Origin of the sequence: Pseudomonas sp. MIL19 (assembly GCF_028680365.1) — a bacterium.
In the GTDB taxonomy this organism is placed as follows: Bacteria; Pseudomonadota; Gammaproteobacteria; order Pseudomonadales; family Pseudomonadaceae; genus Aquipseudomonas; species Aquipseudomonas spirodelae.
The window spans coordinates 1-57010 of sequence record NZ_JAPPVG010000019.1; the positions used below are offsets into that span (position 1 = coordinate 1).

A 57010-nucleotide genomic window follows, 5' to 3' on the forward strand; every position below is an offset into this window, starting at 1 on the left:
TCCAAGTCGCCAGGCTCACCACCACAGTGAACCCGACAGCGCCAGTCACGGCGCTACGCGCCATGCCTGGCGCACCATAAAAAAGGGCCGCATTGCGCGACCCTTTTCTGCCTATCAACACGGACTCAACTGCTCAGCACGCGCGCCAATACGGCCTTAACCGTATCCATGCCTTCGTCCAGCGCACGCTCAATTTCCGCCATAGTGATCAGGGCGCGAGACTTGCCAGCAGCCGGGTTCACCACCAGCGCCAAACAGGCATAGGGCAACGCCAACTCACGCGCCAATACGGCTTCTGGCATCCCAGTCATACCGACAATATCGCAGCCATCACGCTCCATCCGTGCAATTTCAGCTACCGTTTCCAGACGCGGCCCCTGAGTACAGCCGTAAACACCATGACTGCTGAATGCGCAGTGCTCGGCGGTCAACGCATTGCTCAGCTTACTGCGCAGCCCTGCATCGTAGGGATGGCTGAAATCGACGTGGGTAACATGCTCCAGTTCACCCTCAAAATAGGTGTGCTCACGGCCGTAGCTGTAATCGATGATTTGATGCGGCAAGCAGAAGTGCCCGGTCCCCATGGCCGTATGAATCCCCCCCACCGCGTTCACTGCAATCACCGCCTTGGCACCCGCCTCACGCAACGCCCAGAGGTTGGCGCGGTAATTCACCTGATGCGGCGGGATACGATGCGGGTGCCCGTGACGCGCCAGGAATAACACCTCACGCCCAGCATAATCGCCCCTCAGCACCGCAGCAGAAGGCGCGCCATAAGGCGTATCAATGTGCAGCGCGGCCTTGATGGTCAAACCGCCCAACTTGGTCAGGCCGGTGCCACCGATAATCGCGTAAACCGTCATCCATTCGTCCTCAGTCGATTAATTGCGCATCACGCAAACTGCCAAGCGCAGCAAGCCAACGCGGATCCTGCCGATATTCAACACCTGGGAAAGCCCTACGACGCATGCGCGCAAGCCCCATGGGCGGTAGAACATTGAGCCGCTGCAAGGCAGCCAAAGCCAGCTCTGCTGCTGCCCGGTCATTGCACACCAAACCCATGTCACATCCCGCCGACAGCGCTGCCTCGATACGGCACGCCGCGTCACCCACTACATGGGCGCCGGCCATGGAAAGATCGTCACTGAAGATCACGCCCTCAAAACCTAACTCACCGCGCAGAATGTCCTGCAACCAGCGCCGCGAGAAACCAGCCGGGCTGTCATCCACCTGCGGGTAGATGACATGAGCGGGCATTACCGCTGCCAACTGCTGACTTAACTGACGAAACGGCAGCAGGTCCTTGGCTCGAATGTCATCCAGGCTGCGCTCATCGACCGGAATGGCCACGTGAGAATCCGCCTCAGCCCAACCATGCCCCGGGAAATGCTTACCGCAAGCAGCCATACCGGCAGCATTCATGCCGCGGATAAAGGCGCCGGCCAGCTGGGTTGCGCGCTGCGCATCGCCTTCAAAAGCACGACTACCAACCACCGCACTGCGCTGATGATCGAGATCCAGCACCGGCGCAAAACTCAGGTCCAAGCCAGCAGCCAGCACTTCAGTGGCCATCACCCAGCCACACTGCTCAGCCAAATGTTCGGCATTGGCGTTATCGGCCAGCGCACGCATGGCCGGCAGACGCAAAAAACCCTGACGCAGACGCTGCACACGGCCGCCTTCTTGATCGACCGCCAACAGCAAATCGGGCCGCACAGCGCGAATGGCCGCAGACAGTTCGCGTACCTGGCGCGGGTCTTCGATATTGCGTGCAAACAGAATCAACCCGGCTACCTGCGGCTGGCGCAGAAGCTGTCGATCCTCCGCCGTCAGCCAGGTACCGGCGATATCCAGCATTAATGAACCGTGCATGGGTGAACTCACAAGTCATCCTTAAATAAGAGGCGCGGCCGCCCAATCGGGACAGGCGGCCTCGTCAATCTGAACCGCACAGCGGGCCGGCACCCGCGCAAACAGCGTCAGCAAATCACTGTTGCGCATGCGCACACAGCCATGGGACAACGCTACGCCCATGGGCTCGCTGTCCGGCGTACCGTGTATGTAGATATAGCGGCGAAAGGTATCGACAGCGCCCAAACGATTGCGCCCTAGCTCACAACCGCTGAGCCAGAGAATACGCGTAAGAATCCAGTCACGACCGGGGAATTGAGCATGCAACGCTGACGACCAGACCTCGCCCGTCCAACGTCGCCCGCGCAACACGGCACCACTGGGCAAGCCAGCACCAATCTTCGCCCGCACCTGGTGCAAGCCGCGCGGCGTACAGCCGGAGCCATTGCGCTCACCTGCACCATTGAGCGCGGTGGAAACACGCAGGCGAAGGTGCAGCTGCCCATTGGCAAAGCCATACAGGCACTGATCGGCGAGGGAAATATGCAGAAAATCGAGAGCAATCATGGGCGGCTAGCTTAGCGGATAGCATCCACCAAGCCCACCCGCCGAGGTCAAACTTTGCTGGGGACCGCGGGAGTCTTGGTGCGCGGTTTAAGCTGGGCGCTGGCCAGGGCTTCATCGGTCAGGCCGGTTTCCGAACGCATGCCGGCAGCCAGAAATGGCACCATCAAACGCATCACCTGCTCAATCGAGGTATTAACCCCAAAATCAGTTTCCGACATAGCCCGTAGGGCCTTGATCCCGGACATGCTGAACGCTGCAGCGCCGAGCATAAAGTGCACCCGCCAAAACAGCTCCAATGGCGGAATGCGTGGAGCGGCTTCATGCACCAACTGCATGTAGCGACGGAAGACCTTGCCGTACACCTCTTCCAGATATTTACGCAAATGCCCCTGGCTTTGACTAAACGCCAAACCAAGCAAACGCATGAATATTGAAAGATCGTTACCGCTGCGCGGCTTTACTGCCAGCGCCTGCTCGACCAACAGCTCAAGCAGCTCTTCTAGACTGACCTTGGCATCGGGCTTAGCCTGACGACGATCCAGCTCGCGCTCCAGGCTTGCGCAGAAAGGCCCAAGGAAGCGTGAAAAAACCGCCTGAATCAGGGCTTTCTTCGAGCCAAAGTGATAGTTCACCGCGGCCAAGTTCACCCCAGCCTTACTGGTGATCAAACGCAGAGACGTTTCTGCGAAACCCTTCTCCGCAAAAAGCTGCTCTGCCGCATCGAGAATGCGTTCAACGGTTTCCGACTGCGCCATGACTTTTTTCATCTGAACAAACACTTGTTTGAAACATACGTTTCAGCTACCTGCCTTGTCAAGCGGGGCCGACCATCTTGTGGCCGACTGGTCACACATCGCCCAGCAACCCCGAATCCCGACCCTGGCTAGCCACCCTGCAACACCTGAATAGTAGCGCCACGCGAGTGACTATATAGAGATGAATAAAGTACAGATCAGAACGTAAGGATTGCCAACCTGCAATCACTGTATATAATCCCAGTCACTGTACAAAAAGACAGAGTCGATCATGCTTAAACTGACGCCGCGCCAAGCTGAAATTCTCGCCTTCATCAAGCAATGTCTTGAAGACAACGGCTATCCGCCTACCCGCGCAGAAATTGCCTTAAAACTGGGTTTCAAATCACCCAATGCAGCGGAAGAACACCTCAAGGCGCTTGCCCGCAAAGGCGCCATCGAAATGACCCCCGGAGCTTCGCGCGGCATTCGCATCCCAGGCTTTGAGCCCAATGCCGAGGAAGAGCCAGGCTTGCCGGTAATCGGCCGTGTAGCCGCCGGCGCACCCATCCTCGCGCAGCAACACATTGAAGAATCGTGCCGCATTAACCCAGAATTTTTCCATCCCAAAGCCGATTATCTGCTGCGCGTACGCGGCATGAGCATGAAGGATATCGGCATCCTCGATGGTGACCTACTGGCCATACACACGACCCGTGAAGTGCGTAATGGCCAGGTAGTCGTGGCACGCCTCGATGATGAAGTTACGGTCAAACGCTTCAAGCGTGAAGGCAACAAAGTCTGGCTGATTGCCGAAAACCCGGAGTTCGCGCCAATCGAAGTGGATCTGGCAGAACAGGATCTGATTATTGAAGGCCTGAGCGTCGGCGTTATCCGCCGGTGAAGCGACAAGTGAGGCCTTTCTAACGCAGTACCGACAATGCAGGCAATTTGCTAACACCTGCGAGTGGAGGATCTATGCAGTTCCCACAATCACTGAACCGTACACAACTACCGCTGTTCGATGCTTTTCTAGCCTCAACCACGCCACCCTTGTTTGCCGAGAGCGGCGAACTGCCTTGGCAGGATGATGAGGGCGAAGCATTCAGTGAACTGTCGTTGCGCGGCGCAGCAGGACACTGCCTAAATTTACTCGCACCGGTATTGCGCCAACTCAGCGAGAACCATGACGAACGCTGGTTGACCCTGATCGCCCCACCATCAAGCTTGACCCAAGCGTGGCTACGCGAGGCAGGCCTTAACCGCGAACGTATCCTGCTGCTCCACCCACGCGGAGAGCAAAGTCCATTAGAGCTGGCCCAACAGGCCTTGAAGCTAGGCCGGAGCCATACCGTCGTCAGTTGGCTTCACCCTCTTGAGCGCCAGGCACGCCAACGCCTTGTTCAAGCGGCCCACCAAGGTAAGGCACAAAGCCTAAATATCAGCCTGGGATGATCGACCAGTGCAACGCACAAGGAATGTGCATTTTTAGCCACTAGGTCCTTGCTAAAAGGGCCACCTGCAACTAACAGAGCACGCTAAGCCAGCGCTGAAAAAGCCCTACTTTCAATGCAGTACACGCGGCCCTTCTTCATGCTGAAAGTTATTTTCAGCTAAGCGCCCAGCCATTTGCACACCGACATTGAGCATGGCTTTGGCCACTTCAACATGCTGCCCCTGCAGAAACGCTTTGGCGTCGGCAGAAAAATCCAGCACGACCAACGACTCTTCATCCTCTGCACGGCGCAGGGCAATGCGTCCGTCAGGCAGTTCGACAATTTCCAGGAAGGATGTAGGCATTGCGTTAGCTCTCCACGAAAGACCGGCATTGTAACAGCCGACCTGAGCCCGCCCTAGCCCACCGGTCAAATCAGCCTGTCACCATTCGCTCAATGTTTCGCGAAAGCGCTGCGCCAGAGCCTTCAATTGTTGCCGCCACGCCTCCAGCGCCTGATGAGTCAGGGGCTCGACTTCATCATCCAAGCTAACCGCAGTTATCAGCGGCGTACTAGGGTCAACTTTGACCTTCTTACCCGCTTGAGGCGGCTGAAATAGCGCGGCATACGCTTTCAGCAACTCAGCAACCCAGCTATCAGCTGATTGCGCCAACTCAACCAACTCGCCCAGCTCCTGGCTCGGCGCGGCTTGCAACACAGCCGGAGTGAGAAAGCGCTCAGCCTGCGGAGCGGAACTATCAGGCAAGCGGTAATAGCCAGCAATCTCATGGCACAGCCCTAGCAGGGCCCCATAAAGATGAAACAGCGCCGCCTCACGCTCAGCCTGAATCAAAGCCAGCGCATTCATGTTCTGTGCTTTCTCGGCGTTACGCCAGGAGTCTAGCGCCAGGCCTGCATAGAAGATTTTCTGATTAGTACGGGTATAGAGCTCATTGGCCATTGCGGCGCCCTCCATTACGGATTGGATAAGCATACGCGCACTCGCCCACGGCAAGCGCGCGTACAGCTAGATCAGCTCTTATCTTCGACTTTCCACTTACCGCCATCGAAGAATGCACGCCAGCCGGTCGGCTTGCCATCGACCTCAGTCTGCACGTACTGCTCCTTGGTTTTGCGACTGAAACGAATCACCGCAGCACGACCTTGAGGGTCCTTCTTCGGCGCATCACAAAGGAAGTGATACTTGGGATCGATTTCATCGCGGTGTGGAATCAACTCCAACACCAGCGGAGCGCGGGTTTCACGGTTCTTCGGAAACTGGCTAGCGGCCAAGAATAAACCCGAGGCACCGTCACGCAAGATGTAAGTGTCGTTGACCTTCTCGCACTTGAGCTCCGGCATTTTCACCGGGTCCATTTTCGGCGGTGCCGCTTCACCGCTTTTCAGCAGTTTGCGGGTGTTCTTACATTCGCTGTTGGTACAGCCGAAGAACTTGCCAAAGCGCCCGGTCTTGAGCTGCATCTGGCTGCCACACTTGTCGCAGTCCAGGCTCGGACCTTCATAGCCCTTAATACGGTACTGGCCCTGTTCAACCTCATAACCCACGCAATCTGGGTTATTACCGCAGATATGCAGTTTGCGGGTTTCATCGAGCAGATAGGCATCCATAGCCGTCGAACAGATCGGACAACGGTGCTTACCGAGCAACACGCGCGACTCAGACTCACCTTCATCGTCAGCGGCGATTTCATCACCCGGTACCAGATTGACGGTGGCCTTGCAACGCTCTTTAGGCGGCAACGCATAGCCCGAACAACCAAGGAACACACCGGTAGACGCCGTGCGAATGGTCATTGGTCGCGCACAGTCGCGGCAGGCGATATCCGTCAGCGTAGGTGTGTTGGCACGCATGCCGTTAACGCTGTCGCTTGCAACTTCAAGCTTCTTCTTGAAGTCACCGTAGAACTCGTCTAGTACATTTTTCCACTCGCGCTCGCCGTGAGCCACATCGTCCAGATTTTCTTCCATACCGGCTGTAAAGCCGTAATCCATCAAATTGGAGAAGCTTTCGGACAAACGCTCGGTGACGATGTCACCCATTTTTTCAGAGTAGAAACGGCGGTTGTGTAATGCCACATAACCACGATCCTGGATGGTGCCGATGATCGCTGCATAGGTCGAAGGACGGCCAATGCCGCGCTTTTCCATCTCTTTAACCAGGCTCGCTTCCGAGTAGCGCGCCGGCGGCTTAGTGAAGTGCTGGCTCGGGTCGAGCTTGACCAGCTTGAGCACTTCGCCCTGATCCATTTCCGGCAGTACATCATCGTCGCCCGGCTTACTCAGCTGCGGCAGCGCACGGGTATAACCGTCGAACTTGAGAATACGCCCCTTGGCGCGTAGTTCGAACTGCGCAGCCGTCACCGTCACAGTGGTCGACAGGTATTCAGCCGGTGGCATCTGACAGGCCACGAACTGGCGCCAGATCAGCTCATACAGGCGCTCGGCGTCACGCTCCATGCCTGACAACTGGGTCGGCTTGAGGTTGACGTCGGAAGGACGAATCGCTTCGTGCGCTTCCTGTGCACCTTCTTTACTGCTGTAGGCAATCGGGTTGGCTGGCAGGTACTTCTTGCCAAACTCGCCTTCAATAAAGTCACGCACCATGCTCACAGCGTCAGCCGAGAGGTTGGTCGAGTCAGTACGCATATAGGTGATGTAGCCAGCCTCATAAAGACGCTGGGCCATCATCATGGTCTTCTTCACCCCAAAGCCCAGGCGGTTACTGGCAGCCTGTTGCAGGGTGGAGGTAATAAACGGCGCGGAAGGCTTGCTGCTGGTCGGCTTGTCTTCACGCTTGCTGACGGTGTAGCTAGACGCTTTTAGCGTAGCCAAGGCCGCCATGGCCTGGGCCTCGCTCAGCGGCTTGAAGGCAGCGCCGTTCTCGCGCGCCACTTCGAAGCGCACATTCGCGCCTTTGGCCGTGCCTAGATCGGCATGCACTTCCCAATATTCTTCGGGGACGAACGCGCGAATCTCTTTTTCACGTTCGACCACCAGCTTTACCGCTACCGATTGCACGCGGCCGGCAGACAGACCACGGGCAATCTTGGCCCACAGCAATGGCGAGACCATGTAGCCCACCACGCGATCGAGAAAGCGCCGCGCTTGCTGGGCGTTAACCCGGTTGATATCCAGCTCACCGGGCTTGGAAAACGCGTCCTGGATGGCCTTCTTGGTAATTTCGTTGAACACCACGCGCTTATAGCGGCTGTCATCACCGCCGATGGATTCGCGCAAGTGCCAGGCAATGGCTTCCCCCTCGCGGTCCAAGTCGGTTGCGAGATAGATGGTGTCGGCATCCTTGGCCAAACGGCGCAATTCCTCGACCACCTTCTCTTTGCCTGGAAGGATCTCGTACTTGGCTTTCCAGCCATGCTCGGGATCAACCCCCATGCGCGCGATCAGCTGGCGCTTGGCTTTTTCCTTGGGCGACAGCGCAGGTACTTCACCTGCAGCGGCTTTGCCACGCTTGGCCGGCTCTTTGGCGGTGCTCGCCGAACCACTGGTGGGTAGGTCACGGATGTGGCCGATGCTCGACTTCACCACGTACTCGTTGCCCAAGTACTTGTTGATGGTCTTGGCCTTGGCCGGGGATTCCACGATGACCAGCGATTTGCCCATGGATTGGAAATTTCCTGAATTCGGTAAATAAATGCGGGAGGCGCGGTGACTGCCTGTTAGCGCGGCACCGCTATATATAGTGGCGGTCCGGCTAAGGTCAAGCGCAGCGGTGGCCCGATGTCAGCTCAAGGCCGAGTAAACAATGCTGTTTCAGCCTGAATCAAAGCAAAGCGTGGAACCGTCTCGCCGTCCACCTGAACGCTCTCACAGAACATCTCAAGCGGCCTCACCCAAAGGCCAAACTCGCCGTACAGCGCCTGATAGACCACCTCCAGCTGCTGCGTTTCAGAATGCTGCGCCACGCCAAATACCCGGTATTCCGGGCCTTTGTAGTGACGATAGAGGCCAGGCTGTAACTGCATGGATGAATTCCTTAAAGATTTTCTACTAAAAACAAAAACCGGGGCACTTGGCCCCGGTTTTCCACCTTCTACATCGACTACAACTTAGATGCGTTCGAAGACGGTGGTGATGCCTTGGCCGAGACCTACGCACATGGTCGACACACCGAAGGTGCCACCATTCTGCTTCATCACGTTGAGCAGGGTACCGGAGATACGCGCACCGGAACAACCGAACGGGTGACCCAGAGCGATTGCGCCGCCGTGCAGGTTGACCTTCTCTTCCATCTTATCGAGCACTTTCAAGTCCTTCAGCACAGGCAGAGCCTGAGCAGCGAAGGCTTCGTTGAGCTCGAAGAAGTCGATGTCATTGATGGTCAGACCCGCACGCTTAAGGGCTTTATGAGTCGACGGTACTGGACCGTAACCCATGATCGCCGGGTCAACACCGGCAACAGCCATGGCACGAACCACTGCCATTGGCTGGATGCCGAGGTCCTGAGCGCGCTGAGCACTCATGACGATCATGCAGGAAGCGCCGTCAGTGATCTGCGAGGACGTACCTGCAGTCACGGTGCCGCCCTTCGGGTTGAACGCTGGCTTCAGTGCAGCCAGGCTCGCCAGGGTGGTTTCCGGACGAATGGTTTCGTCGTAGTCGAAGACCTTCAGGAAGCCATTCTCGTCGTAGCCTTGCATCGGGATGATTTCATCCTTGAACTTGCCTTCAACGGTAGCTTTCTGAGCCAGACGGTGCGAACGCTCACCGAATGCATCTTGCTGCTCACGGCTAATGCCATGCATTTTGCCGAGCATTTCAGCCGTCAGACCCATCATGCCCGAGGCTTTGGCCGCATACAGCGACAAGTGCGGGTTTGGATCAACGCCGTGCATCATGCCAACGTGGCCCATGTGCTCCACACCGCCGACAACGAACACATCGCCGTTACCGGTCTGGATCGCCTGCACAGCAGTGTGCAGCGCGCTCATGGACGAACCGCACAGGCGGCTCACAGTCTGGCCAGCAGCGGTGTGAGGGATCTGGGTCATCAGCGACGCCATGCGTGCGATGTTCCAGCCCTGCTCCAGGGTCTGGTTAACGCAGCCCCAGATTACGTCTTCCACTTCAGACGGATCGACCTTGGTGTTACGTGCCAGCACGCCACTGATCAGGTTGGCCGACATGGTCTCGGCACGGGTATTGCGATGCATGCCGCCCTTGGAACGACCCATTGGGGTACGACCGAAGTCGACAATGACTGCATCTCTAGGATTCAGGCTCATAAATTTACTCTCGCTCTAGTCTGTCCGCGATTAACCGAAAAACTTCTGGCCCTTAGCGGCCATTTCGCGAAGCTTGGCAGTCGGGGTGTACAGCGCGCCCAGCTCGGCATATTTGTCGGCCAGGGCAACGAACTCAGCCACACCGACGGTATCGATGTAACGCAGCGCACCACCGCGGAAGGGCGGGAAGCCGATGCCGTAAACAAGACCCATATCGGCCTCGGCAGCGGTCTCGACGATGCCATCTTCCAAGCAACGAACAGTTTCCATGCACAACGGGATCATCATCCAGTTGATGATGTCTTCGTCGGTGACTTCACGCTGCTCAAAGATGATGGGCTTGAGCACTTCGAGAACAGCAGGGTCAGCAACTTTCTTCTGCTTGCCGCGCTTATCCAGCTCGTAGGCGTAGAAGCCTTTACCGTTCTTCTGACCCAGGCGATCAGCTTCGTACAGTGCATCGACTGCCGAGCGACGATCGTCTTTCATGCGGTCTGGGAAGCCTTCGGCCATTACGTCGCGACCGTGATGACCGGTGTCGATGCCGACCACGTCCATCAGGTACGCCGGGCCCATTGGCCAGCCGAACTTCTCCATCACCTTATCGATGCGCACAAAGTCGACGCCCGCGCTGACCAGCTTGGCGAAACCACCGAAGTAGGGGAACAGCACGCGGTTGACCAGGAAGCCTGGGCAGTCATTGACCACAACCGGGGTCTTGCCCATTTTTTTGGCGTAAGCGACGGTTGTAGCCACAGCTACGTCGCTGGATTTCTCGCCACGAATAACTTCAACCAGCGGCATCATGTGCACAGGGTTGAAGAAGTGCATGCCAACGAAGTTTTCCGGACGCTTGAGCGCCTTGGCCAGCAAGCTGATGGAGATAGTCGAGGTGTTCGACGCCAGGATTGCATCCTCACGTACCATGCCTTCCACTTCAGCCAGCACGATCTGCTTGACCTTAGGGTTTTCGACGACCGCTTCGACAACGATGTCGACAGCGCCGAAATCGCCATAGGACATGGTCGGACGAATGGCGGTGAGGGCTTCTGCCATCTTCGCCGGGGTCATACGACCTTTAGCAACACGGCCACCGAGCAGCTTGGACGCCTCGGCCAAGCCCATCTGGATACCCTCTTCACGGATATCCTTCATCAGGATCGGGGTGCCCTTGGACGCGGACTGGTAGGCAATACCGCCACCCATGATGCCAGCACCGAGAACGGCAGCCAGCTTCACGTCTTTAGCGATTTCGTCGTGCTGTTTGGCTTTTTTCTTAAGATCCTGATCATTCAGGAACAGGCCGATCAAGCTGGCAGCCACTGGCGTTTTAGCCAGTTTAACGAAGCCGGCAGCTTCAACTTCCAAGGCCTTATCGCGCCCCATGTTGGCCGCTTTCTGGATGGTCTTGATGGCTTCAACCGGCGCTGGGTAGTTCGGGCCAGCCTGTCCGGCCACGAAACCTTTGGCGGTTTCAAAGCACATCATTTGCTCGATCGCGTTGAGCTTGAGCTTTTCCAGCTTCGGCTGACGCTTGGCCTTGTAGTCCAACTCGCCAGAGATGGCGCGCGAAATCAGGTCAAGTGCAGCAGCTTGCAGCTTGTCAGCAGCAACCACGGCATCCACTGCACCCATTTTCAGGGCATCAGCGGCTTTGTTCTCTTTACCGCTGGCAATCCACTCCACAGCGTTATCAGCACCGATAACACGTGGCAGACGCACAGTGCCGCCGAAGCCTGGGTAGATGCCCAGTTTGACTTCCGGCAGGCCCACTTTGGCGCTTTCGGCCATGACGCGATAATCCGCAGCTAGGCACATTTCAAAACCACCGCCCAAGGCGATGCCATTGATCGCGACTACAGTCGGAACATTGAGGTCTTCAAAATCACTGAAGATCTTGTTGGCTTCGAGGTTGCCAGCCACCAGCTCTTCGTCCGGCAACTTGAAGTTGTCGACGAACTCGGTGATGTCGGCGCCGACGATAAATACGTCTTTGCCACTGGTGACAATCACGCCTTTGATCGAACCATCAGCCTTAATTGCATCAACGGATTGACGCAGTTCATTGAGGGTAAGACGGTTGAATTTGTTGACGGATTCACCCTTGAGGTCGAATTTCAATTCGACGATGCCACTCTCAAGAGCCTTAACCGTGATGGCTTTACCTTCGTAAATCATCAACTGATCTCCACGGTATGGAAGCTGAACAGTACACATCGGAGCCAACCAGCAAGTTACTCAACGGCATGGCCGCATCAGAGTAACCCCAATCAGCCTGGCACACCCACCGACGCGATATTCGGGTTGTAAAGGCGATGGATTAAGTAAGCAAACGCTCAATTCATACGCCCGTTTGATTTGGGTGTGCACACCTTCAAGGAAAAGCCATGACTTGTCAATTGGCCCGTAACGGCGGCAATAACGTACAAAAAGTTACGCTCAAACGCGCACTGGCGCCCCGATAGCTTCGCCTCGAAAAAGCAGCCATTCGCTGCGATATAGCGCTACTTATCGAGAAAACCACGCAAAAAAGCGCACCCGCGACGACCTAGCAAAATATTTTAGCTACAGGTACAGTCGTCTCAATACGGCCGTGTTTATGACACCCGTAACTAAAACAAAAACAATTAAAGCCCAACCAAGGGCGCACGGAGTTTCCTTATGTCGAGGCGCACGCTTGCCATTGCTTTGAGCACCCTACTGGCAATCACACTCCCCCTGTTCAGCGCCGCAAGCCAAGCCGCTGAAACCGCCACCAGCCTACGTAACCTGCACCAGCTACGTCTTGCCGCGCAAAAAACGCTGGGCGATTTTTATATGTTTAACGGTATGGAAGGCGATCAACGCTATGCGCGGATGATCAATGAGTCGCTCAGCGAGGTGAACACCCAGCTAAGCGCGCTGAGAGACATGCCTGGCGAGGGCTCAAACGCCCTGCGCTCGCAGCTTGACCAGCAATGTAAAGGCTACCAGAGCGATCTCAATAACCTGATTAACGCACTAAAAACCCAGGGTTATACAGACCTACAGCCGGTGGCCGACCTGGCCGCGCGCAACCAACAGCTGATGAGCCTAAGCCAGGAGCTTTACAGCAAGATTCAGCAAGAAGGCAGCTACAGCGTGCCCACACTGACCCAGCATAGCCGCGAGCAAAGCCTGTTGATGCAAGGCATCGCTGTGGATTACGCCTCACGTAGCGCTTCAGTGGGCGCCACTTTTATGGGCGGCGGCGATGCACGGCCGATTGAGGACATGGTCAGCGAGTTCGCCAGCAAGATGGCGACACTGCAGAAAGCCCCGCAAAACACCCCGCAACTTAAGCAGTCCTGGGGCGAGGTCGCGACCAAATGGCGCTACATTGAAAAATCGTTGATTAACTACAACGAAAACAGCGTGCCCTTTCTGGTCAGCAAGTATTCCAACACCATTATTCAGGGCATCGAACAGATTTCCACCCAGTACGCAGCCACCGATCTCTGATCGCCTCGGGCGCACTCAGCACTCGCTCCAGCGGCTTGCCTGGGCACAGGCAAGCGCGGTGCTTGCAAAGGCCTTTGTTAGCCTCAGGCTCTGGCCTTGAGAAAGCCGACAACTTTTTCCAGTGCCGCGCCAGCGCCCCGCTCGCCCCAGCATATCGAGAGCATCTGATCAGTCGCTTCAACCTTGAACGCATCCGCCGGCAATGCCTGCAACTCGGTCAACAAGGTCTCATCGGCGCAGGGCTCGCGCCATTTATTGACCCACTGCCCCGGCTCCAGCTGCCAGTAGCACCAGCGATCGACCTGACCGCGCCGGCGCGCCTGGTGATATTGCGGGCACGACCCCGGTGGCTCACGCAACAACCAGTGCGGCCACTCTTGCGGCGACAATTGCATGGCCACGCCCATACGCCGAGCCTGCAGGCGCACATCCATCTGCCCACGCTGACGGCGTGACGGTGCCAGCCATGCCAAAGGGCTTAACATGACCGCCAGCAGTAAAACCAGAAACCAAGGACTCATATCGTTCTCTCACAGGCAAAAGCCTGTTATATGCATTCAAGAAGGCCATACTTAAACCATCGAACCACATGTAAGGAGCTATCCATGCCCTATCTGCACATTCTGGTCGCTGTCGACCTTACCGAGGAATGCGACCCGGTTATGCACCGAGCGCAGAAATTAGCAGCCAGCAGCGGCGCCAAATTATCCGTGGTGCATATCGTCGAGCCCATGGCCATGGCCTTTGGCGGCGACGTGCCGATGGACTTGTCGATGCTGCAACAACAGCAGTTCGACCAAGCACGCGAGCGCCTGGATAAATTTGCCGACAAGTACCCCGCTCTTAGCGACGAACATCGCCACCTGGCTTATGGCCAGCCGCGCCAGGAAATTCATCGCCTCGCCGAAGAACAGCAATGCGACCTGATAATTGTCGGCAGCCACGGCCGCCATGGCCTAGCCCTGCTACTGGGCTCGACCGCTAACGACGTCCTGCACGGCGCTCCCTGTGACGTCCTGGCTGTGCGGCTAAAGAAGGCCGAATAACGTCGGCGCACGAATAACGCAACGCCAACCGCGCTTGCGTTATTCGTTACTGTCGCGCGTTCCCATGACCAATGGGCGGATCTTCTGCAGTTGCGTCTCCAGCGAATAGGTCATGCTTGAGGCCATCGAAAAGAACGTCAAAAACGCCTTGAGGTTCGAGTCACCATCACAGGTTGCATGAATACGCTGCCAGAATGCCTGATTCACCAGCTGCAACTGCTGGAAAACCTCAACCAACCCCTTTAATTGCCAGTCAGCTGTATGCCCCTCGCGCAGGTTGAAATACTGCTGAGTGAGGTAGAGCGACACAGCCCGCAGAATGAATTCCTGGTTATTGGCGAACGGCAGATGGTGCTGCGCCATGGGCTTTAGCTTGCCCAGCAACGGGCACGCACTGGTTGCCATGATCACCCCAAGCAGCGCGCGCAACCCTTCGTCCAAGCCAACCTGTTTGTTGTACTCACGCTCCGGCGTACGCACCCAAACAGCAGCCTTCTTGAACGCCGGAAGGCCGTGGAAATCCTCAATCACCCGGTGCAAATCAACCGCTGCGGGGCAATGGCTGAAATTGTCCTTGCTCAGCGGACAATTACTGCACTGCTGATATTCCAGACGCGTCCAGGCTGGCGCACTTTGCGCAGCCTCTGCTGCATACACCCGGTCCAGCTCAATCCTATAACTGAACTGGTGATCGTCGTCGAGAGTAATGCTGTACTCGATGGCCATCGACTGTCTCCGCCAGAAGCCCGAATGCTATTTGAGCGCGCTACTTATTTACTAGGGCGCGGGATTAGCCTTCCAGCTCGGCCCAACGCTCAACCAATTGTTCCAACTCGTGCTGCACAGCCTGCAACTTAGCCAGTACTTCAGCGGTTTTTTCCGCTGGTTGCTGATAGAAAGCCGGCGAGCCGATCTGCTCCTGCAAGCTGGCAACCTGCGCTTCAAGCACATCGATCTGCCCAGGAATGGCTTCCAGTTCACGCTGTAATTTGTAGCTGAGCTTTTTCTTGCTCGCATCTGTAGCCACAGGCGCGGCCTCAACCGGCGCCGGAACCACCGCGGTGGCCAGTTCAGGTTTACCGGCTTTGCTTTCGCCAACGCCGAGCAAACGCGGTGAACCACCCTGGCGCAGCCAGTCCTGGTAACCACCGACGTATTCACGCACTTTGCCTTCACCCTCGAAGACCAGGGTGCTGGTCACGACGTTGTCGAGGAAGGCCCGGTCGTGACTGACCATCAACACGGTCCCCGGGAAGGTCAGTAGCACCTCCTCGAGCAGCTCAAGGGTTTCCACATCGAGGTCGTTGGTCGGTTCGTCCAGCACCAGCAGGTTGGCCGGTTTGCTGAATAGCTTGGCCAGCAACAGGCGAGCACGCTCACCGCCGGACAACGCCTTAACCGGCGTGCGCGCACGCTGCGGGCTGAACAGGAAGTCGCCCAGGTAGCTCAGCACATGGCGGTTCTGCCCGTCGATTTCGATAAAGTCGCGGCCTTCAGCAACGTTGTCGATCACGGTCTTTTCCAGGTCGAGCTGGTGCCGCAACTGGTCGAAATACGCAACATCGATGCGCGTACCTTCGGCCACCTCGCCGCTGGTGGGCTGTAAGCCACCCAACATCAGCTTGAGCAATGTGGTCTTGCCAGTACCGTTCGCACCGAGCAGGCCAATACGGTCGCCACGCTGCAGCACCATGGAAAAATCTTTGATCAGGAACGGGCCGCCTGGGTGGGCGAAGCTGACGTTTTCCAGGACCATCACCTGCTTGCCGGATTTCTCTGCAGTTTCCAGCATGATATTGGCCTTGCCGGTACGCTCACGGCGCTCGCTACGCTCCACGCGCAGGGCCTTGAGAGCACGCACACGGCCTTCGTTACGGGTACGGCGAGCCTTGATGCCCTGACGAATCCACACTTCTTCCTGGGCCAGTTTTTTGTCAAATAACGCGTTGGCAGTTTCTTCAGCGGCCAGCGTGGCCTCTTTGTGCACCAGGAAGCTAGCGTAGTCGCCGTTCCAGTCGATCAGGCCGCCACGGTCCAGTTCGAGGATGCGCGTAGCCAGATTCTGCAAGAAGGAACGGTCGTGGGTAATAAACAGCACCGCGCCCTGGAAATCGGTCAAGGCTTCTTCCAGCCAGGCAATCGCACCGATATCCAAGTGGTTGGTCGGCTCGTCGAGCAGCAGCAAATCGGGCTCGGAGACCAGCGCTTGGGCCAGCAGCACGCGACGGCGCCAGCCGCCCGAGAGCTCAGCCAGAGTCTTGTCAGCCGGCAACTGCAAGCGGCTCAGGGTGCTGTCGACCAGTTGCTGCAAGCGCCAGCCGTCACGGGCCTCAAGGTCCTGCTGCACGTGCATCAGCTTATTCAGGTCGTCTTCGGTGACGCAGTTCTGCGCCAGGTGATGGTACTGCGCAAGCAGTTCGCCTACACCGTCCAAACCCTGGGCGACCACATCAAACACCGTACGGTCATCGGCTACCGGCAGCTCTTGCGGCAACTCACCGATCTTCAACCCTGGCGCGCGCCAAACGGCACCGTCATCGGCTTTTTGGTCGCCCTTGACCAGCTTCATCATGCTCGACTTGCCGGTGCCGTTGCGGCCGATGATGCACACCCGCTCGCCACGGGCGATCTGCCAAGACACCTTGTCCAAGAGCGGCATTGCGCCGTAGGCCAGGGAAATATCGGTGAACTTGAGCAGGGTCATGGCACGCCTCAACAAAAAACGACGGGTGAAAGCCGGTCAACCGGGGCTGAGCAACGCACTTCGTTGCATCAAACGTACAGCGGTAACCTGAAACACCCAGAAAATCATCTGCAGATGCCCAAAGCAGCCGCAAAACAGGGCGCGCATTCTAACCGAGAAGCGCGTAGGCCGAGCAGGCAATTTCGCCAGCGGCCGAGGTAACCCCAGCCTCCGCACCACACAACCCTGACGGCAAGCGCTCTAGCACGCCTAATCGACCATTAAGCGAAGCCCCATCGCAGCAATTACGCGCTGCAACGCTTTGAGCCTTCACCCTCCCCAGGCAAAGGACTAAGCTAGGGTCATACGCACTATTTGCCTGGAAGTATCATGCGCGGTCCCCTGCTCAACCTATTGTCCTGCCTATTGCTGTCCTCCTTCGGGTTATCTGCGGCGCAGGCCGCCACCCTGGCGCAACAACGCCAGTATTACGACCAGGCCAAAGCGGCACTGGCCAAAGGTGACAAAGAGCCTTACCAGCGTTATGCCAACGCTCTGCGCGACTACCCGCTGGAGCCTTACCTGGCCTATGACGAGCTGACGGCGCGGCTGAAATGGGCAAGCAATGACGAGATCGAGAAGTTCCTCGCTGAACATGGTGACCTGCCGCAAATCAACTGGATGAAGCTGCGTTGGCTGCGTTGGCTGGCCGAGCGCGGTGAATGGCAGACTTTTATCAACCACTACGACCCGGCGCTGAACTTCACCGAACTCGATTGCCTGTATGGCCAGTACCAACTGAGCCATGGCATGCGCGCTGAAGGTAATGCCACCGCCGAAAAACTCTGGCTGGTGGGCAAATCGCAGCCCAATGCCTGCGACCCGCTATTCGAGCGCTGGGCGGCGGAAGGCCAGCTCACTGAACAGAAACGCTGGCAGCGCGCCAAACTGGCAGCCGAGTCGCGTAACTATGGCCTGCTCAGCCACCTGATCAAGAGCCTGCCGCCGCTGGGCAACCAGGGCAAAAACCTGCTGGAGGTCGCGCAAAAGCCTGAGCTGCTGAAACAAACCAGTCGCTTCACACAAACTGACCCAGCCAGCGCTGACATCGTCGGCCTTGGCCTGCGCCGCCTGGCCCGTCAGGACCCGGAAAGCGCGCTCAAACTGCTCGACAGCTATGCCCAGCGCATGAAGTTCTCCAGCACGGAACAAGTCGCCATCGCCCGCGAAATCGGCCTGACCTTGGCCAAGCGGTTCGATGCTCGTGCCTTGCAAGTAATGGCCAAGTATGACCCCGAGCTGCGTGACAACACTGTAAGCGAGTGGCGCGCGCGCTTGCTGCTGCGCCTGGGCCGCTGGGAGGAAGCCAACCAGCTAACCCACCAAATGCCCGCCGAACTCGGCAACACCAACCGCTGGCGTTACTGGCAGGCGCGCACATTGCAACTCGCGCAGCCCAACAGCCAGGCGCCAAAAGCCCTGTACCAGTCGCTGGCCAAGGAACGTGACTTCTATGGCTTTATGGCCGCCGACCAAGTACAGGCGCCCTATCAGCTGAGAAACAAGCCGCTGGCCCTGAGCCCGCAAACCATCAACAAAGTGCGTAACTCGGCGGCCATTCGTCGCGCCCTGGAGTTCCACGCCCGTGGCCAGGTCGCCGATGGGCGGCGCGAGTGGTACAACGTCACGCGTTTGTTTAGCCGCGATGAAATGGTCGCCCAGGCGCGCCTGGCCTACGAGATGGGCTGGTACTTCCCCGCCATTCGCACCATCAGCCAAGCGCAGTATTGGGACGACCTGGATGTGCGCTTCCCAATGGCCCACCGTGAGCAACTGGTGCGCGAGGCACGCAACCGCGACATTCACTCCAGTTGGGTATTTGCCATCACCCGTCAGGAAAGTGGCTTTATGTCCGACGCCAAGTCCGGGGTTGGGGCGATGGGTTTGATGCAGCTGATGCCCGCCACGGCCAAGGAAACCGCCAAACGCTTCGGTATTCCGCTGTCATCGCCGCAGCTGGCTTACCGACCGGAGGTCAATATTCAACTGGGCGCGGCCTATCTGAGCCAGATATACGGCCAGTTCAACGGTAACCGCGTGCTCGCCTCCGCGGCCTACAACGCTGGCCCAGGCCGTGTTCGTCAGTGGCTGCGCGGGGCGGATCACCTGTCATATGACGTGTGGATCGAGAACATCCCGTTTGATGAAACCCGCCAATATGTGCAGAACGTGCTGTCCTACTCAGTGATCTATGGCGACAAACTCAACGCGCCGCAGCCCTTGGTGGCGTGGCACGAGCGTTACTTCGACCAGTAAAGGCTCATCCTGCACGCTCAACAGCACCTGTTGAGCGTGCATTGCCGCCCTACTCCAACACCTGAACCGGCATATCCAACCGCAAATAGCCCTCGCCGCAGGCGATCAGGTTCTGTCCGAAAAACACCTCACCATTACGCTCACGGTAAGTTTTCAGCGTGGTCAGCGGCTCACGGTCTGCGCTGCGCTTGCCGGTTTGTGGGTCGAGGGTGGTCATGATGCAGCGTGAGCAGCCCTTGACCACGCGAAACTCCAACTCGCCAATACGAATCCGCTTCCAGCTGTCCTCGGCATAAGCCGCGCTGCCACTGACCACCAGGTTGGGACGAAAACGCAGCATCGGTAACGGCCGGCCAACCCTCGCCGAGAGGTCATCCAGCGACGCTTGGCCGATCAGCAGCAAAGGAAAGCCATCGGCAAACGCCACCTTGTCACCCGCCTCGGCATAAGCCGTATCAACCTGCCGTGCACGCGGCTCTGATACTTGCACCAGCCGGCAGGCACGCCCCAACCACTCGCTCAGCCACTGTGCAGCCGCATCACCGGCATCTGGCACCTGCAGGCTGTCACGCCAGATCGTCACAGCGCGCAGCGACGCCTGCTCATCCGGCACCACCACCTGTAGATCGCTCATACCTGGCGCACTTAGCTGCAGCTGCGTGCTCCCCAGCCAACGCGCCTGCAGCTGCGTCATCTGCGCCAGCAAACGCTGGGTAAGGAAGCGCCCCGTTTGCGTATCGACTACCATCCAGCGTCGGTCACCCTGCACGCCCAAGGTGTCCAGCTCCGTTTCGCGCAGGGCTTCACCCATCGCTGATTTCAGTGGATAGCGGTACAACCCGGAGAGATGCAACATGAACCCAACTTCCTTTTGGCAAAATGCACTTATACGAGTAAGCCGCCGCACCTACAAGCCTGCCCTGGCGCTGTCATTTGCCACGTTGCTAAGCGCCTGCAGCGGCAGCCCGCCGGACAACCTAGGCATCCAAAATGGTCGTTTGGCCGCCTGCCCAGATTCACCAAACTGCGTAAACAGCCAGGCCAGCGATGCCCAACACGCCATCAAACCACTGCCCCTGCAGGGCTCACCCGAGCAAACCCAAGCACGCCTTAAAGCCCTGATCAGCAATGAACCGCGGGCGCTTCTGGTGGATGAAGCACCGGGGTATTTGCGCGCAGAATTCAGCAGCAAGCTGATGCGCTTTGTGGATGATGTGGAGTTTATGGTCGGCGCAACTGCGGTGGATGTGCGCTCGGCGTCACGCCTGGGCTATGCGGACTTTGACGTTAACCGCGAGCGCATTGAGCAACTGCGCCAGCGCCTGAGCGAATAGCCCAGACCTGACGCAAACGCAGGGCCTAGCTAGTCAGCCGACTGCAGAAGTGCCAAGCGGTCGCACACGACATCCACCAACTTGTCCGGCTGGAATTTAGACAGGAAGTTGTCGCAGCCGACCTTCTTCACCATGGCCTCGTTGAAGCTGCCGGACAACGATGTGTGCAACGCCACGTACAAATTCTTGAGGCGCGGGTCGTTGCGGATTTCCGTGGTCAGGCGGTAGCCATCCATCTCTGGCATTTCCGCATCGGTAATCACCATCAGCAGCTTTTCGTGCACATCAATGCCCGCATCCGCCCAACTCTTCAGCAAGTTCAAGGCGCGCAGACCATCACTGGCGCAATGGCAGCGAATATCCAGCTGCGCCATGGTGCCTTTGAGTTGGGTAATTGCGACGTTCGAGTCGTCCACCAACAACACTTCGCGACCACGCGCATGCTCAAGCAGCGGAGAGGCAAGCTTCTCCGGCGAAACCTTGGTGCTCATAGGGGTAATTTCTGACAGTACTTTTTCCACGTCGATAACTTCAACAATCTGGTCTTCGACTTTGGTGATCGCCGTCAGATAATGCTGTCGTCCTGCACCACCTGGTGGCGGCAAGATGGACTCCCAGTTGAGGTTGAGGATGCGCTCGACACCGCCGACCAAGAAAGCCTGCACCGAGCGGTTGTATTCCGTAACGATAATGGTGCTGCGCTCATCCGGCACAATGGGGCGCATGCCGATGGCCTGGGACAAATCGATCACCGGCAGGGTCTGCCCACGCAAGTTGACCACCCCGCAGACAAATCGATGACGCTGCGGCATCAACGTCAGTTTGGGCATCTGCAGCACTTCCTGCACCTTGAACACGTTGATTGCAAACAGTTGCCGGCCAACCAGGCGGAACATCAGAATTTCCAGGCGATTCTCGCCCACCAGCTGGGTACGTTGGTTCACTGAGTCGAGAATACCGGCCATCATGCGCTCCTGTTCACTGATCGATTTAGCCTAGTTCAAATGGCCATGCCCTAGTGTATCGGCTATAGGCCGCCCATCTAAAGGCAGATAACGAAGCGCATCGTGCAACAAGGGCCTCGCAAAGGCCCATCAGGGACAAGCTAGGCCTGCAACAGCGGCGAACCTGCCGGTAAATGCACCCGTAAAGCGGCCGGCAGGGCAACAAAGCGTAATTGACGACTTCCCATCGGCTCCCCGTCCAGATTGAGATCAAGGCCTTGCGGGGCATCCACCTCTAACCAAGCCAGCCGCGCACTGAGGGCCACACTCTGCAAGCCATTGATGCCGCCCGACAATAGCGTGCCCAGGGTGCCGACCACATCAGCTGCTGCCGGCACAATGCACACATCCAGCAGGCCATCATTAACCCGCGCCTGCGGACACAACACATGCCCACCGCCAGCCTGCCGACCATTGCCAATACCGAGGGCGATAAACTCACCTTCCCACTGAAAATCTGGCCCGGAAAAGCGACCAAACGACGACTCTACCTCGGCAAAGCGGCTCAACCCTGTCAGCAAGTAAGCGGCCCCACCCAAGACACGCTTAAGCTCTTCCGAGGTGTTGGCGGTGACGCTGGAACCAAAACCGCCCGTGGCCATGTTGAGGAACACCTGGCCGTCGACTTCACCCAAGTCAATCGGCTGCGCCGGCTCATCCAGCAAGGCCAGCGCTGCCATGGGCGCCAGCGGCACCCCGGCGGCATGAGCAAAATCATTGGCGGTGCCCAATGGCAGTAACACCAGGCTGGCGTTGGTTTTAGCGTGCGCCATGGCTTCGGCCACATCACGCAGGGTGCCGTCACCACCACCGGCGACCAGCGTTGGGTAACCCGCCTGCAACGCTTCGCGCACCATGCGCTGCGCATCACCGGCCTCCCAGGTGACGCGCACGTCCAGCTGCCAACCCTCTTTACGGCGTGCCTGCACGGCCGCTCTCACTTCGGTATTGAGCGCTTGCTTGCCATGCAGAATTAACAGTGCTTTACGTTCCTGCATTAGCGGCTTCCTTTTCACGCCTTAGACAAATACTCAGCACAGCCATTTGATACTGGATCCGCCAGGATGTGGCAAACCGAAGCTTATAAAAACATCAAAAATAACGATTATTAAGCTCAATATTTAAGCATTTTTAATCGTATTGATTTATTGGATCATCTATCCATTGCCCACGAACACCGCAGCAAGCGCCGGTGCTCATTCATGAGGATATGCAGATGATCGAAGTACGCCCCTTCGCCAAACTCGGTGGTGCCCATCACGGCTGGCTTAATGCCCGTCATCACTTTTCCTTTGCCGAATACTATGACCCGACGCGCATGAGCTGGGGCCCGCTGCGGGTGTGGAACGATGATGAAATCGCGCCGCAGACGGGTTTTCCAACCCATCCGCACCGCGATATGGAAATCATCACCTATGTACGCCAAGGCGCCATCACCCACAAAGATAATCTGGGTAACCATGGCCGTACCGAAGCCGGTGATGTGCAGGTGATGAGCGCCGGCACCGGGATTGCACACAGCGAATACAACCTGGAAGACACCACAACCAAAATCTTCCAGATCTGGATTCAGCCCAACCAATCAGGTCTACCGCCATCCTGGGGGGCCAAGCCATTCCCTAAAGGCGAGCGCGCCGGTGCCTTTGTCACCCTGGCCAGCGGCTTTGCCGAAGATCAGGACGCGCTGTCGATCCGTACTAACGCGCGTATGGCAGCAGCCACCCTGCAAGCCGGCCAAAGCACCGAGTACCCGATTGGTGCAGCGCGCCGGGCATATTTGATGGCCGCCAGCGGCAGTATCGAGGTTAACGGCGTCAGCGCTCAGGCCCGTGATGGCGTCGCCGTCAGCGATGTCGAGGTGATCCGGGTAACGGCTATCGAGGATAGCGAAATCATCTTGGTGGATGTGGCGTGACCGCAGTGCTGGCTTAGCCCCAAGGATGGGGAGAGCCGCGCTGGTTAGTCGAAGGCATAACCCATCGCTATGCCGATGGGTATCGCTGCGCTCAACCCATCCTACAAGCCAAGCAGCCTTTCAAGCCGGGTAACCGGTGATTTTGCGGATGGTCTGGTACAGCGGCTTAAGCTGCTTGTACATGCGCTGATAAACCTGGGTGTAGAGCTGCTGATAGGTGCGCTGCGCCTCAGGATTAGGCTCGAACACCTGGCCAACTCGGGTCATGGCGGCAATCGCCGTGGGGTAATCAGGGTGCAGGCCCAGCCCTACTGCACAGTTGATCGCTGCGCCCAGGCCGCTGGTTTCGTAAAGGTGTGGGCGCTCGGCTGGCAGACCGAAGATATCGGCGGTCAGCTGCATGGCTGCATCGCTTTGCGAACCGCCACCGGAAACCCGTAGGCGAGTGATGCGAGTACCCGAACGCTTCTCGATTTTCTCCTTGCCCTGACGCAGGGCATACGCCAGCCCTTCGAGAATCGCCCGGTAGATGTGGGCACGGGTGTGCACGTCACCAAAGCCGATGATCGAACCCTTGGCCTCCAGCCCCGGTTCACGAATGCCAGGCGACCAATACGGCTGCAGCATCAGGCCCATGGAGCCAGCCGGTACGCTGTTAACCAACTCATCGAACAACGCCTCAGGCTCGACGCCTAGCGCCTTGGCGCGCTGCATCTCGCGCAGGCCGAACTCCTGTTTGAACCAACTGACCATCCAGAAGCCGCGATAGATCATCACCTCGGTATTGAAGTGATCGGGAATCGCTGAAGGGTACGGTGGAATCAGCGGTACAGTTTCCAGGTAGCGGCTGCGCGTGGTGTTGATCGTTGCCGTGGTGCCGTAGGACAAGCAGGCGGTGGACGGTTCGACACCGCCCGCACCGAGCACTTCACAGGCCTTGTCCGCACCGGCAGCGATCAGCGGCAGGCCTTCGGGAATCCCGGTATGCCGGCTGGCCTCGGCGCTGATATGGCCGAGCAGTTCACCAGGCTTGCACAGCTCCGGCAACTGCTCACGGCGTACCGGCATGGCCTGCCACTTCCAGTCACTGTCTTTAGCCCATTGCAGACGTTTGTAATCAAACGGCAGGTAGGCGACGCAGCTGGTTAACGAGTCAACAAAACGCCCGCACAGCCGATGGGTGAGAAAGCCGGAGAGCAACAGCACTTTGTGGGTTTTGGCCCAGATTTCTGGCTGGTTCTGCGCGATCCAGTTAACTTCGGCCTGGGCACGAAAGTGATCCACCGTGCCCTGCACGCCAGCCAGCTTGAACAGCCAGCCCCACGGTCCCTTGATCGGCTCACGCACCTCGGCCTGACGCTGATCCAGCCAGAGCATTGCCGGACGTAGCGGCTGGCCTTGCTCATCAACATTGATCAGGGTGCCGCGCTGGGTGGTCAGCGATACGCCACGGATGTGACTACGGTCAATATCCACCTGCCGCCACAACTGCGCGCAGGCCTGGCCCAGGCTGGCCCAGTAATACTCGGGGTCCTGTTCGGCCCAACCAGGCTGCTTGGAGTAATAGGCCTCCAGCTCTACCTTGCCCTTGGCGAGTAGGTTGCCCTGAAGATCGAACAGCAGCGCCCGGATGCTCTGGGTGCCGTTATCGATGGCCAACAGGTAGCTTTTGTCGCTCAAGACGCACTCCTTCTTGTTATTGCCGATGGGTATCGCTGCGTTCGACCCATCCTACTGTCGAACGCGGGCTATACAGCTGGGGCGCATCATTGCGGTCTCGGCAGGCTGTAACACTGCTGCCACAACGCCAGGTAATCCGTTTCTTCCCGCTGCCAGCGCGCGTCATCCCAGCCCAACCGCGCCTGGCACAACGCACGGATACGCGGCAGTTCGGCAGCAGCGCCCTGGGCCAGCAGCAGGCCCAGGCGGGTGCGGCGTAGCAGCAGATCGTCCAAATGCAGCACCAACTCCTGCTCGGCGGCCCACGCCAGTTCGGCCCATAAGGTGTCCGTACCGACTACCGGCTCTATGCCTAGCTCGTCGATCAGCGCCAGCAATGGTGGCAGCGCCCGACCATAACGGCCGATCAGGCGCTTCTGCTGAGCCGGGCTTAGCGTTGGCATCGGCGGGCTGGACAGCGCTGCAAAGGTCGCCGCGCCATGGTCGTCGACCGTGCGGCCGACCATCGACGCGCAAGCCTGCAGCACCTCCAGCGCCAGCAGGCGAAAGGTGGTCAGCTTGCCGCCGGCCAGGGTCACGCAGCCAGGCTCAACCCAGAGTGCGTGTTCGCGCTTTTCATCCGAGGGTTTGCGTCCTAGTTCACCATCGCTGACCACCGGGCGCACGCCGGCCCATGTCGACAGCACATCGGCCGCACCTATCCCGGCTGCGGGAAACTGCTGAGCGCAGGCATCGAGCAGATAAGTGACTTCGTCCGGGCTGATCCGTGCTTCTTCAGCCAACGATGCCGTGTGATCCAGATCGGTGGTACCGATCACCGTCGCGCCTTCCCAAGGGAAGACAAACACCGGGCGATTGTCAGACGCGTGCATGAAGCTAAAGGCATGCGCCACCGGCAGACGCCAGGCCGGCAGCAGCAGGTGGCTGCCGCGCAGTGGGCGGATATGCTCCAACCCGGTCTTCTGCAGTAACTGATCAGCCCAAGCGCCGGTGGCCTGCGCCATAGCACGGGACTTAAAGCTGTAGCGCAAGCCGGTCTCGCTGTCTTCGGCGAGCAGGCCGGTGACCTGCCCATTCTCACGCAGCAGCTCAACCACACGCATGCCGTTGAGCGCTTCGCCGCCCTCGGCACGGGCCTCACCGAGCACCCGCTGCACCAGGCGTGCATCGTCGGTCACTGCATCGAAAAATCGTGTGCCGCCGAGCAAGCCGTCCTCCTTGATGCCAGGTGCCAGGTAGCGCAGCTGCTGCAGCGGGTAATACAAGTGGTTGCGCTTGCCGGCCAGGGCGTCATACACCGCCAGCAGGCCACCGAAGACGCGCGGGCCGGGAAAGCCACCCTGGTAATGCGCCATGATAAAACTCAAGGGGTCGACCAACCCCGGCGCTTCTTGCAGCAAACGCTGGCGCTCACGCACCGAGTCACAGGTCAGGCCAAACTGGCCCTTGGCGATATAACGCAGGCCACCGTGCACCATCTTCGAGGAGCGGCTGGAGGTGCCCCAGGCGAAGTCGCGCTGCTCCAGCAGCAGGCATTTCCAGCCACGCCGCGCTGCTTCACGCAGAATCCCAGCACCACTGATACCGCCGCCCACGACGATCAAATCCCAGTCGCGTGCGGCCAGTTCAGGCAGCGCCTGTTCGCGCCAGGCGGCGTTCCACTGAGTCATCATCAATCCTGAATCAGCACGCCAGGAGCCAAGCGCCGTTCAGGGTCGAAGTGCACGGCCAGGCTCTTGAGCGCGGCCATGCCCAGCTCGCCCTTCTCCACCGGCAGGTAAGGCGCGTGATCGCGACCGACACCGTGCTGATGGCTGATGGTGCCGCGGTTCTCGGCGATGGTCAGGCTGGCGGCGTGCTTGAGCTTCTGCCAGCGCGCCATGGCCTCGGCGTAGTCACTGCCGGGGCGGAACACATAAGTGGTGTAGATGCTCGAGCCTTCGTTGTAGACGTGGGACAGGTGAGTAAACACGTGTACCTGCTCGCCCTCCTCGCTCAAGCCGCTGCGCAAACTGGTTTCGAGCTTGTTCAGCAGGCTGTCGACGTTGCTCCAGTCGGTGGCGGTTTCCAGGGTGTCCACCGCGTAACCGGCGGCCCACAGGCCATGGCGCAGATAGGGGAAACGGAAGCGGTTTTCTGCCCATTTTTTACCGAGCAGAGTGCCGGTAAAGATGCCACCAAAGCCTTTGAGCAGCTTCTTTGCCTGCTTTAGCGAAGCGGCATTCTGCGTGCGGCTGCCGGTGACGCCAAAGGTCAGCATGCACTTGCCCTCACGGGCGCCGCGCAGGGCCAAGTATTTCTCCAGCCAGGCGATCTGCTGCGGATGGCCGGCCAGGGCCAGCTGGGTTTTGGTTTCGATGGCGTTGGACAAGCGCAGCATCGACAGCGGCACCCGTGCCTGAGCCAGGCTGCGAATGGCGCTCAGCGCCTGCTGCCAGTTGGGCAGGAAGACTGCGTAGAAATTTTCTTGATCGGCCAAGCGGGTGATGCGTACCTTGACCTCGGAAATAATGCCGAAGCGCCCTTCCGAGCCCATCAAGATTTCGCGCAGATCAGGCCCGGCCGCAGATGCCGGGAAGGTCGGAATCTCCAGGGTACCGGCGAAGGTTTCGACCTTGCCGCCGGCAAACAGCTGCTCGATACGCCCGTAGCGCAGCGACTGCTGACCACTGGAACGGCTGGCGACCCAGCCGCCGAGGGTCGACAGCTCCCAGGACTGCGGGAAATGGCCAAGGGTGTAACCCTGGGCGCGCAACTGGCTTTCCACTTGCGGGCCATTGGCGCCGGGGCCGAAGGTAGCGATCAGGCTGTCGTGATCGATTTCAATCAGTTTGCCCATGCGCTCAAGCGACAGGGTCAGCACCGGTTTGCTGCCAGCCTGCGGGTTGATATGCCCAGCCACCGAGGTGCCGCCGCCATAGGGAATCACGATCAGGTCCTGCTGGCTGGCCCAAGCCAGTAGCTCACGAATCTGTGCGGCGCTCTCCGGGTAGGCCACGCCGTCGGGGAACACGCCAAAATCACCCGAGCGCATGGCCAGCCAATCCGGCAGGCTCTGGCCACGAGCGTGGCGCACGCGGTCTTCGGCATTAAGGCAGATCAGCGGATGGGCTTGCAGACGCGAAGCCGGAACCTTCGCCAGCACCTGCTCCAGGCTGGCATCAGCAAGCTGCTGGCCAGGCCCGACCAGTTCAGCCAGAAAAGCCTCGCCATGAGCCGGCAGTTCCACCACTGTTGCTTCATCACCCCAGCCGTTCCAACGTCGCATCTGTGTCTCCCGGATATTTCAGTCACCCTCGATGGCTGCCTATACTAGCTGGCCGCTTCAAAGCGTCACTGTCGTATCGAGCCAGGCGATATCGCCAATCAAGACATTTAGAAAATGCTCTCAGAATAAGAACAGGCCCATGGAAAACCTCGGCTACACCTCTGTCCCCTCCCTGCTCAAGTACCTGCGCCATGCCGAGCAGCTGGGGCTGGACATCGATCAAGCGCTGATGGCGGCCGGCATCAAGGCCGAGGACCTGGCCGACAACGGCAAGCGCATCCCCAGCGAAACCCACGAACGCCTACTCGCGCATTTGCTGCGCGTGTCCGGCGACCCACTGTTCGGCCTGCATTGCGCACGCTTTGTGCAGCCCGGCTCCTGGAGCGTGTTGGGCTATATCACCATGAACTGCGCGACCCTCGGTGAGGCCATGAGCCGCATCGTGCCTTATGAAAAACTGGTGGGCGATATGGGCGTCAGCCGGGTCGAGGCCGGTGCAGACCACGTTCGCCTGATCTGGACCTGCCGTCATCAGGCTGAGCCGATCCGCCGGCACATGGTGGAGAACGTACTGGCTTCGTGGTTGCTGTATGCGCGCTGGATCTCCGACTCAGATAGCTCGCCGCGGGAGGTTTGGTTCGAGCACGCCCTACCTGAAGGCGTCGATATTGCCGAGTACCAGACGATTTTCGGCTGCCCGATTCGCTTCGAGCAAAGCTGCAATGCGCTGCTCGTGCCGCTGGAATACCTTGCTGTGCCGCTGCGCCAGGCCGACGCTAACCTGTTGCGCACCCTGGAAGAACATGCCCTGACCCTGATGGCTGGACTAGACGACAACGAGCCGCTGCCGCAACGAGTGAAAAACGCCCTACGCCTGCTGCTCAAGGATGGTCTGCCGCGCAAGGAACGCGTGGCGGAGAAATTCAACATGACGGTGCGCACCCTGCAGCGCCACTTGCAACTGGCCGGCACCAGCTACCAACAGATTCTCGATGAGCTGCGCCAGGAGTTGGCCGAGCATTACCTGTTGCGCAGCGACCTGGCGATACAGGACATCGCCAGCTACCTGGGCTTTACCGAGTCGCGTTCATTCCACCGCAGCTTCAAGACCTGGACCGGCCAGACGCCGGGCGAATTTCGCGAAAGCCAGCGCAATCGTTAACGCCATGCGCGTTTGCATTGATGCATTGGTGGATGGGTAAAGCGTCATCCACCCTACATCAGCACTTGCAGTGTGCCGGCGGGAAGCCCCGCGTACTTGACCGTAGGGTGGATGACGCTGTTTTCATCCACCACAAGGCCGCTGTAAGTGAGGCGCTTAAGTGAAGCGCCATCCACCCTACTCCCCTGTCGTGTACCGCGTGGAAAACGCAGCCGACTCGACCGTAGGGTGGATGACGCTTTTTTCATCCACCATAAAGCCAGCCTGGCCCTACCCAAGAATCTCGCTAAGCGGAATAAACCTCAGGCTGTCACCCTCGCTCAAGGTGGTGTTCTCCAACACCTCAGCAAAACCCTCGGCCCACGCGGCGCTGCGCAGCACACCGGAACTCTGATTCGGGTAAGGCACCACCCGGCCGTTTTCCAGACGTGCACGCAGGTATTCGCGTCGGTTGCCTGGCTTGCTCCAGGTGAAGCCCGCCGGCATCGGAAAGCCCAGCGGCTCGACCCGCTGCACGCCCAGACGGCGCAGCAAATAAGGCCGCGCGAGCAAACCGAAGGTCACCAGAGCCGAAGCCGGATTACCCGGCAGGCCGATTACTGGTACGCCACGGAACTGCCCGCAAGTCAGCGGTTTACCCGGTTTGATTGCCAGCTTCCACAGCGCCAGCTCGCCCTCTTCACGCAAGGCCATACCGAGGAAATCCGCCTCGCCCACCGACACACCACCGGTGGAAAGAATCAGGTCAACATCACTTAGCGCACCCAACGCCGAGCGAGTCCGCTCCAGGTCATCAAGCAAAATGCCGCCATCTACCACCTCGCAGCCCAGGCGCTGCAACCAGGCGATCAGTAAACGCCGGTTGCTGTTGTAGATCTGCCCGGGGCCAAGCGGCTGACCAGGTTCAACCAGCTCATCGCCGGTGGACAACACGGCCACGCGCGGCCGACGACGCACCGTCAATTTGGCGCAACCCAAGGACGCAGCCAGCCCCAGCTCAATCGGGCCTAGACGCGTGCCTGCGGGTAGAACGCTATCGCCAACACGGGTTTCCTGGCCCTGAGCGCGCACATTCTGCCCGAGTTTTAGTGGCTCGCTAAAAGCAACGCGGCCATCCTCGCCGAGCACGGCGTTTTCCTGCATCTCCACGGTATCGGCGCCGGCTGGTAGAGGCGCCCCGGTAAAGATTCGTGCGCAGGTTCCCGGCTGCAAAGGCGCAGGTGCACTGCCGGCCTGGATACGTTGGCTGACGACCAGAGGTTCGTCATTCCAGTCGGCCAAGCGCAGGGCGTAGCCGTCCATGGCGCTGTTGTCCCAGGGCGGCAGATCAAGCGGAGCAAGCAACGGTTCGGCCAATACCCGGCCAGCGGCATCGCTCAGATTGACCTGTTCAGTTTCAACAATCGCACTGACCTCAGCCTGCGCCAGCAAACGCGCCAGCGCCGCCTCAACGGGCATCAATCCCGGCTTGTCACAGCCGCTCATCCACGGCTCTCGCAAGCGGCCACTGACTTGAGGTGCGGGACGAAATTGCATGGGCGGTGACGGTTATCCAGCTGCTCGCCGAGGATGCCGTCCCAGGCAGTACGGCAGGCGTTGGTCGAGCCCGGCAGGCAGCAGACCAAGGTGCCGTTGGCCAGACCAGCCAGAGCGCGGGACTGAATGGTCGACGTACCAATATCAGGCACAGAAATTTGCCGAAACAGCTCACCAAACCCATCGACCTGTTTGTCCAGCAAACAGCTCACGGCCTCCGGAGTGCTGTCGCGGCCGGTAAAGCCGGTGCCGCCGGTAATCAACACCACCTGTACCTGATCTTCGGCAATCCAGGTCGCCACTTGTGCACGAATTTTGTACAGATCGTCTTTGAGCAGAACCCGTGCGGCGAGCTGGTGGCCGGCAGCCTGCAGGCGGTCAACAAACAGCTGGCCGGAGGTGTCGGTGTCCAGGCTGCGGGTGTCACTGACGGTCAACACAGCGATATTCAAGGGCACGAAATGTGCCTCGGCCTTGTGGTTCATGGCAGGCTTCCAGTTATGGGCAATAATGCTCGCCGTTATATCACAGGCCCGTTTCCGGAGACGCCATATGCCCACTGCTATCACCCTTCCTGCCTGCTCCGTGCTGCTGCTCTCGGGCGGGCGCGGGCAACGTATGGGCGGCCAGGACAAGGGTCTGCTCGACTGGCAAGGCCGGCCGCTGATTGCCTGGCTGCACGAACTGGTTCGCCCCCTGACCGACGATCTGATCATTTCCTGCAATCGCAACAGCGAGCAATATGCACATTTCGCAGATCGCCTGGTGGCCGATGATGAGGCTGACTTCCAGGGCCCCCTGGCGGGCATCAGAGCCGGTCTGCGCGTAGCCTTGCATACGCATCTGCTGATCCTGCCGTGCGATGCCCCGCAACTCGACAGGCCGCTGCTGGTTGAGCTCTTACGCCAGGCTGGCGAGCGCGCCGTGGTGATCCGCCAGGGGGATTTTCTTGAGCCGCTATTCAGCGTCATTCCCACCGCACTACGTCCCAGCCTGGAGTTGGCCTGGCAAGCCGGTGAGCGCAGCCCACAGCGCTGGCTGCGCAGCCTTGATCCCCTGACCTTAGAACTCCCGCAGGGCGACCCGCGCCTGGCCAACTTCAATACGCCAGAATTACTCAGCGCGGCGCGCTCTTAACGGGAAGAAGGGAACTTGCCTGGCGAAGTCTCGTCACAAGCTGGGTAAAACATCTATCAATTAAGGAGATCTCCATGACCCAGCGGATTATTCCAACAATGCTGCTTACCTTGGGCCTGGTCGCGCTGACAGGCTGCGCATCCCCCACCGTGATTACCCTCAACGATGGCCGTGAAATCCAGACCATCGATGAGCCGAGTTTTGACGAGGATTCGGGCTTCTATGAGTTCGAACAACTCGACGGCAAACGCGCCAAGGTCAACAAGGATCAAGTGCGCACCGTCAAAGAGCTGTAAGTTCATACCCCAGGCGTCGTCAGAAACTTATTACCCGACGCCTGGATTGTTTCAGGCGCAGCTAAAGAGCGCTGGACGATAGAAAAAATTAAAACCTAAGCCCTTGTGCGGTAGAACTTTTTCAGTAAAATTTTGCCCATTCGGAGTGTAGCGCAGCTTGGTAGCGCGTCTCGTTCGGGACGAGAAGGTCGCAGGTTCGAATCCTGTCTCTCCGACCAAATTCTGGTTTAACTGCCCTGACCAGCGCAGATAAAACCCACAAAAAGCCCGCTCAATGCGGGCTTTTTTGTGGGTATCGAAAAGCCTATTACAGGCTATCGAACGCGCGCACCAATGCCTTACTCAGATCGACGATGGAGAACTTGGTCAACACGTCATTGGCACCGACTGCCTTGGCTTTTTCAGTGTTCATGGTGCTGTCGAGCGAGGTGTGCAGCAGCACATAGATCTGCCCGATATCTGGTTTTTTACGCAGGGTACGAACCAGGTCGTAGCCGTCCATTTCTGGCATTTCGATATCTGAAACCAACACCTCGATGGGCTCCCCAGCATCAAACTGCTTCTGCAGCAGTTCAAGCGCGTCGGCAGCGCTGCGGACCATCTGGCAATCCAGCTCCAGTTTGCGCAGGGTAATCATGGTCTGGTGCAACGCGACGTGGGAGTCATCCACGACTAGCACGCGACGGCCCTTGAGCAGTGCGCGCTCACGCTCTGACAACAGTTGCTCGTCCAACTCATCGACAATCATCGGTGCAAGCTCATGCAGCACTTTTTCGATATCTAGAATCTGCACAATCTTGCCGTCGATCTGCGTCACCCCAGTGATAAACGCCTTGCTGCCGGAACCTGCCGGCGGTGGACGCACATCGCGGGTGGAACACTGAACAATGCGTTCCACGCTCTGCACATGCAGGCCCTGCCGTGAACGGCTGAGTTCAGTAACGATCAGACAACCGTCATTGCTCCCAGGAACCCCTTGCTCGCCGATGGCCTTGGCCAGGTCGATTACCGTCAACGCAGACCCGCGCAGGGTGGTGACACCACGCACATGCGGGTGGCGGCTGGGCAACTTGGTCAGCGCGGGGCATGGAATAATTTCCTGAACCTTGAGCAGGTTGATCCCCAGCAAACGGCCGCTGTGCAATCGGAACAGCAGCAGCGACAAGGCGTCGCCATGCACCATGCTCATCAATATTTTTCCTTGAATAAATCAGTGACCAGCACGCAGCGCACAGATATCAGGCGCTGCGTAGAAATTCGACAATGTGTTCAGCTTCGAATGGCCAGTTCAACTCGGCCCCGGTATCGCAGCGACGTAACACCGGGATACGAAGCGCATAATCCTCGACCAGGTATTCATGCTCAGCAATGTCGACCAACTCGACCAACAGACCATGCTCGACAAATGGCATCAATAAGGCTTCTGCTACCTCACAAAGGTGGCAGCCGAGCGTTCCAAACAGTTGGCATTCCGGGAGCATCTACGCACCTCCGACGACTGGACGTGCAGTTTAGCACTGCCCATCACTCAGGCGTCGGTGCCCTTGGCGCTGTCCAGGCCCAGGTTACCTAGGTTTTGCAAACCATCGAGCAAGCGGCTATTGAGCTGCGCGGCCTTGTCCAGCCGACCGCTGTCAAAACGCTCGTCCAGCGAGAAACCGCCTTTGAGCAGATCCAGCAGGCTGCTCTTACCGGTGCCCGCTTCAACCACCTGATTGACGTTGCGCAATGCTTCGAGCAGGCCCTGGGCGTAGTCGATTAGCGAATTATTCACCGCGCTGGCGGCCTGCCCTGCGTCTTGCGCCACGGCGCTGTAGGCATCAGTCGCTTGGCGCACAGTGGTTTGCGTCAGACGCAGAGACATCGACGCCAACTGCTCACCGTCCATCTCCAGCGCCATGGCGCGATCGAAAGCACCGCTCAGATCACCGGAATAGAACTTGTTGGACAGCTCCTGCACTTGGCCGAAGAGTTTTTCCAGTGCGGCACGCTCCTGATCATCCAGCTCGCCTTCAACACTGACCTGCCAGCCACCCATCTGCAGGCTGCCCGATTGGCTGCTGGCGACCACAGAGCTGCCATTGCCATTGCTGCTGGCGACAACGCCACTTTGCGACCAGTTAGCCGATGCTTGAGCGATGGATATACGCAGGCGATCGCCATCACGGGTGGTCACCGACATCTCGAACGTTTCTGCCTGGGCGGCAAAGCGCTCGCTATAGGCCGCAATGCTGCTTGAGCCCTCAGCTAATGCGGCATCGGGGCTGAAACGCTTGCTCAGGTCACTGAAGCCGTCCTGAATCTTTTGGTAAGTGTCGTCAATATCGCTCGCCACCTTGCCTTGCAGCACGCCCATGCCGTCGAGAATCTTGCGCGCTTCGCCAAAGCCTTTCTCAATACCCTCGCGGGCTTGGTCGAGGAGCTTTTGCAGTTTGCCGGTGTCGGCGCCTGCCGCTTGCTCGCTTTGCAGGCGCTGCTCGATAAACCCAAGAATGCGCCCGGCGACTTTGTCCGGGCTGTAGTCATTGGCCTTGCCGGCCAGAGCACCAGGCTCAAGGCCAAGGCGTTCGGCCAGACGATTGGCCAGCGTTGCCTGCGCGTCAGCAGCATTACGCGCACCTGACTGTGCAGTGGAGAAAGATGGGCGCGAGGCAGAGGATAAGTTTGCGGCCAGAGGGTTCATGGCAAAGTACCTGGGCGGTGTATTGACAGGTTGACGGCCAAACACGATGAAACTTTAACCTGACGCCGGGCTATCCGATCAACGGCGCCATGCTCGCGCTAGAGCGCCTGCAGCGACCGCACACCACTCCTCAGCCCTATTCAATGGTGCACAACCGACCAAAGTCTAAAGGCCAAGGACAGACGTCCATGTTTTATTGCGCCTCGCTGGAATAGATCGGGCACACGCCGACCCGCATACACGAGGAGCTAATAATAATGACTACAACCCCCCTCGCCCGCGCTGTGGCACTCGCCGCACTGGGCTCCTGCCTCACCCTGCCATCGCTGGCTCAGGCAGAATTTATTAAGGACAGCAAAGCGAGCATTGAAGCGCGCAATTTTTATATGAACCGCGACTTCCGCCAGGATGGCGCTAGCAAGAGCAAGGCCGAAGAGTGGGCTCAGGGTTTTCTTCTGCGATTTGAATCTGGCTATACCGAAGGCACTGTCGGCTTCGGCGTGGATGCCATCGGGACCTTGGGTCTGAAGCTGGATTCCAGCCCGGACCGTGCAGGCACCGGCCTTTTGCCCGTGGGCGACAGCGGCAAGGCTGCAGACGATTACAGCGAGCTTGGCGCTACCGTAAAAGCTCGAATTTCCAAGAGCACGCTTAAGATCGGCACCCTAATGCCGAAGCTACCGTCTATTTCGGCCAACGACTCGCGCCTGCTTCCACAGAGTTTCCAGGGCGGATGGCTGAATTCCCAAGAAATTGGCGGCCTTACGTTCGACGCTGGTCAGCTCAACCGGGTCAATAACCGCGACTCTTCGAATAACCAGACCATGGTGCTGAATGGCGGTACCGCAACGCCCGGCACGCGCGGCTTCGCCCTTGCCAATGGTGACAGTGACGAATTCAATTTCGCCGGACTGAGCTACAAGTGGAACGACCAACTAACCACCGGTTACAACTACGGCGCATTGGATGGACTCTACAAACAACACATCGTCAATCTGGTGCATGTCCTGCCGATGGCCGGTAATCAGACTTTTAAGACCGATCTTCGCTTCGCCCGCTCCACTGATGACGGCGATAGCAACGTCGACAACAAAGCCTTCGGTGCCATGTTTACCTATGCGTTGAGCGGCCACTCCTTCGGCATCGGCTACCAGAAAATGAGCGGTGACACTGGCTATGCCTATATAGGTGCTACCGATCCGTTCCTAGTCAACTATGTGCAAATCGGTGACTTTGCCAACAAGGATGAACAGTCCTGGCAAGCACGCTACGACTTCAATTTCGCCTCAGTCGGCATCCCTGGTTTGACCTTCATGACCCGCTATCTGTCCGGTGACAATATCGACCGTGGCGCAGCCGCCTCCGAAGGCAAGGAGTGGGAACGCGACACCGACATTGCTTACGTGTTTCAAGAAGGCCCACTTAAAAACCTAGGCGTGAAATGGCGCAACGCCACAACCCGCGCCAACTTTGGCAATTCCTATGACGAGAATCGTCTGATCGTCAGCTACACCCTGCCCCTGTTCTAAGCATCTCTTCTGCAGTTGTAACAAAAAGGCCCGGGTATTTGCCCGGGCCTTTTTGCATGAAGACTTAGCCATTAGTCCTGGCTGGTCGAGCCTATCTTATGCACTGAGAGGTCGGCGCCGTAGTACTCCTGCTCCTGGCTCAGGCGAATGCCTACAGTGGCTTTCAGCACGCCGTACACCAGCACGCCACCGATCAAGGCCACCACCACACCCAGCGCGGTGCCGACAAACTGGCTGGCCATGCTAACGCCGCCCAAACCACCCAGCGCCTGCTGGCCGAAGATGCCACAGGCAATACCGCCCCACACACCGCACAGACCATGCAGCGGCCAAACGCCTAGCACATCGTCGATCTTCCATTTCACCTGGGTCGCGGTAAACGCCCAGACGAACAACGCACCGGCAATCGCCCCGGTAATCAAGGCGCCTACCGGGTGCATCAAATCTGAGCCGGCACACACCGCCACCAGTCCGGCCAATGGGCCGTTGTGCAGGAAGCCTGGGTCATTACGGCCGACCAACAACGCCGCCACGGTGCCACCAACCATCGCCATCAACGTATTGACCGCCACCAGACCGCTGACGCTACCCAGGGTCTGTGCGCTCATCACGTTAAAGCCAAACCAGCCGATGATCAGAATCCACGAACCCAGCGCAAGAAAGGGAATATTCGACGGCGCAAAAGCCACCAGACGCCCCTCGCGATAACGGCCATTACGCCGCCCCAGCAAAATTACCGCGCCGAAGGCCAGCCACCCACCCATCGCGTGTACCACCACCGAGCCGGCAAAGTCATGGAACGCGGCGCCAAACCGCGCCTCCAGCCAGGCCTGCACACCATAGTTACCGTTCCAGATCATGCCCTCGAAAAAAGGGTAGATAAACGCCACGATCAACACCGTGGCACACAGCTGTGGGCCGAACTTGGCACGCTCAGCAATGCCACCAGAAATAATCGCCGGGATGGCCGCAGCAAAGGTCAGTAGAAAGAAGAACTTCACCAACGCATAGCCGTTACCTTCAGTCAGCACACTGGCCGGCTCAAGGAAGGTCACGCCGTAGGCGATCCAATAACCAACGAAGAAATAGGCCAGGGCCGACACGGCAAAGTCAGAAATAATCTTCGACAAGGCGTTGACCTGATTTTTCTGCCTGACTGTACCCACCTCAAGAAAGGCAAAACCGGCGTGCATGGCCAGCACCATCACAGCACCGAGCAGGATAAATAAGGTATTGGAGCCGTGAATCAGGGTTTCTACAGCACTGTTGATGTTTTCCATCTGCAAAGAAAACTCCGTCGTGGGAAAAGCACCAAAGCGGATCATCAGCCGACAAATGCGCACCAGATAGCAGCATTTGCCTCCTTCCACTTTGTCGACGCCGGGTTGGTACAGCACCAAGCGGGTGCTTCACCAACTCGACTTCTAAGCACTTATTCCATAGTTATTAGTCAGTTATAGATGCACCACGGCGTCCTAGCCAATCCCCCTGCAGCCCTATAAAAGGGCGCTCTCGCAAGAGTACGCACCAGCGCAATGCAAACGCTGTACCAGCCATTAGCGCATTCCGACGTCCTCACCGAAGAAAAAAGGAACCCCTGCTACGCTCAGTACTCGAACCCCTACACTGTTCGTCAAAAGGAGAGACATTTATGGCCCGTAAGCCCCCCACAGCGTCCAGCCAGGATCAGTTACTCGAAGAATTCCAGGCACTGGTACGCGACACCGAAAGCCTGTTGCAACACTCCGCCAGCCTCGCAGGCGAGCAGGCCGAGGAACTGCGCGAGCAAATCCGTAGTAGCCTAGGTCGCGCGCGCGGCACCCTGCACAACGCCGAAGACGCGCTGCATGCACGCGGCAAAGCGGCCCTTGATGCCACTGAGGGCTATGTGCAAACTCACCCTTGGCAAACCCTCGGCGTTGCAGCCGCTATCGGCTTATTACTGGGTATGCTGATCTCCCGCCGCTAAAGAGAATCTCAATGGATGCAACACCGCCTACCCCGACAAGTCGCGGCACTTCGCCACAGCGATTCGGCCGTGCCTTGCTGGGGTTATTGCAGGGCCACATCGCGTTGTTTGCGGAAGAGTTCAAAGAGCAGCAAAACCATACGTTGAACCTGCTGGTGCTAACCTGCCTGAGCCTGCTCTTTGGCCTACTGCTGCTAATTGGCCTGTCTGCCGCGCTGTTGATCGCCTTTTGGGAGACTCATCGCCTACTGGTTATCAGTGGCCTGTGTGCGTTCTATGCGCTAGGGCTACTGAGCGCGTTGATCACACTGCTGCAGCGAGTCCGCAATGCGCCTGCGCCCTTCAGCGCCAGCCTTGAAGAGCTGGCCCGCGACCGGGAGCAACTGCTGCCATGAATATGCCCGAGCCACCCGCCAAGGCCTCACGCCGTGAACTGCGTAAAACCCTGCTGCGCATGCGCCTGGAAATGCATCGACAGGAACTGCGCCACGAAAGCCTGGTCATGCTCCAGCCGCTGCGCCAAGCACAGTATTTACGCAAGCACTGGCGCGAAGAGTTGGGCAACAGCAATGCACCTTTTTGGGTCGCAGGCAGTGCGCTGCTGATGGCCACCGTAGGGATTCGCCGAGGCCATTGGCGACGCTGGCTGCGCATCGCCCTGATTGCCTTCCCGCTGCTCAGGCGTAACCCACCACGCCACGCTGACAAGACGGCGAACGCGACTAAAGATAGCTGCACAGAGGATTAATCTGGCCACAATCTTGCTTAGTCACCCGGTTATAACGCCCACAAGGGCGTCTTGCCTGGCTAAGGAACTGCGCAGTGTTCAACGGTCAACCGCTTGCTGTTTTCCAACCTTTTATCGATACCGCCACCGGCCGGATCGCCGGCGTCGAAGCCTTGGCGCGCCTGCGCACTGACGATGGCCAACTGCACTCCGCTGGCCCCTTGTTTAGCGACCCGAAAACCCCGCCTGCCGCTCTGCGCCGCCTCGACCGCGAGGTGCGCCAACAAGCGCTCACACGCTTCCACGAAGCCCCGCAGGACTGGTTCCTCAGCCTGAATATTTCGCCACGCTGGATCAGCCGGCTGCGCCCCGAACAAGCCTTGCCCAGCCTGAAACAACTGGAGCGCAGCGGTATCGACCCCGCGCGCATCGTCTTCGAGATTACTGAGTTAGGTGGTGCCAGCGCACGCCTACCAGGCGTGGTCGAGCGCTACCGACAAGCCGGTGCACGGATCGCCATTGACGACTTCGGCGCCGGCTACTCGCAGCTCGACCGCGTGCTGGCCTTGCAACCCGATATTCTCAAGTTAGACATGCGCCTGTTCCAACAGGCTGCCCGTGGCGGGCCGAGCAGCGAAGTGGTTAAAGCACTGGCGCAGATGGCGGAAAAAACTGGTTGCTGGATCATTGCCGAAGGCGTGGAAACCGAAGCCGAGCTGGACTTCGCCCTGGAGTGCGGCGCGCGCTATGTGCAGGGTTATCTGTTTGCCAAACCCGAAGAGGCTTTTTTCAGCAGCAATGCCTTCGTCAAACGCTTTGCTCACTTGCGCGACCATTATGTGCAGCAAAAACTCGCCGAGCGTGCGCGCCTGATGAGCCTGCGCCAGCAACTCGGCGAGCTGATGGACAGTTTCAAACGCTGGATCGAAGGCGGTTCATCACCTGATCAGTTGCCGCAACCGCATGCCTCCCCTTGGCTGCTGCGCATCTTCCAATGCGATCGCCACGGCACCCAGCTTACGGCCAACCTAGAGTGGCACGCACCGCACTGGCGCAGCGACGCGCGCTATGTCGGCCATAACTGGTCATGGCGACCGTATTTCTATCAGCTGCTGGCCGAAGGCTGGGATGAGCGCCGGCTAATTCTCTCCAGCACCTACCGCGATGCCACCACCAACCAGTACTGCCTGACCGCCGGGCAATTTATCGACAACGGCAAGCGGCTGCTGCTGATTGATATTGATGCTGCGGGTTTTTAACGCTGAAACCGCGCCATGTATTTGAGCCGATAGCGGGCTCACTGGCTCTGCCGCAGCAACTAGGCTTAACAGGCTGAAGCCCAAATGGGAGGCAGGCCAAATGCCCACTGCGCTGTTGCTACGTTGCTCGCTGTGTTGGCTGATGTTGCTGGCGATCAATCAGAGTCTTGGGCAAACGCCTGTGACTTATCAGGATATTGCGCCGATTTTGCAAAGCCGCTGCGTGCTCTGTCATGCCGGCGCACAACCGCCACTGGACTTAGCCCTGGACAGCCTGGAACACCTGCTGAGGGGCAGCCGTAATGGCCCTATCGTGAAAAAAGGCGACGCAACAGGCAGTGAACTGCTCAAGCGACTAACAGGCAGCCGCCTGCCACGCATGCCCATGACCGGCCCACCGTTTCTCAGTGACACACAAATCAGCCTATTCGAGCGCTGGATAAACGACGGCCTGCAGCCGAGCCCAGCAAACCTGCCAGCCGCCCTAGCGCAGCGCCCTGGAGCCGGTGAGCCAGTCAACTACAGCCATGTTGAAGCCATCTTTATCTTGCGTTGCGCTAAGTGCCATTCACCGTCTGGGCTGCTCGGCCCGGCCCCTGAAGGTTACGTGCTGACGTCTTACGCCGAGGTTATCAACACGGCTGACCGCGCCCGCGTGGTTCCTGGCGCAACAGATGCCAGCGAACTGGTACGGCGAATTCGTGGCCAAGCGCGGCCGCGCATGCCCTATGACGGCCCACCGTTCCTTGATGACGAAGAAATTGCCTTGATCGTGACCTGGGTTCAACAAGGCGCCAGAGACGCTAAGGGCATTCCCGCCGAATTGCCCGTCGGCAGCAAAGTGCGCCTGCATGGCACACTCGGGCCGAACTGGACCTTGGATGGCCTGCCGCTGCAGGTAACCCCTACCACACGTATAGACGACGGTCCGCAGCCGGGTGACTACGTTCAAGTACGTGGTCGAATTCAACGCGACGGCGCACTGCGCATTGAGCGCATTCGACCACGCTAACAACGGCAATTAAGGCGACCTAGGCCCTCACGCCTAACAAATAACCGCGATGCCACAACGGCCTAAACCACTAAAGGCCCAAGGTATGCCGTGTGCGCCATAGCCATGTCCACATGGTTGATGGTGCCCAGTATCTGCTCAGGCTCAGTCAAGGTCGGGGCCATCGTCCAGCGGTCCAGCGCATCATTGCCCACGCGCAGCATGCCGGTGTGGTTAGCGTCGTTGAAGTCCACCAACGGGTCGGGATCGTAGAACCCCAGCCGGTAGCGCACCAGGTCGATATCCGCGCGAGCACCCGTCAAAAATAGCCAACCCGGCTCGATATGATGACGCGCAACGTACTCGCGTAAGCGCTCCGGGGTGTCCATCTCCGGCTGCAGCGAAATCGAGTACATAAACACATCACGCCCTACCCGCTCACCGAGCATTTTTTGCACCAGACGCAAATTAGCCGTACTCACCGGGCAACTGCGCTCACACTGGGCGTACATCATGTTGAAGGTCACCACCTTGCCGCGGATCAGGTCGTCATAGAACTTCACCGCCTGCCCCTCGTGGGTGTACAGGGTTACATTGGGGAAGTTCTGCGTACCTGCCGAGCCCCGCACGACTGCCGGCGGCGGCCCACTGCCGCGCTGCCATGCAGCAGCGCCCAGCGCAGCCACACCCAAGCCCATACCTGCCAGCAACTTTCTTCGCGTATTCATCAAACATCCTCCTGAATCTTTTCACCAACCTGCCCAGCAGCCATCAGACAATGTCCCAGCGCAGCATCATCGCGTGGTCCTCATGGATGAGGTTGTGGCAATGCATGACGTACTTGCCTTTGTAATCGCGAAAACGCAGCAATACGCGAATGGTGGTGCGGCCGTTAACCACATACACATCCTTGCGTCCGCGTTCATGCGCGGGGATCACCACGTTTCGACCATCAGTGGTCTTGCTTAAAATCCGCCCTTCCTCGAGGTGAATATGAATCGGGTGATCCCAACCATTATCGATACTCGACAACTCCCAGATTTCCATGCTGCCTAGGGGGATTTGCGCGCGCGGTAGGTTGACGTTGACGAACTGACCATTAATCGCCCACATGTTTTGCCTGCGCTCAAACACAAAGCGCCTTACCGGCAGCGCCGCCAATTGCGCGGTAGTCGGTAACGGCCGCAGTGGGCGCAGAAAGCTTGGCACCTGGCTAAGGTCCTGTTCGGGTGGCTCGCGATCGACCACTATCTTCAGCACGCGTACGCCCGGTGCCACCACCCGATCAGGCCGCCGAGTGTCATCGGCAACATGGGTCAGGCGGTTAACCACGTATAGCTCGGTACCCAAGGGGTAGCGGGAAAAATCCACCACAATGTCGCCACGCTCAGCCACGCCTAAGCGCACAAAGGTTTGATTGAGCAGCGGTCTTTCCAGCAGATTGCCGTCATTGGCAATGTAGGTGAATGGCTGAATTACATTATTCGGCCGCACCAGGTAAAACTGGTAGAAACGACTCGGTCCCTCATTAAGCAGGCGCAAACGATACTTGCGCCGCGCCACACGCAACACCGGTTCAATCTTGCCGTTGACGAGCACCTTGTCACCGAGCACACCATCTGGATTGACCTGGTCGTAATAGAGCATGCCGTCGGCATCAAAGCGGCGGTCGGCAAAGCCCAGCGGGTAATCGTACGGATGGCTAGGTAAGCGCAGCGCTCCAGGGGTGGGATCACGTTCATTACCCGAATCCAGCGCATCAAACAGGCAGTAGAACCCCACCAACCCACGGACAATATTCGGTGCAGTGAAGTCGGTGGTGTGGTCGTGGTAGAACAGCGTGCCTAGAGCTTCGCGGTAGTCGCCAATACCGTTCTGCATCTCGTCGTAACCGGCATAGATATTTGAGTAGAGGTGATCCTTAAAGCCACCAGGCGAGGTCAGGGTTGGTCCGGCCTTGGTGGCGCTGTAATAGTCGCCGGGAAAGCCATCGCTCTCCGAACCAATGTGCAGGTTATGCAAGTGAGTGGAAATTTCCGGGGTGCCAAAGCCGACATGGTTGGCCGGTAAATCGTTGTAGATTCGGCAAAGAACCGGGTGCCCGTAATGGGCAAATACCACCGGACTTAGGATGCTCAAGTCCGGATCTTTAGCCTGATAGGTCCACACGCTTTGTGCCGGATACGAGGGGCTGAACACCCAGTTATCCCGTTGCGCGGCGTGCAATTCATAGGGCTCCGCCCTCGCGGCAAACTCGCTCCAGCGTTGATGCGCTGGACGCCCTGCTTCACCGCCGGCCACATTCGCGGTTTCGGTGGGCGGTGGGTCTAAGGTTTCAGCGCCCAGCACACCGATGACATCCGGAAGAAACTCCTGCCACGGCACTGTTGGCGGGCTGGCAGCAACCGCTGCCACACTTTCTCCCGAGCGCAACAGTAGCGGCGCAGCCATCACGGCGGCGCTGCCCTTGAGAAAGTTACGCCGCGACGGCTGCTCTACTGCATCGCTAACCAATGGGGCCGTGACTGACTCACCCGGCTGTTCTGTGGGTGTTGCCAAGAGTGAAGATTTCATAAACATCCACCTCCCCGGCTACCGGCTCTCCACCCACTCAGGATCTCCATATCTGCCAAATGACAGGGCGAAAGACGTGCGCCGTATGCTGAAGCAAAACATCAATAGCGAACGCTCGGGGGCAAGCTTCACAACCCGTTGTAAGCCAACCACCGGTTATCGATTACAGCCAGCGTGTTAGGCCGGATTCCCAAGCGAGAGTGCCGGGCGCTGGTCTCAGCCAGCAGGAGGGGGGCCATGCGATTGCAGCAAAGCACTGAGTACAGGAAACAACAGAGATGCTCGGCATCTCAGCGAGTCAGTAGACATAATATTCTCCCTAGCAGTAACGCTTACACCGAACCCAGAGCGCTCCCCCACGCACTGAGCCCATCTTTTCAAGCACTCACTTAAGTAACTAAAGTACCGAGCCCCGCGAATGTCAAATAACAGTCAAAACCCCTGACAAGCGGATTTAACAACTGCAAACCACTGTTTTTATTATTTATTTATAAATAAACATCACGACATTCATAACCCGACCGGCACCCACTGCCCTCGCCAGCGCATGAGCGGGCGCGCCAACCCGTTATTGCCGCATACAGGCGACTCGCACAAGGCTTGCAGCCGACCGCACGAACACCGAAGCTAGCCCCTTATTCAGTGATGTCATGGTGAGGATTAGCTTTGGATTGGCAAACCCTGCTCAACCGCGAACGACTCGGCAAACCCACGCACAGCGCCGATGAATTGGGCCGCACGCCCTTCCATAAAGACCATGACCGCATCATCTTTTCCGGCGCTTTCCGTCGCCTGGGCCGCAAGACTCAGGTGCACCCGGTCTCCAGTAATGACCACATCCACACCCGCCTGACCCATTCACTGGAGGTCAGCTGCGTCGGCCGTTCACTGGGTATGCGCGTCGGCGAAATGATCCGCGATGCATTGCCCGGTTGGTGTGAGCCGAGTGACTTGGGCATGGTTGTGCAGTCCGCCTGCCTGGCCCACGACATCGGCAACCCGCCTTTCGGTCACTCCGGCGAGGACGCCATTCGCCACTGGTTCCAGCAGGCCGCCGGGCGCGGCTGGCTGGACGATATGACGGCCAGCCAACGCGGCGATTTTCTCAGCTTCGAGGGCAACGCTCAGGGTTTCCGCGTACTCACCCAACTGGAATACCACCAGTTCGACGGTGGTACCCGGCTGACCTACGCAACGCTGGGCACTTACCTGAAATACCCCTGGACTGCACGCCACGCCGAAGCACTGGGCTACAAAAAGCACAAGTTCGGCTGCTACCAGAGCGAGCTGCCACTGCTGGAGCAAATAGCCGGCAAGCTAGGCCTGCCGCAATTGGACGAACAACGCTGGGCACGTCATCCGCTGGTGTACCTGATGGAGGCGGCGGACGACATCTGCTATGGCCTGATCGATCTGGAAGACGGCCTGGAAATGGAGTTGCTTGAGTACCACGAAGTTGAAGCGCTACTGCTCGATCTGGTGGGCGATGACCTGCCGGAAACCTACCGTCAGCTCGGCCCCGATGACTCCAAGCGGCGCAAGCTGGCGATTTTGCGCGGTAAAGCCATTGAGCACCTGACCAACGCCGCCGCCGAAGCCTTTGTCGAGCAGCAAGACGCGCTGCTTGCTGGCACGCTGCAAGGCGATTTGGTGGAACACATGCACGGCACCGCAAAACGTTGCGTGCAAAGCGCCAAAGACATGGCCCGGCAAAAAATCTTTCAGGACAAGCGCAAGACCCTGCACGAAATCGGCGCTTACACCACCCTGGAAATCCTCTTGAACGCCTTCTGTGGCGCGGCCCTTGAACAGCATGGTGGACGCACGCCGTCGTTCAAGAACCGCCGCATTCTCGACCTACTGGGCAATAACGCACCTGACCCGCACTGGCCGTTGTACAAATCATTCCTGCGCATGATCGACTTTATTGCGGGCATGACTGACAGCTACGCTACAGAAATGGCCCGCGAGATGACGGGCCGCTCCAGTCCGGTATAAGCCATGAATAGCCTATTGCGACAAACCTTCAGCTGGCATGCCGGTCCGCCGGCCTGGGGCCCGGCGATAGTGGCGGGCTTTGGCTGCGCGCTGCCGTTGCTGCTCGGGCTGTTCAGCGCGCACCCGGGGTTTCTCTGGGCCTCGGTAGGCGCGTTTCAGGCCGCCCAGGCCAACCCTCTGCATCGCCTCGGGATGCTGCGCATGCTGATGCTCTGCGGCCTGGGTGCGGCCAGTGCCGGCTTGGGCTTTTGGTCGGCCGATCATCCTCACACCAGCTTTCTGATCTTCGCGTTGTTCGGTTTTCTCCTGGCCTGGCTGCAACGCTTTGGCAGTGAAGCCGGCAAGCTGGGCATCGGCCTGGCCATCTGCTTGTGCCTGGGGCAAGGTCAACAGGGCCTCGGTACGCTGAATAACCCCTACGCCATCGCCATGCTGTTTATCCTCGGCGGCCTCTGGGTGATGCTCCTGGCCTTCGGCCTGCGCGGCATGCATGGCTTGCGCATGTGGCCTTACATGCCGCGCTTTATCAGCATTTTCAAAGTGCTCAAACGTCACGCCAAACGCCTGCCGAAACAGAAGTGGCGGCTGCATGCGCTGGGCTGCACCCTGGCATTCGCGCTGTCCGGGCTGATCGTCAACCTGGCACACCTGCACCGTGGCTACTGGCTGACGCTCACGGTGGTGAGCACCTTGCAGCTGAGCTTCCAGGGCAGCCTGGTGCGCGCCGTGCAATCCATTCTGGCCAGCCTGGGTGCGGCGGCACTGCTGATACTGCTCGGCCATAGCCTGCAAGATCCGGCATTGATGGTGGCTACCCTGCTGCCGCTAATTGCTCTCAGTCGCGCGTTGCAAGCCAACCATTACGGGCTGTTTGTACTGCAAACCAGCGTGTGCTTTGTGCTGCTGGCAGAAAGCCTGGCGCACGACTGGCAACTGCCGCAGGTGCGTTTATTCAACAGCCTGATCGGCGTGGTGCTGGCGTTGTTAGTGGCGTTAATGGTGTACGGCCTGGAGCGCTGGCTGGAACATCGACAACTGCTTAAGAAAACCCACACCGAAGGCCCTAGCGCACCAATATAGGGCCGCCAATGGGCCAAGCAAAGCCCGCCTGCGTTCACTATGCTTTGCCCCTTGGTTATGCATTTAAGGACGTGTGACATGCAGCCGACGCCACGCCTCAAAGAACGCCGTTTTCCGCTGCATTTCCATATCAGCGTGCTGTTCAGCCTGCTGCTGCTGAGCTCAGGGGCCGTGCTGGGGGTTTTCAACTACCAGCAAACCAGCAACATCATTCTCAGCAGCAGTGACCAGCTGTTCAGCCAGATGCGCAAAGAAGTACAAGCGGATTTGCGCAATACCTACCAACCAATTCAATTCATGATCAACCTGCTGGCGCGTAATGAGCAGGTCAATGGTCGTGATCGTCATGAACGCATGATCATGCTGCCGATCTTCGCCCAAGCGCTGCGTGATAACCCGAAACTGGCATCGATCTATGTGGGCTATGGCGATGGTGCTTATTTCATGGTGCGGCCGCTGCGCAGTGAACAGCTGCGGAAAATCTTCTACGCCCCGACTAATGCGGCGTACCAGGTGTGGAGCATTGACCGCATCAGCGAACAACGGCTGGAATCCGAATACCTGTTCTTCGATGCGCAGCTGCAACCCATCAGCCGACGGCAGAACCTCAAGGAAACATTCGATCCGCGCAGCCGCCCCTGGTACCAAGGCGCCATGCAGAGTCAGGGGCATTTCAGCACGGCGCCCTATGCCTTCTTCTCCACCGGAGAGATCGGTACCACCATCGCCCGCAAGAGCAGCGAGACCACAGTCGTGGCGGCTGACCTGACCCTCGCCGATCTTTCCGCCACACTGTCTTCGCACAAAATTACGCCCTCCACCGAGGTGGTGCTGTACAGCCCCGACGGCAGCGCCGTCGCCTACCCAGACAGCTCACGCCTAGTCGTGTCTGGGGACACACTGCAACTGGCTCAGGCTAAGGATCTCAGCCCAGTGCTGGCCGAGTTTCTCAGCCTTGGCCTGGCTCAGGGCCGCCAAGATGGCGTGCAACTGGGCGAGCAGCGCTGGCAAGTCGCCTACAGTCAGTTCGATGAAGGTGGCCCACAAGGCCTGCGCCTGGCTTTGCTGGTACCGGAAAACGAACTGCTGGCGGATGCTTACCGAATCCGCTGGCAGGGCGCGATACTGACGTTTGGCATCCTATTGCTGTGCATTCCAATTGGCTGGCTGCTCTCCACTATTCTGGTCAAACCGCTGCGCCTGCTGGTGGATGAAGCTGAAGCCATCCGCAGTTTCAACTTCACCTACCCGGCCAGTGCGCGCTCCATGGTCAAAGAAGTCAATCAACTGGCCGTGTCGATGGCGAGCATGAAGGAGACCATTTCCAGCTTCCTTGAAATTGCCGCCACACTGTCGGCGGAAACCCGCTTCGATGCCCTGCTGCGCCGCGTGTTGCGTGAAACCGTCAAACTCAGTGACGCCAGTGGCGGCCTGCTTTATCTGTTCGACAGCCAGAGCGGGCGCCTGGAGCCCCATCATTTAATTATTGACGAGCAGCACCACAGCCTCGATGCCCACCACATAGCCGCCTTTGCGCAGGACGATCCAGACCTACCCGGCTGGCTCGCCCAGACAGCAGCGGGTGGCCCCAGTGTCATCGTGGAGCTCGGTTTCGAGCAGGCTAAGGGCTTCCAGAGCCTGCTGCACAGCCTCGACAGCCCGCGCGTGCACTTGGTCTGCACCGGCCTGCATAACCGCCAGGGCCAGACCCTCGGAGTACTTGTGCTGCTGCACCGCGACAGCGGCGACGAAGCCGACCTGGCCATGCTGCGCCCAGAGCGCATTGCCTACGTCGAAGCGGTGTCCGGCGTAGCCGCCCTGTGTATCGAGAGCCAGCGCCTGCTGGATCAACAGAAAAAACTCCTCGACGCCTTTATTCAGCTGATCGCCGGCGCCATCGACGCCAAGAGCCCCTACACCGGGGGCCACTGCCAGCGCGTGCCGGAAATTACCCTGATGCTCGCCCGCGCGGCGGCAGCCAGCGATGAGGCTCCGTTCCATGGCTACCGGCCCAGCGAGGAAGAATGGGAAGCCCTGCATATCGCCGCCTGGCTGCATGACTGTGGCAAAGTCACCATCCCCGAGTACGTGGTGGACAAAGCCACCAAACTGGAAACCCTGTGCGACCGTCTGCATGAAGTGCGCATGCGCTTCGAAGTGCTCAAACGTGACGCCTGGATCAGCTACTGGCAAAGCCTGAGCCAGGGCGGTGATGCGCACGCTCTGGAGCAAGTGCGCGATGAACTGCTGGCCACGCTGGATGATGAGTTCGCCTTTATTGCCCACTGCAACCTGGGGGGCGAGGCAATGGCCGAGGCTGACCTGGAGCGTTTACGCCGCATTGCTACGCGCACCTGGATGCGCACACTGGATGATCGCTTGGGGGTTTCCTGGGAAGAAAACCAGCGCCAGTCACGCACCCCGCCGCCCGCCTTGCCTGTGCAGGAAACACTGCTAAGCGACAAGCCTGAGCACCTGTTTGAGCGCCCGGACAGTGAACGGATCGCTGACGATAACCCCTGGGGGTTCAAGCTGGACGTCCCGACCTATAAGCACAACCGTGGTGAGCTTTATAACCTGAGCATTGGCCGTGGCACGCTGACCGAAGAAGAGCGTTTCATCATCAACGGCCATATGGTGCAGACCATCCGCATGCTCAACCACCTGCCCTTCCCCCCGCACCTGGCCAACGTCGCCGAAATTGCCGGTGGTCACCACGAGAAAATGGACGGCACCGGCTACCCCAAACGCCTTAAGCGCGAGGACATGAGCCTGCCTGCGAGGATGATGGCGATTGCCGATATTTTTGAAGCCCTGACGGCAGCCGACCGGCCTTACAAGAAAGGCAAGTTGCTGTCTGAGTCACTGAACATCATGGCGGGTATGTGTAAGGCCGCGCACATTGACGCTGAACTGTTCAGCCTATTTGTGCGGGAAAAAGTCTATTTGCAGTACGCCGAGCGCTTTGTCCGGCGCGAGCAAATTGACCCGATCGATGAGGCCGCATTGCTGGCCAAGGCTGGCCTGGACGGCTAGCGGAAGTCTTGCGTAGAGAACAGCAACGGGGCATGCGTGAGGCATGCCCCGCTTAGAGCATCAGGCCTGATTCAGCTGATTGTCTGGGTACCAGACATCAAGCAGCGGGCTGACAGTGAACTCCACCAGCTCGTCACGGCCTTTGAGCCAGGCTTCAACGGCAGCGCGCTGCTCTTCGTTGACCGAGCCACGCTTAGCCAGGCAGACCAGACCGAAGTCATCGCCACCGACATAGCCAAGACCGTTAGCGGTCATGGCGTCACGCAGAAAATCTTCAAGGAAAGTATCGATGGCTGCATCAGCCAGATCTTCCTTGAAGGTCAGGTTCAGCTCAAAACCCAGCTCCTGGAATTCATCCACGCAGAGTTTTTTGCGCAGACGGCGGGAACGGTTAGTAGCCATGGAACAATCCTCAAAAGTGATAACGCGCGGCACTCTAGCAGTTTCGCCGCCTGCACGCCCGTCTCAAAGACGACAGGTCATCATGCAGCCTGCAGAAAAGCCCCCTGGCGCGGCAATTACTGCCACTGCGCAGGCCTGCTCTTGAGGCATAATTGCCAACCTGATCCCAACCCGCGATGGGACCTCTTTACATCTCTCGCGTCATCTTTTCCCTCAGCTGGAGGGTCGCCGCCCATGATCAAAACCCTGCGTCGCCTGGCCATCGCCGGCCTGCTACTGCCTATTTGTTTTCCGCTTGCAGCCGCCAACAACGGTTTATCAAACAAGGTTCAACAATCGTTAAAAGTTAACAAAATCAGCAGCCAATCCCTGTCCGTAGTGACCATCCCGCTCAATGGTCCCGGCAGCAGCAGTTTTTTCAATGCCGATATTTCCGTTAACCCGGCATCGACCATGAAGCTGGTGACCACCTACGCGGCGCTCGAACTGCTCGGCCCAACCCATCAATGGAAAACCGAATTTTTCACCGACGGCCAACTGAAAAATGGCGTGCTCAACGGCAACCTGTACCTCAAGGGCGGCGGTGACCCCAAGCTCAACATGGAAAAGCTCTGGCTGCTGCTGCGCGACCTGCGTGCCAACGGCGTGCATCAGGTTAACGGTGACCTGGTGCTCGACCGCAGCCACTTCGTGCAACCGCAGCTGCCCAGCTTTAATGATGACGGCGGCGACGCCTACAAGCCCTTTCTGGTGACGCCCGACTCACTGCTGGTCAACCTTAAAGCGCTGCGTTTTATCGCCCGCACCGAAGGCGGCAAGGTGCATATCGCCGCCGAACCGCCCATTGCCGATATCCGTATCGACAACCAGGTCAAAGCCCTGCCCGCCGCCAAATGCCCAGGCTGGCCGGATGTGCGCTACAACCCCGTGACCGAGTTCGACGGCACCACGGTGATTGTCAGCGGCAAGCTGGCCGAGGGCTGTAGCTCGCAAACCTACCTGTCGTTGCTCGACCACCCGAGCTACGCCGCCGGCGCGATCCGCGCCATCTGGCAAGAGCTGGGTGGCAGCATCATGGGCAAGGACCGCCTCGCCCCGGTGCCGGAGAAAGCCCGCCTACTGGCCCGCGCTTACTCACCGGACTTGACCGAGATCATCCGCGACATCAACAAGTACAGTAACAACACCATGGCCCGGCAGCTGTTCCTTAGCCTGGGCGCGCAGTTCCGCAACGCCGCCGACGCGGACGACAGCAAGGCGGCGCAACGGGTCATCCGTAGTTGGCTGGCGCGTAAAGGCATCACGGCACCGCACCTGGTGATGGAGAATGGTTCGGGACTTTCGCGCGCCGAGCGAGTCAGCGCGCGGGAAATGGCCACCCTGCTACAGGCCGCCTGGAAGAGCCCTTATGCGGCCGAGTTTATGGCCTCGCTGCCACTGGTGGCGATGGACGGCACCATGCGCAAACGCCTGCACCGCACGCCATTGGTGGGCGAGGCGCGAATCAAGACCGGTACGCTGAACAACGTGCGCGCCATCGCGGGCTTTAGCCGCGACAGCAACGGCAACAGCTGGGCGGTGGTGGCGATTCTCAACGACCCACGGCCGTGGGGCGCTTCGTCGATACTCGACCAGGTGCTGCTGGATCTTTATAAGCAGCCCAAGACCAGCGCCAAACGCTGAGCCGTTCAAGGCCGCGCGCACCTGTTGCGCGCGGCGTCGCTATTCCATCTCCTCACACAGCTGCGCCGCACGTAACAGCGCGGCGGTCAGGCTGTGGCGCTCCCATTCCTGCAGCCCGGCAAACCGCTCGACGAACTCCGGCGGCAACAAGCTCGGCGCTTGTTGCAGCAACGCCCGGCCGGGCTCGCTGAGCAGCAGCCATTGCTTGCGCCGGTCTTGATCATCACGTTGACGCTGTAACAACCCGCGCTCCTCCAACCGATCGAGCATGCCCGACAGGGTTGCCGCCGTCAGGCTGACGCGGCCACTGAGGTCGCTGGCCGTCAGGCGTTTCTCGCCTGCCAAGACCTGCAAAATCATCAGTTGCATTGGCGTCAGCCCACCAAAACGGCCGAGGCGCTTGGCGTGCACTTCACCCGCCTGCTGCAAGCGCCGCAGCGCCTGAAAAAGGGGTAATTCAAACGCAGAAGTAGATGACAAATCTATTTCAGTAGAAACCTTTTTATCCGACATATAAGCCTTTTAATTCGATATAAAACTTTGACATCAAAGCATTATTTTGTTTTGGTGTAAAAGGTTTGCTGAGCCAAACCACTCCCCAACGGCAATACCGGTAAGGAAAACTATGTGCGGAATAGCTGGAGAACTACGCTTTGATCAACGACCAGCCGACCTGGCTGCAGTCGAGCGGATCACCCATCACCTAGCCCCGCGCGGCCCCGACGCGCACGGCTTCCACAGCCAAGGACCGCTTGCCCTTGGCCATCGTCGGCTGAAGATCATGGATCTCGCCGAAGCCTCAGGCCAACCGATGATCGACAGCGATCTGGGCCTGTCCATGGTCTTCAACGGCGCCATCTACAACTACCCGGAACTGCGTGATGAGCTGAAAGCGCTGGGCTATCGCTTCTTCTCCGGCGGTGACACCGAGGTGCTGCTCAAGGGCTATCACGCCTGGGGCACAGACCTGCTGCCCAAGCTCAATGGCATGTTCGCCTTTGCCATCTGGGAGCGCGACACCCAACAACTGTTTATTGCCCGCGACCGTCTCGGGGTAAAGCCGCTGTATTTGTCGCGCACCAGCCAGCGCCTGCGTTTCGCCTCCAGCCTACCGGCACTTATGGCCGGTGGTGATATCGGCAAAACTCTCGACCCCATCGCGCTCAACCATTACCTGAACTTCCACGCCGTAGTGCCTGCGCCGCGCACCCTGCTCGCAGGCGTAGAGAAGCTGCCGCCCGCCACCTGGATGCGCATCGACGCCGAAGGTAACTGCGAGCAGCACACCTGGTGGAACCTAACGTTCGGCCCGCAGCGTGATGAAATCAGCTTTGGCTTGGACGAGTGGAAAGAGTGCGTGCTCGACGGCATGCGTGAAGCGGTGTCGATTCGTCAACGCGCCGCTGTGGATGTCGGCGTGCTGCTGTCGGGCGGGGTTGATTCAAGCATGCTGGTCGGCCTGCTGCGTGAGGCTGGGGTGGAAAACCTCTCGACCTTCTCCATCGGTTTTCAGGATGCCGGTGGTGAGCGCGGCGACGAATTCCAGTATTCCGACCTGATCGCCGAACGCTTCAATACTCAACACCATCAGCTGCGCATCGGTGAGCACAAGATTCTCGACCAGCTGCCCGCCGCTTTCCGCGCCATGAGCGAGCCGATGGTCAGTCACGACTGCATCGCCTTCTACTTGCTGTCGCGTGAAGTGGCCAAGCACTGCAAGGTGGTGCAAAGCGGCCAGGGTGCCGATGAACTGTTCGCCGGCTACCACTGGTACCCGCAGGTGGATCAAGCTGAGGATGCGTTTGCCGCTTACCGCGCCGCCTTCTTCGACCGCGACTACGACGAATACGCCGCCTGCGTGCAGCCGGCCTGGCTAACCGGTGATGCGGCGGGCGACTTCGTTCGCGAACACTTCGCCCAACCCGGCGCAATCGCTGCGGTGGATAAAGCGCTGCGCCTCGACAGCACGGTGATGCTGGTCGATGACCCGGTCAAACGCGTCGACAACATGACCATGGCCTGGGGCCTGGAAGCCCGCACCCCGTTCCTCGACTACCGCCTGGCCGAGCTGTCCGCGCGGATTCCGGGACGCTTCAAGCTGCCCGATGGCGGCAAACACGTACTCAAGGAAGCTGCACGCCAGGTGATCCCCAGCGAGGTCATCGACCGGCCTAAAGGCTACTTTCCGGTACCGGGCCTCAAGCATCTGGAGGGCGCCACCCTCGGTTGGGTGCGCGACCTGCTGCTGGACCCCAGCCAGGATCGCGGGCTGTTTAACCCCGCCATGCTCGACCGGTTGCTGACGGACCCGCACGGCCAGCTGACCCCGCTGCGCGGCTCCAAGTTGTGGCAGATGGCCGCGCTCAACCTCTGGCTGAATGAGCACGGCCTGTAAGGCTGCTCATTTGCCCGTTTCCCTGAATACCCCGGCCGGTGCCGGGGTGCGCAGCCAGCAAAGGATGCCTTCCAATGCGTGCCACTGCCTTTAACCAACGCCTGCTCCGCGGTCAGACACCGTCTTACGAACGCCTGCAGGCGCGTTTCGCCGAAGAACCCGACAGCGAGATGGGCCAACCAAAAGCCGTGCATTGTGGCTGGGGCCGCCTGCTGATCGGCCACACCTACCCAGACGCTGCCGCCCTGGCTGGCGACCTGCTGACCGAGCAGCCTGGCGAGCGGGATATCGCTCTGTATGTCGCCGCCCCTCACCAGGTACTGGCGCAGGCTCAGCAACAGTTATTTCTTGACCCCTCGGATACCCTGCGCTTGTGGTTCAGCGACTACCGCCAGGCACGCCGTAGCTTTCGCGGCTTTCGCATTCGCCGCGCGCAAAATGCCAACGACTGGCAGGCGATCAACACCCTGTACCAATTGCGCGGCATGCTGCCAATCGACCCGGCCAAACTCACCCCGCGCCACCTGGGGGGGCCGGTGTACTGGCTGGCCGAAGATGAAGACAGCGGCGCCGTGATCGGCAGCGTGATGGGCCTCAATCACCACAAGGCCTACCAAGACCCGGACAACGGCAGCAGCCTGTGGTGCCTGGCAGTCGACCCGCGCTGCAGCCGGCCCGGTGTCGGTGAGGTACTGGTTCGCCATCTGGTTGAACACTTTATGAGCCGAGGCCTAAGCCACCTGGACCTGTCCGTGCTGCACGACAACGATCAGGCCAAAGGGCTTTACGCCAAGCTGGGCTTTCGCGAGTTGCAGACCTTCAGCATCAAGCGCAAAAACGGCATCAACGAAGCACTGTTTATCGGCCCTGGCCCGCATACGCCGATGAATCCCTACGCACGGATCATTGTCGATGAAGCCCTGCGCCGTGGTATCGACGTGCAGGTGGACGACGCCGATGCGGGTTTGTTTACCCTGAGCCACGGCGGCAGGCGCATTCGCTGCCGCGAATCACTGACCGGCCTGACCAGCGCAGTCAGCATGACCCTCTGCCAGGACAAACGCCTGACTCACCGCGCCTTGGCCCAAGCTGGGCTGCACCTGCCAGCTCAGCGCCTGGCTGGTAACGCCGAAGAGAACGCCGTATTCCTCGCCGAGCATGGCAGTGTGGTGGTCAAGCCAGTGGATGGTGAACAGGGCCAGGGCGTTGCAGTAGACCTGCGCACGCCACTGGACGTGCAGGATGCGATCGAGCGCGCTAGCACCTTCGACAGCCGCGTGCTGTTGGAAAGCTTTCACCCAGGCTGCGACCTGCGCATTCTAGTGATCGGCTTTGCTGTGGTGGCCGCCGCTATTCGCCGGCCGGCCGAAGTGGTCGGCGATGGTCAACACAGCATCGGTGCCCTGATCGACGCCCAAAGCCGCCGCCGACAAGCTGCCACCGAAGGCGAAAGCCGCATCCCCAGGGATGCCGAAACCCTGCGCACCCTGCATGCCGCTGGGGTCGATTACGACAGCGTGCTACCGGCGGGCCAGCGCCTGGCCGTACGCAAGACCGCCAATCTGCACACCGGCGGCAGCCTGGAGGACGTCACCCAGATCCTTCATCCGGTGCTGGCCGATGCAGCGGTACGAGCAGCCCGCGCACTGGACATCCCCGTGGTGGGTCTTGACCTGCTGGTGCCGGCCGCCGATCAACCCGACTACGTGTTTATCGAAGCCAACGAGCGCGCCGGCCTGGCCAATCATCAACCACAGCCAACTGCTGAGCGCTTTATCGACCTGTTATTCCCCCTCAGCCAGGTGGGTTAAAGCCTCATCAGAACCGCAATGTACGGCGCAGACCGGGTCAAGACTCACCCGGTTGCGCCAAGGATTACGCAGGGCTGGCCGCCCAGACAATTTTCGCCAGGAGACCTTGTATGCAACAGCTCCCCGAACCCGACCTCGATTACCTGCAAAAGGTGCTGCTGGAA

At 59.0% G+C, this 57010-nt stretch carries 52 protein-coding genes and 1 tRNA gene (1 of these 53 cut by a window edge); 24 read left to right on the forward strand and 29 right to left on the reverse strand.

Going from position 1 to position 57010, the window contains the following annotated elements:
• Positions 1-125: 125 nt before the first annotated feature.
• The 4 genes from N1078_RS13115 to N1078_RS13130 are packed head-to-tail and all read right to left on the reverse strand — an operon-like array spanning position 126 to position 3173.
• A complete protein-coding gene (locus N1078_RS13115; RefSeq protein ID WP_274088618.1) occupies positions 126-863 on the reverse strand; it encodes an S-methyl-5'-thioinosine phosphorylase in 738 nt (245 codons plus the stop codon).
• Positions 864-873: 10 nt separating this feature from the next.
• Positions 874-1872: a beta-N-acetylhexosaminidase gene (gene nagZ, locus N1078_RS13120; RefSeq protein WP_274088619.1), complete on the reverse strand. Its 999-nt coding sequence runs from the start codon at positions 1870-1872 to the stop codon at positions 874-876.
• A 21-nt stretch (positions 1873-1893) separates the two neighbouring features.
• Positions 1894-2418, reverse strand: coding sequence for a L,D-transpeptidase (locus tag N1078_RS13125; protein ID WP_274088620.1), 525 nt, complete (start codon positions 2416-2418; stop codon positions 1894-1896).
• A gap of 47 nt (positions 2419-2465) precedes the next feature.
• Complete coding sequence (locus N1078_RS13130; protein ID WP_274088667.1) at positions 2466-3173, reverse strand: TetR/AcrR family transcriptional regulator; 708 nt, start codon at positions 3171-3173, stop codon at positions 2466-2468.
• Positions 3174-3444: 271 nt separating this feature from the next.
• Here N1078_RS13130 and lexA point away from each other — a divergent pair, with 271 nt between their 5' ends.
• Together lexA and sulA are read left to right on the forward strand one after the other, a co-directional pair.
• Positions 3445-4056 carry a transcriptional repressor LexA gene (gene lexA, locus N1078_RS13135; protein WP_274088621.1) on the forward strand — a complete coding sequence of 204 codons (612 nt, stop codon included), beginning with the start codon at positions 3445-3447 and terminating at the stop codon, positions 4054-4056.
• Positions 4057-4130: 74 nt separating this feature from the next.
• Positions 4131-4607: an SOS-induced cell division inhibitor SulA gene (sulA, locus tag N1078_RS13140; RefSeq protein WP_274088622.1), complete on the forward strand. Its 477-nt coding sequence runs from the start codon at positions 4131-4133 to the stop codon at positions 4605-4607.
• Between the two features lie 111 nt (positions 4608-4718).
• Here the strand turns inward: sulA and N1078_RS13145 are convergent, their stop codons facing one another.
• The 6 genes from N1078_RS13145 to fadB form a co-directional block, all read right to left on the reverse strand.
• A complete protein-coding gene (locus tag N1078_RS13145; protein WP_090238248.1) occupies positions 4719-4952 on the reverse strand; it encodes a hypothetical protein in 234 nt (77 codons plus the stop codon).
• 78 nt (positions 4953-5030) lie between these two features.
• Entirely contained in the window at positions 5031-5549 is a 519-nt protein-coding gene (locus tag N1078_RS13150; protein WP_274088668.1) for a DUF6586 family protein, read from the reverse strand.
• Positions 5550-5620: 71 nt separating this feature from the next.
• Positions 5621-8230 carry a type I DNA topoisomerase gene (gene topA, locus N1078_RS13155; protein ID WP_274088623.1) on the reverse strand — a complete coding sequence of 870 codons (2610 nt, stop codon included), beginning with the start codon at positions 8228-8230 and terminating at the stop codon, positions 5621-5623.
• A gap of 125 nt (positions 8231-8355) precedes the next feature.
• Positions 8356-8592 carry a DUF1653 domain-containing protein gene (locus N1078_RS13160; RefSeq protein WP_274088624.1) on the reverse strand — a complete coding sequence of 79 codons (237 nt, stop codon included), beginning with the start codon at positions 8590-8592 and terminating at the stop codon, positions 8356-8358.
• Between the two features lie 84 nt (positions 8593-8676).
• Positions 8677-9852 (reverse strand): acetyl-CoA C-acyltransferase FadA, encoded by a 1176-nt coding sequence (gene fadA, locus N1078_RS13165; RefSeq protein ID WP_274088625.1) that lies wholly within the window; start codon positions 9850-9852, stop codon positions 8677-8679.
• Between the two features lie 30 nt (positions 9853-9882).
• The gene (gene fadB / locus N1078_RS13170; RefSeq protein WP_274088626.1) at positions 9883-12030 is read right to left on the reverse strand and encodes a fatty acid oxidation complex subunit alpha FadB; all 2148 of its coding nucleotides are present in this window, start codon (positions 12028-12030) and stop codon (positions 9883-9885) included.
• A 483-nt stretch (positions 12031-12513) separates the two neighbouring features.
• Here fadB and N1078_RS13175 point away from each other — a divergent pair, with 483 nt between their 5' ends.
• Positions 12514-13332, forward strand: coding sequence for a hypothetical protein (locus tag N1078_RS13175; RefSeq protein ID WP_274088627.1), 819 nt, complete (start codon positions 12514-12516; stop codon positions 13330-13332).
• An 83-nt stretch (positions 13333-13415) separates the two neighbouring features.
• Here the strand turns inward: N1078_RS13175 and N1078_RS13180 are convergent, their stop codons facing one another.
• Positions 13416-13853 carry a hypothetical protein gene (locus N1078_RS13180; RefSeq protein ID WP_274088628.1) on the reverse strand — a complete coding sequence of 146 codons (438 nt, stop codon included), beginning with the start codon at positions 13851-13853 and terminating at the stop codon, positions 13416-13418.
• Between the two features lie 84 nt (positions 13854-13937).
• On the opposite strand from N1078_RS13180, the gene N1078_RS13185 reads away from it, so the two are divergent.
• Positions 13938-14378, forward strand: coding sequence for a universal stress protein (locus tag N1078_RS13185; RefSeq protein ID WP_274088629.1), 441 nt, complete (start codon positions 13938-13940; stop codon positions 14376-14378).
• Between the two features lie 39 nt (positions 14379-14417).
• Here the strand turns inward: N1078_RS13185 and N1078_RS13190 are convergent, their stop codons facing one another.
• A complete protein-coding gene (locus N1078_RS13190) occupies positions 14418-15104 on the reverse strand; it encodes a DUF6901 family protein (RefSeq protein WP_274088630.1) in 687 nt (228 codons plus the stop codon).
• A 64-nt stretch (positions 15105-15168) separates the two neighbouring features.
• Positions 15169-17082, reverse strand: coding sequence for an ATP-binding cassette domain-containing protein (locus N1078_RS13195; RefSeq protein ID WP_274088631.1), 1914 nt, complete (start codon positions 17080-17082; stop codon positions 15169-15171).
• Between the two features lie 369 nt (positions 17083-17451).
• On the opposite strand from N1078_RS13195, the gene N1078_RS13200 reads away from it, so the two are divergent.
• Positions 17452-19377, forward strand: a complete 1926-nt coding sequence (locus tag N1078_RS13200) for a transglycosylase SLT domain-containing protein (protein ID WP_274088632.1) — start codon at positions 17452-17454, stop codon at positions 19375-19377.
• Positions 19378-19426: 49 nt separating this feature from the next.
• Here N1078_RS13200 and N1078_RS13205 read toward each other — a convergent pair whose 3' ends face one another.
• Positions 19427-20233 (reverse strand): MOSC domain-containing protein, encoded by an 807-nt coding sequence (locus N1078_RS13205; protein WP_274088633.1) that lies wholly within the window; start codon positions 20231-20233, stop codon positions 19427-19429.
• Here N1078_RS13205 and N1078_RS13210 point away from each other — a divergent pair.
• The gene (locus N1078_RS13210) at positions 20232-20711 is read left to right on the forward strand and encodes a DUF1499 domain-containing protein (RefSeq protein WP_274088634.1); all 480 of its coding nucleotides are present in this window, start codon (positions 20232-20234) and stop codon (positions 20709-20711) included. The two genes, N1078_RS13205 and N1078_RS13210, sit on opposite strands and share 2 nt — an antisense overlap.
• Positions 20712-20740: 29 nt before the next feature.
• On the opposite strand, the gene N1078_RS13215 is transcribed toward N1078_RS13210, so the two are convergent.
• Together N1078_RS13215 and yegS are read right to left on the reverse strand one after the other, a co-directional pair.
• Positions 20741-21676: a chemotaxis protein gene (locus N1078_RS13215; protein ID WP_274088635.1), complete on the reverse strand. Its 936-nt coding sequence runs from the start codon at positions 21674-21676 to the stop codon at positions 20741-20743.
• A 140-nt stretch (positions 21677-21816) separates the two neighbouring features.
• Positions 21817-22713 carry a lipid kinase YegS gene (yegS, locus tag N1078_RS13220; protein ID WP_274088636.1) on the reverse strand — a complete coding sequence of 299 codons (897 nt, stop codon included), beginning with the start codon at positions 22711-22713 and terminating at the stop codon, positions 21817-21819.
• Positions 22714-22931: 218 nt separating this feature from the next.
• Between yegS and N1078_RS13225 the strand changes: the two genes are divergently transcribed.
• Positions 22932-23630: a pirin family protein gene (locus N1078_RS13225; protein ID WP_274088637.1), complete on the forward strand. Its 699-nt coding sequence runs from the start codon at positions 22932-22934 to the stop codon at positions 23628-23630.
• Between the two features lie 120 nt (positions 23631-23750).
• Here the strand turns inward: N1078_RS13225 and N1078_RS13230 are convergent, their stop codons facing one another.
• The 3 genes from N1078_RS13230 to N1078_RS13240 all read right to left on the reverse strand — a co-directional run bounded on the left by N1078_RS13230 (position 23751) and on the right by N1078_RS13240 (position 28578).
• A complete protein-coding gene (locus tag N1078_RS13230) occupies positions 23751-25310 on the reverse strand; it encodes an FGGY-family carbohydrate kinase (protein WP_274088638.1) in 1560 nt (519 codons plus the stop codon).
• An 86-nt stretch (positions 25311-25396) separates the two neighbouring features.
• The gene (locus tag N1078_RS13235; RefSeq protein ID WP_443218113.1) at positions 25397-26983 is read right to left on the reverse strand and encodes an FAD-dependent oxidoreductase; all 1587 of its coding nucleotides are present in this window, start codon (positions 26981-26983) and stop codon (positions 25397-25399) included.
• Positions 26983-28578: an FAD-binding oxidoreductase gene (locus N1078_RS13240; protein ID WP_274088640.1), complete on the reverse strand. Its 1596-nt coding sequence runs from the start codon at positions 28576-28578 to the stop codon at positions 26983-26985. The genes N1078_RS13235 and N1078_RS13240 overlap by 1 nt, the downstream gene beginning before the upstream one ends.
• Positions 28579-28717: 139 nt before the next feature.
• On the opposite strand from N1078_RS13240, the gene gliR reads away from it, so the two are divergent.
• Positions 28718-29740 carry an AraC family transcriptional regulator GliR gene (gliR, locus tag N1078_RS13245; RefSeq protein WP_274088641.1) on the forward strand — a complete coding sequence of 341 codons (1023 nt, stop codon included), beginning with the start codon at positions 28718-28720 and terminating at the stop codon, positions 29738-29740.
• A gap of 270 nt (positions 29741-30010) precedes the next feature.
• Here the strand turns inward: gliR and N1078_RS13250 are convergent, their stop codons facing one another.
• Positions 30011-31225 (reverse strand): molybdopterin molybdotransferase MoeA, encoded by a 1215-nt coding sequence (locus tag N1078_RS13250; RefSeq protein ID WP_274088642.1) that lies wholly within the window; start codon positions 31223-31225, stop codon positions 30011-30013.
• A complete protein-coding gene (moaB, locus tag N1078_RS13255; RefSeq protein ID WP_274088643.1) occupies positions 31222-31761 on the reverse strand; it encodes a molybdenum cofactor biosynthesis protein B in 540 nt (179 codons plus the stop codon). The genes N1078_RS13250 and moaB overlap by 4 nt, the downstream gene beginning before the upstream one ends.
• A 67-nt stretch (positions 31762-31828) precedes the next feature.
• Between moaB and mobA the strand changes: the two genes are divergently transcribed.
• The 3 genes from mobA (at position 31829) to N1078_RS13270 (ending at position 32927) form a co-directional block, all read left to right on the forward strand.
• Positions 31829-32413 (forward strand): molybdenum cofactor guanylyltransferase MobA, encoded by a 585-nt coding sequence (gene mobA / locus N1078_RS13260; RefSeq protein WP_274088644.1) that lies wholly within the window; start codon positions 31829-31831, stop codon positions 32411-32413.
• Between the two features lie 74 nt (positions 32414-32487).
• Complete coding sequence (locus N1078_RS13265) at positions 32488-32709, forward strand: YgdI/YgdR family lipoprotein (protein ID WP_274088645.1); 222 nt, start codon at positions 32488-32490, stop codon at positions 32707-32709.
• A 141-nt stretch (positions 32710-32850) separates the two neighbouring features.
• Positions 32851-32927, forward strand: a tRNA-Pro gene (locus tag N1078_RS13270).
• 89 nt (positions 32928-33016) lie between these two features.
• Here the strand turns inward: N1078_RS13270 and N1078_RS13275 are convergent.
• The 3 genes from N1078_RS13275 to N1078_RS13285 are packed head-to-tail and all read right to left on the reverse strand — an operon-like array spanning position 33017 to position 35392.
• A complete protein-coding gene (locus tag N1078_RS13275) occupies positions 33017-33898 on the reverse strand; it encodes a chemotaxis protein CheV (protein WP_274088646.1) in 882 nt (293 codons plus the stop codon).
• Positions 33899-33947: 49 nt separating this feature from the next.
• Positions 33948-34190 carry a glutaredoxin family protein gene (locus tag N1078_RS13280; protein WP_274088647.1) on the reverse strand — a complete coding sequence of 81 codons (243 nt, stop codon included), beginning with the start codon at positions 34188-34190 and terminating at the stop codon, positions 33948-33950.
• A 47-nt stretch (positions 34191-34237) separates the two neighbouring features.
• The gene (locus N1078_RS13285) at positions 34238-35392 is read right to left on the reverse strand and encodes a DUF5610 domain-containing protein (RefSeq protein WP_274088648.1); all 1155 of its coding nucleotides are present in this window, start codon (positions 35390-35392) and stop codon (positions 34238-34240) included.
• Between the two features lie 257 nt (positions 35393-35649).
• Here N1078_RS13285 and N1078_RS13290 point away from each other — a divergent pair, with 257 nt between their 5' ends.
• Positions 35650-36921: an OprD family porin gene (locus N1078_RS13290; protein ID WP_274088649.1), complete on the forward strand. Its 1272-nt coding sequence runs from the start codon at positions 35650-35652 to the stop codon at positions 36919-36921.
• Between the two features lie 71 nt (positions 36922-36992).
• Here the strand turns inward: N1078_RS13290 and N1078_RS13295 are convergent, their stop codons facing one another.
• Complete coding sequence (locus N1078_RS13295) at positions 36993-38201, reverse strand: ammonium transporter (protein ID WP_274088669.1); 1209 nt, start codon at positions 38199-38201, stop codon at positions 36993-36995.
• 371 nt (positions 38202-38572) lie between these two features.
• Here N1078_RS13295 and N1078_RS13300 point away from each other — a divergent pair, with 371 nt between their 5' ends.
• The 5 genes from N1078_RS13300 to N1078_RS13320 all read left to right on the forward strand — a co-directional run bounded on the left by N1078_RS13300 (position 38573) and on the right by N1078_RS13320 (position 41888).
• Entirely contained in the window at positions 38573-38890 is a 318-nt protein-coding gene (locus N1078_RS13300; protein ID WP_274088650.1) for a DUF883 family protein, read from the forward strand.
• Between the two features lie 11 nt (positions 38891-38901).
• The gene (locus N1078_RS13305; protein ID WP_274088651.1) at positions 38902-39285 is read left to right on the forward strand and encodes a phage holin family protein; all 384 of its coding nucleotides are present in this window, start codon (positions 38902-38904) and stop codon (positions 39283-39285) included.
• Positions 39282-39638 (forward strand): hypothetical protein, encoded by a 357-nt coding sequence (locus tag N1078_RS13310; protein ID WP_274088652.1) that lies wholly within the window; start codon positions 39282-39284, stop codon positions 39636-39638. Before N1078_RS13305 ends, N1078_RS13310 begins: the two co-directional genes overlap by 4 nt.
• A gap of 74 nt (positions 39639-39712) precedes the next feature.
• Positions 39713-40876 carry an EAL domain-containing protein gene (locus tag N1078_RS13315; RefSeq protein ID WP_274088653.1) on the forward strand — a complete coding sequence of 388 codons (1164 nt, stop codon included), beginning with the start codon at positions 39713-39715 and terminating at the stop codon, positions 40874-40876.
• A 100-nt stretch (positions 40877-40976) separates the two neighbouring features.
• Complete coding sequence (locus N1078_RS13320) at positions 40977-41888, forward strand: c-type cytochrome domain-containing protein (protein WP_274088654.1); 912 nt, start codon at positions 40977-40979, stop codon at positions 41886-41888.
• 62 nt (positions 41889-41950) lie between these two features.
• Here the strand turns inward: N1078_RS13320 and N1078_RS13325 are convergent, their stop codons facing one another.
• The gene (locus N1078_RS13325; RefSeq protein ID WP_274088655.1) at positions 41951-42595 is read right to left on the reverse strand and encodes an SCO family protein; all 645 of its coding nucleotides are present in this window, start codon (positions 42593-42595) and stop codon (positions 41951-41953) included.
• Between the two features lie 43 nt (positions 42596-42638).
• Complete coding sequence (locus N1078_RS13330; RefSeq protein WP_443218114.1) at positions 42639-44441, reverse strand: multicopper oxidase domain-containing protein; 1803 nt, start codon at positions 44439-44441, stop codon at positions 42639-42641.
• A 666-nt stretch (positions 44442-45107) separates the two neighbouring features.
• Between N1078_RS13330 and N1078_RS13335 the strand changes: the two genes are divergently transcribed.
• The 3 genes from N1078_RS13335 to N1078_RS13345 all read left to right on the forward strand — a co-directional run bounded on the left by N1078_RS13335 (position 45108) and on the right by N1078_RS13345 (position 50555).
• Positions 45108-46439, forward strand: coding sequence for a deoxyguanosinetriphosphate triphosphohydrolase (locus tag N1078_RS13335; protein WP_274088656.1), 1332 nt, complete (start codon positions 45108-45110; stop codon positions 46437-46439).
• Positions 46440-46442: 3 nt separating this feature from the next.
• Entirely contained in the window at positions 46443-47519 is a 1077-nt protein-coding gene (locus N1078_RS13340) for an FUSC family protein (protein WP_274088657.1), read from the forward strand.
• Between the two features lie 78 nt (positions 47520-47597).
• Positions 47598-50555 carry an HD domain-containing phosphohydrolase gene (locus N1078_RS13345; protein ID WP_274088658.1) on the forward strand — a complete coding sequence of 986 codons (2958 nt, stop codon included), beginning with the start codon at positions 47598-47600 and terminating at the stop codon, positions 50553-50555.
• 60 nt (positions 50556-50615) lie between these two features.
• On the opposite strand, the gene N1078_RS13350 is transcribed toward N1078_RS13345, so the two are convergent.
• Entirely contained in the window at positions 50616-50957 is a 342-nt protein-coding gene (locus tag N1078_RS13350; RefSeq protein WP_274088659.1) for a YggL family protein, read from the reverse strand.
• Positions 50958-51191: 234 nt separating this feature from the next.
• On the opposite strand from N1078_RS13350, the gene dacB reads away from it, so the two are divergent.
• The gene (gene dacB / locus N1078_RS13355) at positions 51192-52640 is read left to right on the forward strand and encodes a D-alanyl-D-alanine carboxypeptidase/D-alanyl-D-alanine endopeptidase (protein ID WP_274088660.1); all 1449 of its coding nucleotides are present in this window, start codon (positions 51192-51194) and stop codon (positions 52638-52640) included.
• 39 nt (positions 52641-52679) lie between these two features.
• Here dacB and N1078_RS13360 read toward each other — a convergent pair whose 3' ends face one another.
• On the reverse strand, positions 52680-53153 hold the full coding sequence (locus N1078_RS13360; RefSeq protein WP_274088661.1) for a MarR family winged helix-turn-helix transcriptional regulator: 474 nt from the start codon (positions 53151-53153) through the stop codon (positions 52680-52682).
• 112 nt (positions 53154-53265) lie between these two features.
• Between N1078_RS13360 and N1078_RS13365 the strand changes: the two genes are divergently transcribed.
• From N1078_RS13365 to N1078_RS13375, 3 genes are all read left to right on the forward strand, one after another.
• Positions 53266-55035, forward strand: coding sequence for an N-acetylglutaminylglutamine amidotransferase (locus tag N1078_RS13365; RefSeq protein WP_274088662.1), 1770 nt, complete (start codon positions 53266-53268; stop codon positions 55033-55035).
• 74 nt (positions 55036-55109) lie between these two features.
• Positions 55110-56846 (forward strand): N-acetylglutaminylglutamine synthetase, encoded by a 1737-nt coding sequence (gene ngg, locus N1078_RS13370; RefSeq protein ID WP_274088663.1) that lies wholly within the window; start codon positions 55110-55112, stop codon positions 56844-56846.
• 110 nt (positions 56847-56956) lie between these two features.
• A protein-coding gene (locus N1078_RS13375) for an osmoprotectant NAGGN system M42 family peptidase (RefSeq protein WP_274088664.1) crosses the window boundary here: on the forward strand, positions 56957-57010 show its beginning. The gene runs 1137 nt beyond the window's last position; only the first 54 of its 1191 coding nucleotides appear in the window; its start codon is at positions 56957-56959; its stop codon lies off the right edge, out of view.

Excerpts from the sequence above, each read along its gene's own strand:
- N1078_RS13115 (WP_274088618.1), bottom strand. The coding sequence starts at position 863 with ATGACGGTTTACGCGATTATCGGTGGCACCGGCCTGACCAAGTTGGGC.
- nagZ (WP_274088619.1), bottom strand. The coding sequence starts at position 1,872 with ATGCACGGTTCATTAATGCTGGATATCGCCGGTACCTGGCTGACGGCG.
- N1078_RS13125 (WP_274088620.1), bottom strand. The coding sequence starts at position 2,418 with ATGATTGCTCTCGATTTTCTGCATATTTCCCTCGCCGATCAGTGCCTG.
- N1078_RS13130 (WP_274088667.1), bottom strand. The coding sequence starts at position 3,173 with ATGGCGCAGTCGGAAACCGTTGAACGCATTCTCGATGCGGCAGAGCAG.
- lexA (WP_274088621.1), top strand. The coding sequence starts at position 3,445 with ATGCTTAAACTGACGCCGCGCCAAGCTGAAATTCTCGCCTTCATCAAG.
- sulA (WP_274088622.1), top strand. The coding sequence starts at position 4,131 with ATGCAGTTCCCACAATCACTGAACCGTACACAACTACCGCTGTTCGAT.
- N1078_RS13145 (WP_090238248.1), bottom strand. The coding sequence starts at position 4,952 with ATGCCTACATCCTTCCTGGAAATTGTCGAACTGCCTGACGGACGCATT.
- N1078_RS13150 (WP_274088668.1), bottom strand. The coding sequence starts at position 5,549 with ATGGCCAATGAGCTCTATACCCGTACTAATCAGAAAATCTTCTATGCA.
- topA (WP_274088623.1), bottom strand. The coding sequence starts at position 8,230 with ATGGGCAAATCGCTGGTCATCGTGGAATCCCCGGCCAAGGCCAAGACC.
- N1078_RS13160 (WP_274088624.1), bottom strand. The coding sequence starts at position 8,592 with ATGCAGTTACAGCCTGGCCTCTATCGTCACTACAAAGGCCCGGAATAC.
- fadA (WP_274088625.1), bottom strand. The coding sequence starts at position 9,852 with ATGAGCCTGAATCCTAGAGATGCAGTCATTGTCGACTTCGGTCGTACC.
- fadB (WP_274088626.1), bottom strand. The coding sequence starts at position 12,030 with ATGATTTACGAAGGTAAAGCCATCACGGTTAAGGCTCTTGAGAGTGGC.
- N1078_RS13175 (WP_274088627.1), top strand. The coding sequence starts at position 12,514 with ATGTCGAGGCGCACGCTTGCCATTGCTTTGAGCACCCTACTGGCAATC.
- N1078_RS13180 (WP_274088628.1), bottom strand. The coding sequence starts at position 13,853 with ATGAGTCCTTGGTTTCTGGTTTTACTGCTGGCGGTCATGTTAAGCCCT.
- N1078_RS13185 (WP_274088629.1), top strand. The coding sequence starts at position 13,938 with ATGCCCTATCTGCACATTCTGGTCGCTGTCGACCTTACCGAGGAATGC.
- N1078_RS13190 (WP_274088630.1), bottom strand. The coding sequence starts at position 15,104 with ATGGCCATCGAGTACAGCATTACTCTCGACGACGATCACCAGTTCAGT.
- N1078_RS13195 (WP_274088631.1), bottom strand. The coding sequence starts at position 17,082 with ATGACCCTGCTCAAGTTCACCGATATTTCCCTGGCCTACGGCGCAATG.
- N1078_RS13200 (WP_274088632.1), top strand. The coding sequence starts at position 17,452 with ATGCGCGGTCCCCTGCTCAACCTATTGTCCTGCCTATTGCTGTCCTCC.
- N1078_RS13210 (WP_274088634.1), top strand. The coding sequence starts at position 20,232 with ATGAACCCAACTTCCTTTTGGCAAAATGCACTTATACGAGTAAGCCGC.
- N1078_RS13205 (WP_274088633.1), bottom strand. The coding sequence starts at position 20,233 with ATGTTGCATCTCTCCGGGTTGTACCGCTATCCACTGAAATCAGCGATG.
- N1078_RS13215 (WP_274088635.1), bottom strand. The coding sequence starts at position 21,676 with ATGGCCGGTATTCTCGACTCAGTGAACCAACGTACCCAGCTGGTGGGC.
- yegS (WP_274088636.1), bottom strand. The coding sequence starts at position 22,713 with ATGCAGGAACGTAAAGCACTGTTAATTCTGCATGGCAAGCAAGCGCTC.
- N1078_RS13225 (WP_274088637.1), top strand. The coding sequence starts at position 22,932 with ATGATCGAAGTACGCCCCTTCGCCAAACTCGGTGGTGCCCATCACGGC.
- N1078_RS13235 (WP_443218113.1), bottom strand. The coding sequence starts at position 26,983 with ATGATGACTCAGTGGAACGCCGCCTGGCGCGAACAGGCGCTGCCTGAA.
- N1078_RS13240 (WP_274088640.1), bottom strand. The coding sequence starts at position 28,578 with ATGCGACGTTGGAACGGCTGGGGTGATGAAGCAACAGTGGTGGAACTG.
- gliR (WP_274088641.1), top strand. The coding sequence starts at position 28,718 with ATGGAAAACCTCGGCTACACCTCTGTCCCCTCCCTGCTCAAGTACCTG.
- N1078_RS13250 (WP_274088642.1), bottom strand. The coding sequence starts at position 31,225 with ATGAGCGGCTGTGACAAGCCGGGATTGATGCCCGTTGAGGCGGCGCTG.
- moaB (WP_274088643.1), bottom strand. The coding sequence starts at position 31,761 with ATGAACCACAAGGCCGAGGCACATTTCGTGCCCTTGAATATCGCTGTG.
- mobA (WP_274088644.1), top strand. The coding sequence starts at position 31,829 with ATGCCCACTGCTATCACCCTTCCTGCCTGCTCCGTGCTGCTGCTCTCG.
- N1078_RS13265 (WP_274088645.1), top strand. The coding sequence starts at position 32,488 with ATGACCCAGCGGATTATTCCAACAATGCTGCTTACCTTGGGCCTGGTC.
- N1078_RS13275 (WP_274088646.1), bottom strand. The coding sequence starts at position 33,898 with ATGAGCATGGTGCATGGCGACGCCTTGTCGCTGCTGCTGTTCCGATTG.
- N1078_RS13280 (WP_274088647.1), bottom strand. The coding sequence starts at position 34,190 with ATGCTCCCGGAATGCCAACTGTTTGGAACGCTCGGCTGCCACCTTTGT.
- N1078_RS13285 (WP_274088648.1), bottom strand. The coding sequence starts at position 35,392 with ATGAACCCTCTGGCCGCAAACTTATCCTCTGCCTCGCGCCCATCTTTC.
- N1078_RS13290 (WP_274088649.1), top strand. The coding sequence starts at position 35,650 with ATGACTACAACCCCCCTCGCCCGCGCTGTGGCACTCGCCGCACTGGGC.
- N1078_RS13295 (WP_274088669.1), bottom strand. The coding sequence starts at position 38,201 with ATGGAAAACATCAACAGTGCTGTAGAAACCCTGATTCACGGCTCCAAT.
- N1078_RS13300 (WP_274088650.1), top strand. The coding sequence starts at position 38,573 with ATGGCCCGTAAGCCCCCCACAGCGTCCAGCCAGGATCAGTTACTCGAA.
- N1078_RS13305 (WP_274088651.1), top strand. The coding sequence starts at position 38,902 with ATGGATGCAACACCGCCTACCCCGACAAGTCGCGGCACTTCGCCACAG.
- N1078_RS13310 (WP_274088652.1), top strand. The coding sequence starts at position 39,282 with ATGAATATGCCCGAGCCACCCGCCAAGGCCTCACGCCGTGAACTGCGT.
- N1078_RS13320 (WP_274088654.1), top strand. The coding sequence starts at position 40,977 with ATGCCCACTGCGCTGTTGCTACGTTGCTCGCTGTGTTGGCTGATGTTG.
- N1078_RS13325 (WP_274088655.1), bottom strand. The coding sequence starts at position 42,595 with ATGAATACGCGAAGAAAGTTGCTGGCAGGTATGGGCTTGGGTGTGGCT.
- N1078_RS13330 (WP_443218114.1), bottom strand. The coding sequence starts at position 44,441 with ATGAAATCTTCACTCTTGGCAACACCCACAGAACAGCCGGGTGAGTCA.
- N1078_RS13340 (WP_274088657.1), top strand. The coding sequence starts at position 46,443 with ATGAATAGCCTATTGCGACAAACCTTCAGCTGGCATGCCGGTCCGCCG.
- N1078_RS13345 (WP_274088658.1), top strand. The coding sequence starts at position 47,598 with ATGCAGCCGACGCCACGCCTCAAAGAACGCCGTTTTCCGCTGCATTTC.
- N1078_RS13350 (WP_274088659.1), bottom strand. The coding sequence starts at position 50,957 with ATGGCTACTAACCGTTCCCGCCGTCTGCGCAAAAAACTCTGCGTGGAT.
- dacB (WP_274088660.1), top strand. The coding sequence starts at position 51,192 with ATGATCAAAACCCTGCGTCGCCTGGCCATCGCCGGCCTGCTACTGCCT.
- N1078_RS13360 (WP_274088661.1), bottom strand. The coding sequence starts at position 53,153 with ATGTCGGATAAAAAGGTTTCTACTGAAATAGATTTGTCATCTACTTCT.
- N1078_RS13365 (WP_274088662.1), top strand. The coding sequence starts at position 53,266 with ATGTGCGGAATAGCTGGAGAACTACGCTTTGATCAACGACCAGCCGAC.
- ngg (WP_274088663.1), top strand. The coding sequence starts at position 55,110 with ATGCGTGCCACTGCCTTTAACCAACGCCTGCTCCGCGGTCAGACACCG.